Genomic DNA, 57,671 nt, shown 5'->3' with positions numbered 1-57,671 from the left:
GATTTGAACTTGCATATTTTACAAGTGCCGCTTCCACTTCCTTAGCCATTTCCATAGCCGAATTTGCCAGGCCTTTTTCAATATTCAGGTGGTTCAAAATCTCATTCAATTGTTGTAAGGATACCACTGCGAAAAAATTGGAAGGTATTAAGAACGGCAGAATGGTTGCATCGTCTGATGGACGAAAAGAAGAAACAATCAGTCCAACTGGTTTGATAGGGTTTCCATAACCATTTCCAGGTAATGTATCTGTTGGTTTACTGGTGTTCCTGGCAAACCTATATGGACCCTGATCCTCTTTTCTTTGCTGCTCTTTAAAGGTTCTCACCACCAAATTCATGGCATTTCTCCAGTCGGAATCGAAACATGAGGTATCTCCTGTTTTCTTCCAATAATGATAGGCCAATCGAATGGCATAGCAAAGCGAATCGATTTCCCATTTGCGTTCGTGCAATTCGGGTTTCATATCGGTTAAATCGCTTTCCCAGTGCGAGCCTTCTGCTCCTTTGTTAAAGGCATTGGCATAAGGATCGATATTGATGCATTTGCTTTGTCGGTTAATTAGGCCACGAAACAGTTTTTGAAGCTGCTCATCATCATTAACCAAAGGCAAATAAGGCCATACCTGCGCCGTAGAATCCCTTAACCACATGGCATGTATATCGCCGGTAATTACGAAAGAATCGGGTTTGCCATTTTCTTCAGAATAGCTAACTGTTGTATCTAATGTATTTGGGAAGCAATTTTCAAACATCCATGCCAACTCTTCATTGGCAATGGCTTTTTTCACCTCCTTAATTTTTCGGTCAACCGCCTTGCTAACAAAATTTCTTTGATTGGCTTCTGGCCTGTTCGATATATATTTTAAATCCTTACTAATGGCAAATCCCTTTGTTCCAATTAGGCTTAAGCCACCTGTAAAAAGCAATGAATTTCTTAAAAAAGTTCTTCTTTTCATTTTGGTTGAGTTTTATTTGTTGAGTTTAGAAAGCAATTCTCAATAGTTTTTACTTTCTAAATGATAAGGTTGCGTAATAATTAATTTTGTATTCTCTCCATTCTCAATTTCGAATATTTTATAAAGCAAAGGCTCACAATTCATAAATTGCAAGCCTTTCGCTACTACCCTTTTATTTCACTAATCATATCAGAAATATTATTTCTAATTCTTTATTTACTCATTGAGTATGGATATGCTTCGGCTTTGCTGCCTCGCTCTATATTAGGATGAGCCGACATTTCAAAATTCAATTCCCCTCCTTTTTGAATGTCGCCATGTTTAATGTAGTTGAAATTGTATGTTTTACCATTTAAGCTTACATCTTTTACAAATACATTTTCCTTAGAGTTTCCTGTGCTCGAAATGACAAACTCTTTTCCATTTTCGAGCTGTAATGTTACTTTATCGAAAATTGGAGAACCCAAGACATATTCATCGGTTCCCGGACATACTGGATAGAATCCCATAGAACTGAACACATACCAGGCTGAAGTTTGTCCATTGTCTTCGTCGCCGCAGTAGCCATCGGCTTGTGGAGTATAGAGCTGATCCATTACTTCGCGAACACGGCTTTGGGTTTTCCATGGCTGACCTGCATAATTGTACAGGTAAATCATATGCTGAATTGGCTGATTACCATGCGCATAATTACCCATATTCACAATTTGCATTTCACGTATTTCATGTATGGTAAATCCATAGTAAGAATCATCAAATTCAGGTGGCATTTCAAATACACCGTCCAAAGTTGAGATGAACTGATCTTCCCCACCCATTAAATCGATTAAGCCATTGATATCCTGGAATACAGACCATGTGTAATGCAGGCTGTTTCCTTCTGTAAATGCATCGCCCCATTTTAAAGGGTTGAAAGGCGATTGGAAGCTTCCATCTTCATTTTTACCTCGCATCAATCCGCTTTCCTTATCGAAAACATTCTTAAAGTTCTGAGCTCTTTTTGCAAACAAGTCGATTTCTTCTTGCGGACGGCCTAATTCCTGGGCCAGTTTCCATACACAAAAATCAGCGTAAGCGTACTCTAATGTTCTTGCTGTATTTTCATGAATACCAACATTGTAAGGCACATAGCCTAACTTGTTGTAATATTCTGCACCATATCTACCTACCGATGTTACCGCTTTGTTATAGCCATTGGTATTTTTAATGATGGCTTCATAAAGGGTTTCGATATCGTATCCTTTGATCCCTTTTAGGTAAGCATCAGCAATTAATGATGCCGAATTTGAACCAATCATACAGCCACGGTGTCCCGGACTTGCCCATTCTGGCAACCATCCACTTTCTTTGTAGGTATTTACAAGGCCTTCCATGATTTGAGAATTCAATTCAGGATACATGACTGTAAAAAATGGAAATACCGCCCGGAACGTATCCCAAAAGCCATTATCTGTAAACATGTAGCCGGGCAGTATCTCTCCATTGTAAGGACTGTAATGAATTACTTCATTTTTATCGTTTAGTTCATAAAACTTGCGAGGGAATAGTAAAACTCTGTACAAGCAAGAGTAAAATGTTTCCAATTGATCATCGGTTCCACCTTCTACTTTAATTCTTGCAAACTCCTTTTCCCAGGCCAGTTTTGCTTCTTTTTTAATCTGATTGTAATCTTTATTTCCAATTTCTCTTGAAAGGTTCAGTTGAGCTTGCTCTTTACTGATGAAAGATGATGCCACTTTTACATGCACCTGTTCTCCCTTTTTGGTTTTAAATCCGATAACAGCGCCAACATGCTCGCCTGTTGCACTTTTCGATTTTTGGTTTAACTGATCACCGTTCCAGGTGTGAACAATTTCAAAATCCTTATCGAATTCGGCTACAAAATAATTGTGGAAATTCTCTGGCACACCACCACTATTATTTCTGCAGTAACCAATAATTTTGCGTTCTTCAGGAATAATTTTCACCTCCGAACCTTCGTTGTAAGCATCCAAGAGGATGTATGAATTGTCGTTTTCAGGAAATGTAAAACGAAACATGGCAGCACGCTCTGTTGGTGTTACCTCTGTTTTCACATCATAATCGGCCAGGTACACTTCATAAGCATATGGTTTTGCATCTTCAGCTTTGTGCGAGAACCAGGAGGCACGCTCATCTTCGTTAAACTTTAGATCTCCTGTTACAGCCATGAAAGAAAATGCTGCATAATCGTTAATCCACGGACTTGGTTGATGAGTTTGCTTAATGCCTCGTATTTTTTTTGCATCATAAGCATAGGTCCAACCATTTCCCATATTGCCGGTTTGGGGTGTCCAAAAGTTCATTCCCCAAGGCACTGCAATTGCAGGGTAAGTGTTACCGTTGGAAAGTGCGTGTTCCGAATCGGTTCCCATTAATGGATTGACCATATCAACACTGGAAGTCATTCTGGTTTTCACTACCTCTTTCTCTCCTGCACAGGAAACCAGGAATGCCATTAGAATTAATAGAATATTCGCTTTCTTCATTTTTGTAATTTAGTAATCAAAGCTTTTGGCCTGATAAATTTTATAATTGTAATCGGTCAAATTAGTAGGGCATACATTTTAGTATACCATCGATTTTGGTCTGTCCTCAGGTTTTGCACCAAATTGTTTGTTTGGTTCAGCGCCCATTTCAAATAGCAACTCACCACCCATCATGATGTCTTTGTGGGTAATAAAAGATTTGCTATAATCCTGACCATTTAATTTTACTGATTGAATATAAATATTCTCTTTGTTATTATTAATTGTTTTGATTGTAAACTTTTTACCTTCTCCCAAATCGATACTAACCTGGTCGAATAAAGGACGACCAAATACATAAGCTCCGTTAGATGGGTTTACCGGGTAGAAGCCCATTGATGACATGACATACCAGGCAGACATCTGTCCACAGTCTTCGTTACCACAAAGGCCATCAGGCTGGTCTGTATACAGTTCGTTTAAGATGTAATCAACTTTGTCGGCAGTTTTATATTGCTCGCCTGCATAAGCGTACATGTAGGTAACATGGTGACTAGGTTCGTTACCATGAGCATATTGTCCAATCAGGCCAGTAATATCCGCGGAAGCGCCTTCTTCCAGCTCGGAAGAGATAGAAAACAGACTATCCAATTTGGCAACAAATGGCTTATCTCCACCTAACAATTGAATCAATCCTTCGGGATCCTGAGGCACCAACCAAAGGTATTGCCATGCATTTCCTTCGCAATAATCGTTCACACGGTGCTGAGCCGAAACTGGATCGAAAGGAGTACGCCAGCTACCATCTTTCATGCGACCTTTCATAAATCGGTCTTTTGGGTCGAAGTACTTTTCGTATGCTTTTGCTCTTTCTGTAAAATACTTTGCATCTTCCGATTTGCCTAATGCTTGGGCCATTTGAGCAATTCCCCAATCGCTAATTGCATATTCCATCGCACTTGCTACCGATTCATGCATCATATCGCAAGGAATGTAACCATACTTTTGCAACTCTTTCACGCCTGGCTCAAAATCGCCCATTGCTGTTGTCTTTACAGCTTCGTATGCAAGCTCTACATCAAATCCTTTAAAACCTTTCAAGTAGGCATCTACAACTACCGGAACCGCGCTATAACCAACCATTGTATTGGTTTCGTTACCACGCAAATGCCATACAGGAAGTTTTCCTTGTTGCTGATAAATTTCCAACATTGAATTGATCATATCAGGTACTCTTTCTGGCTGCGTAATGGTATAAAGCGGATGTGCTGTTCGATAGGTATCCCAAAGAGAGAACAGTGTATAATTTGTTCTGTTTTTATTGTTGTAAACCTCTTTATCAGTGCCTCGATAATCTCCATTTACATCGTCGAAAATGTTTGGAGCAATTAAAGTGTGATACATGGCTGTGTAGAAAACTCGCTTGGCTTCCTCATCTTTGGTCTCGATTTGAATTTTTTCGAGTTCTTTGTTCCACTTTGCTTTATTTGATGCCAGTATTTCACTGAAATTCCAGGCTGGCATTTCGGTTTTAATATTTAGCAATGCATTCTCCATACTTACAGGCGACATTCCAAATTTAACCTGAACCTTCTCGAAAGATTTAGTTGAGAACTGAAGAAATGCTTTTATGGCTTTTCCTTTACCAGCATCGCCTTTTAATTTTTTGTCTCCATCGTAAACCAATACCTCGTTTATTGGTTTTGATAATACCATGGCAAAATATTCACGTTGATCGGCGGCCCATCCTTTCGAAAAACGATATCCAGCTACAATGGTATCGTTCACTTTATGGAAGAACGTCTCAGTAGCCTGGTCGCCATTTCCTTCTTTTAAATCGATAATCAACCTGGATTCATCTGATTTCGGATAGCTAATCTGATGCATGGCAACACGCTCTGTTGTTGTCATTTCAACATCTACATTATAGGTATCCAAATGTACTTTATAATATCCGGCTTCGGCCTTTTCGGTATCATGGCTATAGTAAGAAGCATAGCCTTCTTCGGGATTTTCCTGTGAACCAGGATTTACTTTTAGTTCGCCAACTGCTGGCATAATTAAGAATTCGCCCAAATCGGTACAACCTGTTCCACTTAAATGCAAATGCGAAAATCCTTTGATAATGCTGTCGGAATAATGGTAAGATGAACACCAATCCCAGCCTTTGTGAAAGTTACTTGGTCCTGCCTGAACTGCACCAAAAGGTACACTGGCTCCAACAAACACATGGCCATGTCCGCCCGACCCTATGTATGGATCGACATATTGAGTTAAGCTATTATCGTTATTGTTTCCACCTGATAATTGGCAGGAAGCAAATACTCCTAACAGCAACGATAATCCTAGTGTTTTGATTGATTTTAATTTTTGCATTTGGTTCTACTGTATGGTTTAGTAATAAGGTTGATATATAATAAGCTTAATGCTTCGGTATTTCTTTTTTGTACACCTTTTGAGAAAAGGCTATAAAACAATCCTTCCTTTTTTAGGTAGAAGCTAACCTGTAACTTTATGATTAATTTACACTTGTTAAATTGGGAATAGGAGCTACCAAAAGGCAGCTCCTATTTGATTTGTATTTAGTTCTTAGTCTTCAACAACATTCCAAGAGATTCCTCTCATGTGTGCCTGGTAAGTTCCAGTTTCGTCTGCAAACTTCACCCCTTTTACTCTATCAAGTGGTAAGTACACATTCAAACCTGCTTCGCTACCAGCAATATCGGCATCAAGATCAGCTTCATCACGAGCAACATCCCATAAGCGGAAGTCTTTGATGTAACCATCCATTTTACCCCAGCCATTACCTAGCCACATTTCACCCCAGCCAGATACATTTGGAGCACCTATATCTTCCTGAACACCTTTTGCTACACCATCAACATAAATTGTTGTTGTTCTTGCAGCATCGTCGTGAACGATAGCAACATGTTGCCAGATACCCGACTTAATAGACTGAGCCTCGGCTCTAGGACCTTGCCAGCCGTTACCTGCATTGGTAAAGTTCCAAAGACGACCAGTATTCAATACATTTTCCTCGGTCAATTCAGTATATCCGTATACCCAGATACCATATTCACCATTGTTAAAGAATTCACCTGTACCGTATCCGAAGAAGCTCTTCACTTTTACGTTAAACTCTACAGTATAATCGCCCTGAGGAGTATAGTTAGGAGTAATTCTTAAACCAATAGCTGAAGCTACATCTCTGTCAACAAGAATACCATCAGAATCAGCTACCAACATAGAGTTGATTACCTCGATTGCAGCCACTAAAGCATCAGCTTTATCATCCAATGCAGATTGACGACCTTCGTTCGCAAGAGCATCATTCGCATCAGCAAGTAACTCATCAATGTAAGCAATAGTACCAGCAGGATAATCACCATCCTGATCACCTTCTACAATTGTCGCTTTGAAATCTGTTAATTCCTGAATCGCTTCCTGAAGTTTTGCTTTATCTAAAACAATTACCGGAGGTTCAGCAACCCACTCTACTTTCCCTTTAATGCTAGCAGTATAGTTCCCGCTTACATCGCTAAATTCAGATCCAAGATCAGATCCCAATGGGAAGTAACAAACAAGTCCTGATTCTGTTCCTTCGAATGAAGCAGTTCTGTTTGCATTAATGGTTGATTCATCCAATACCGAATTCCAAACTCTGAAGTCTTTCACTAAGGTATTACATACACGATCGGTCCAGGTTGGGCTGTTACCGATAACGAAAGGAGCATCAGCAGCCAAAAGGTGTGTGTTATCAACTTCTGCCACTTTTGCACCGTTTATAAACAGTTCGTGGTGAGTTCCATCGCTGGTCATAGTAACATCCATCCATTCTCCAGACTTCATTGTACCAGGTCCAGCCTGATCACCTGAATCTACCCAATTACTATTTCCTGTTACGATCTGGATTTTACCATCGCTAAAGTATCTTGCAGCGAAACCACTATCAGGACCCATTTGCTCAGCAGCAAATAAGTTGTTTGAATAGCCTTTTGTGTTTAGATCAACAATGTAACACTTCAATTCAATTGTCCATGCTCCACCCAATACAGTTTTGATATTATCAGAAATCTGTATGTAGGTATCATTTTCCTGCTGAATCCAAGGCATAGCAACTGCTACAACATTTGCTTTATAGATATCGATATAACGCTGTAATTTCACTGCTGCATCAGAAATATCAGCCTGAGCTTCGGCATTATCTATTTTCCAACGAACCCAATCAATTACAGATTGCAATTCGGCTTTTGAGCCTGGTTTTTGATCACCTGCATTAATTCCTTCTTCTGTTGTCTCAATAAGAGTTTCAGCCTCGGTAATTAATGTTTCCAGAGAAGCAGTATCGAAAGTGCCTCCTTTATTGTCGTCATCATCACAAGCTGCGAAGGTAAATACCATCAAAAAGGCAGCTAGGTAAGACCACAATTTTATATTTAATTTAAATGATTTCATTCTTCTAAAAGATTTAGGTTATTACAAATTGCTATTCATTAAACCACTACCATCTTTATCTTTGGTATTAGCGGTATCCCACCACACTTTAGTATCCATTCTGTCTGTATCTAAAGTGTTTAGAGAAGAAGGCATATTTGCTTCATTTTGCAGGTGCTCATTGTCTGGGTAACGTACACGTTTCACCCATGTTCCAGATGCAACTGATGAACTACCACTTACACCATCGTGTGGCAATGTAATGTCAGGATAATCTGTTCTTCTGAAATCAGCCCATGCTTCAACACCATTCGGGAAGTTAGCAATCCACTTCTGTGTAATCAATTGCTTAAGATCGCCTTCGGTAGCACCAGAAAGTGTTGGCAAACCTGCGATATAATCGCTTGCGTCACCTGAATCAACACCTACATAATCCATAGATGCCTGTACACCTTCCAGGTACAATGCATTTGCATCACCTGAAACCCAACCTCTCATAGCAGCCTCTGCTTCAAGGAATTTAACTTCTGAGTAGAACATTACAGGGCAATACATCTTATCATTAGCACCATCTCCAACAAAGTCGATGTAACCACCTTCAAGGTTAATTGTTGCATAGTTTTCGTCTGCATCCGAAGGAACAAGATTGTATCCATTCTCAATTCCATAATAACGATCGAAACCTGCATCTTCCTTAGTAGTTGGTGCTCCTTCTACCTGGTAAGCAAACCATTTTGGAGCTCTTGGATCTTCGCCCACACTTGATTGATTGTATAAATAATCAGACATAGTTTTAGACATACGAATGTTATTCCAGTTCCACGCCATTTGGTGCAAATAATCGTACCACCCCTGGCTCCACATTGGAACTTTAACTACATCAGCATTGCTTGCCAATAATCCTCCAGGACCACTTACTGCTGCTTGTGCTTCAGCAGCTGCTTTAGTTGGATCAATATTTGCAATTCTCATTGCTAAACGCAAACGCAAAGAGTTACCAAACTTTTGCCATTGCATTGCATCACCATCATAAATCAGATCGTAACCATCGTTATACTCATACTGATCTGCATTTCCTGTAATGGCATTAACTGCTTTGTCTAATCTTGCAAATAAATCTGTATAAATATCTGCTTGTGAGTGGTAAGGAACAGCTTCGGTTCTACCTGCTCCAAAATAAGGAACATCACCATATGTATCTGTAATTCTTGACCACCAGTAACACATCCAAATTTCTTTGATTGCAATAGCGTCAACATATGAAGGATCTTCTCCATATAAATCTTGAATAGAATTCGCTCTACGTAAATCTTTTGTATAGTGCTCGTTCCACTGATTTCCAATCCATCCATCTACATATTCATAACGTGGTGAAGCAAAACCAGAAACGGTATTCGCCCAATACTGAGAATATAAATCAGGATAAAGGTTTACATTACGTTGATAGTTGTCAAACACCGCCTGAACCAATGGATTAAATAAAAACTTAGGTTCTACTGAGGTGGTCGCATCAGAAGGAGTGTTGATATCTCCAAAATCATCGGAGCAACTACTGCCCAGGATAATTAATCCTAATGCGAATAATATTATATTAATTTTTTTCATAACAAATTTCTTTATCTATTAAAATCCAACATTAAGCGAGAATCCATATGTTCTGGTAGCTGGTACCGGAGAGAAATCATACGCTTGTGCAGCATAATCAGTGCTATAAGCACTTGCATCCGGTGCTGTACCTGGAGTATCTTTATAGAAATAGAATAAGTTTCTACCTACTACTGAAACACGAGCAGATTTGATTGGATTATGAGGAATTTTACTCAAAATTGACTTTGGAATGTTATAACCAATAGCTAATTCTTTCAATTTCATGTGAGATGCATCGTAGATGAATTCTTCATCAACTTTTGACAATTGTCTCCAATATTCCTCAGCCGAAATGATTACGTTGTTTGGTCCACCATCCATAGCAACACCATCAACAAAGAAAGCCATACGGTCATTTTCTAATGTTCTTTCGGCTGTACCTGCACTCACTGCGCTTCTTTCCGATGAAGAAAGAATATCTCCACCCTCTTGAATAGAAACTAAGGCAGACATGTACAATCCTTTATAATCAACGCTTAGGTTAATCGATCCGGTCCAGTCTGGTTGCAGATTACCAATTACGTGATCATCACCTTGTTCTGTAGTCATTAAACCATTTTCGTCGATAATGATATCACCATTTTCGTTACGAGCATAGATACTACCAACAATTTGACCAAGGTCTTGATTCAAGTACGAGTAAACGCCCATACCATGTGGAACACGTGGCACACTACCGGCAAGTTTTTCTAAGGTACCTTTGTTCTTAGCAAAGTTAAAATCAAGTCCAACAGTTAAATCATTTGTTTTAACAGGTACAGTTGAAACCATTACCTCAAAACCTTTATTCAAAACTTCACCAATATTCGATAGCACTTCAGAATATCCTGTACTTTGAACAGCTTCCAGGTACCCAATTTGATTCTTTGTTTTTTCGTTATAGTAGGTAAAATCAACACCTAATCTATTTTGGAACATTCTCAAATCGAATCCAATCTCGTATGAATCAGACAACTCTGGATCCAAACCATCCTGAACCCCTTGATAAGGTACATTACCTGTAGACAGGTTATAGTTCCAACTACCAATATTAAATGCCTGGCCAGCTGCCAAGTGCGGATCTGTTGCTTTACCTAATCTTGCCCATGAAGTTCTTACTTTTGCGAAGGATACCCAATCAGGCAGATCAACCATTTCAGAAACCAAAGCACTCAAACTTACAGAAGGATAAAAATAGGAGTTATCCATATCAACTGTCTGTGAAGTCAAAGTAGAAGACCAGTCGTTACGAGCCGTAAAATCAAGGAACAACATGTTCTTATATCCTACTTGTCCAAAACCATATACCGAGCGAACTTCTTTTTCTGTAATGCTTTCAGCAGACTGAATATTTGAACCAGCTCCCAGGAAGAAATCATTCTCAGAAGTCAAGCGACCCGATGTAGAAGACAATTGCTTCATTCTGCTCTTCATGCTATTGGCACCAAAGTTCAAACCAATTGTGAAATCTTCATTAAGATCTTTGTTATAGCTTAACAAGAATTCGTAATTCTCTTCCTTAAAGTTCGATTGTAAAGGATTATAATTTGGACGACTAGAATCTACATTATCAGCAAATAAATAACCTTCAAGTGCTTCGAAACTGTAGCTATCCATACCGTATTTAAATTTTGCCTTTAAATCGGATGTTATTTTTACATTCGCTGCGATATAACCGAAGGTTCTGTTTCTTTCATCCTTGTTGGTTGTTTGCGCCTGAAGAAAATAAGGGTTTCTATAATTTGCATTTGCAGTTGTATACAATTTTTCAACATGCTGTCCACCAAGAATTTCATAACCTGGAGCCAAATCCTGGTTGCGAATATTCATTGGCATGGTATTGAAGTATGAAACATATGAATAGTTTCCAATTTCAGGACGTTCCTTACCTTTTGTGTTGAAGAAAGATACCTTAGCATCAACATTTAACCAATTGTTGATATCATAGTCAGCTCTTAAATCAAAAGTTACTTTTTCAACTTTATGGTCTTCGTAAATTCCATTAAGGATATCTTTTCCTAAAGAAACTCTATAAGTACCTTTATCATTTCCACCAGTGAACGCCAAACTGTGTTTTTGGTTGGTTCCTGTTCTTGTGAAATCTTTTAAGCGATCTTTTTGTAATTCATATGGAATGGTTTCGCCAGTCCATGACTCTAACATCTGACCTGTCATTTCTGGTCCCCATGAAGCTGTTGCATTCTTATCATATACTCCATTGTTACCTTGACCATATTTGTCCTGAAGATCTAACATGTAAGCTGCTTCAGAAATGGTATAACCACCAGAATAAGTAATACCAAGACCTTTACCTCTTGTTCCTTTTTTAGTAGTAACCAAAACAACACCATTACCACCACGCTCACCGTAAAGAGCAGCAGCATTAGGACCTTTCAGGATTGAAACTGATTCAATATCTTCCGGGTTCAAATCGAAAGCACCACCTGCACGAGACGTACCGCCCCAAACACTACCATCGCGGCCGCTTCCATTACTAAATGGCACACCATCAACAACCCATAATGGCTCATCGTTACCAAGTAATGAACTGGAACCACGGATATCGATTCTTGATGTACCACCTACACCACCACCAGATTGACTAATCTGCACACCGGCAACCTTGCCTTGTAATGAACTTACAAGATCAGAATTACCTGTTTGGGTTAACTCATCTGCTTTTACATCCTGAACGGCATAACCAAGAGCTTTCTTTTCTCTTTTAATACCTAAGGCAGTAACAACAACTTCGTCTACTTGTAAAGCATCAGCTGCCATCACTACATCAATTACTGTTTGAGAACCTACAGTAATTTCCTGAGTTGTCATTCCGACAAAACTAAATACCAATACTCCCGATTCATCAGCAGCAATTTCGTATTTACCATCAACATCGGTTACCGTACCAACAGTTGTACCTTTTACAACAACAGATACACCTGGCAGTGACATTCCAGACTCTTCAGTTACCGTACCTGTTACAGATTTCTGTACAGCTACTGCTGAATTGTCTTCAGATAGACTGTTAACGTTTGCATTTGCAGCAAAAGGCGAACTTAATACTGCAACAAGCAAGGCTAAACTACTAATCTTCCTTCCAAAACTTAATGGGTTAGTTAAGATGGAATGAAGATTACTTAAATAGCATTTCTTCATAGTTAGTAAATATTAATTATACAATGAACAAAAAAATCATGTGAATTTTTTCTGAAACCAATATTAGCGCAATCGTATTAATTCACGATTAATATTGAATTAATCGCCTCGCGAAATGCATTAACCTTGCTGTATTTGCTTGTTTTTAGGGAGTTTGGGAGAATTAATCTGTTTTTTATAATCATCGCATTTTAGAAGAGGATTTCGTGCTATTACCCGATGCGAAGCTTTAGTTTGGTAATATCATACAAATCTTTTAAAATTTCGTAAAAGTTAGTGACATTTTTTCAAGTGTAATTATCCAAAAAGCCTTATAAATTGGCACTTTTAATACTATTTTATAGCATCTTTCTTCTTAGTCTTAATAGATTTAAATATCTTTGGTACTCACACACGACGTTTTAATTATTAACCAAGCCTCTCATTAAATTATGCGATTAATAAATTGCTTAATTCTCTTACTATTTTTTGTACCTGATCTGATGGCAGATCATGGCATATACTTTAAGTCCAACGAAGTAACCAAGGAGAATAGGACTGGTATAGATATTACCCACAATGGCAACATATCCTATATCACCGATTTTACGATTCACTTTAAGCTATCATTTCGTGAATCGGAAACCCACTATGGTGAAATCTTATCCTTAAAAGAAAATCAAAGCAAAAATTTAATACAGGTTACCTATCGCAAACCAGATATTTTTGTCATTCATAACAAGCGCACAACGAAATTTCATCTTAACCTGGAGGATGAAAAAATCAAAAACAACAGATGGATTGATTTTGAGATACATATAGATGCGGTTAATGATAAAATTAATCTCTTATTTGAAGATAAAAAATTAGAATCGGACATCAGTTTTCCTCAAAATTCGGACTTTGCACTATCGCTTGGTGTTGTCAATAAATATGGATTTTTTATCGATGAAGTTCCATCCATATCCGTAAAGGATATTAGTGTAAGAATTGATGGAGCACCAAGACATCTTTGGCCTCTAAAAAAGACAAACAACTCATTGGTGAAGGATGTACTCTCGAGCAAGTCGGCCAAGGTATTTAATCCTGACTGGGTTGTGGATTACCATAACGAATGGGTAAAAATCAAATCTTTAAATTTCCCAACACTTCCCTCTTTGCTCTACGACAAAGAAAAAGAGCTAATCAATTTCATTTTCATGGATGGAAGTATTCAATCGTTCAATCCATTAAACAAAACCCTATCGAAACTGAAGGAAGAAGTAAAGGGTTTTCCATGTTTCGAAAAGGCGCAGCAAATTATTTATGACAAGAATGGAAATATCAGCACCTACAGTTTCAACAAAAATTTGATATCTACTCTGGATACAAACACTAATACCTGGAGTCGAAATGTTGAATCTTCGGTTCATGATGCTCCAAGATTTTGGCATCACAACAAATTATTACATCCCGAAACCGGCAAAATTACTACCATTGGTGGATATGGATATTATTCTTATTTCAATGATATCCTGTCGTTTGACACTGAGCAAAACAGCTGGAATAAAATTGAATTTTCTGGCGACACCATTCAGCCCAGGTATCTTGCATCTCTTGGAAAATCGGAAAAAAACCCAAATACAGTTTTCCTATTTGGGGGATTGGGTAACTCTATGGGGAAGCAAATTTTAGGCAAGGAATTCTATTACGATTTGTACAAAATTGATTTCGAGAAGAAAAAAATTAAGCACCTGTGGGATTACGAGTGTGACGAACAATTCCAGTTCCTGCCAATAAATAGCATGAAGCTCAATGCAAGCGACAGTAGCTTCTACACATTAATGTTTCCATCGACTAAACAAAATACCTATCTAAGAGCAATTAAAGGATTTGTTCACGAACCAAGAATTGTTTTTATTGGCGACAGCATACCATACAATTTTCTTGATATTGAGTCCTTTGCCGATCTATATTACTGGAACAGTGAAAATAAGTTGATTGCCATCACTTCTCATCAAACTGAAGATGAGACCCATGAGGTAAATATCTACACCATAAGTTACGAACCAGGAAATAAAGATGACTTTAACATTAACGGTGTTGGCCTACCAATGCCGGTCAAAATTTTCTATACCATACTGGCTGTTGTTCTTGTCCTTTTTGTCGCTTTAATTGTGAGAAAAATCCGTAAGGAAAAAGAGAAGAAAAACAAAAGTGAGTATAAAGTATATACATCACCAGATATTTTTGAAGCTCCAATATCAGATTACGAAATACCAAAAAACAATGCCATTATCATGTTTGGTGGTTTCCAGGTGTTTGATGAGAAAGCAAAAGATATCACTTATCGATTTAGCCCCACACTTAAGGAATTGTTCCTGCTTATTCTTTTGAATACTATTAACGAAGGAAAAGGAATCTCTTCCAAGAGAATTCAGGAATATTTGTGGCCCGATAAATCGGAAAGTAAAGCCAAAAACAACCGTGGTGTTAATATTAAAAAACTACGCGGTATTCTTGAAGATTTACCTGGAACCGAGATTATTTTCGACAACAATTACTGGAAAATTACACTTCCTGAAAATATTTTCTGTGATCTTGACTATGTGCAGAAAGGAATCAAATCCATTCGTGAACAAGGAAAAATTGAAAACCTTGCAGAAATAATTATTATCCTTCAGCGTGGTGCCATGCTAAGAGATATTTTTCCAGAATGGCTGGATTCATTTAAAGATTTTAACACAGGCATGATTGTTGGTACTCTGGAAGAAATCATTAAAGATTCTAAAACCGATAAAGTCATCGCCCTGGCAATTTCAAATGTAATATTTGAATTTGACCAAATGAACGAAACTGCCTTAAAAACTAAATGTTGCCTGCTCGCTACTCAAGGCAAACACAGTCTGGCAATCGAAACATTTGAGCATTACAGGAAACTGTATTTAAAATTCTACAACGAAGAGTATCAATATTCCTTTAAGGATATTGTGAGTAAGGAAATATCGTAGCAAATAAAAATCCCTGATGCAGTTGAACTACATCAGGGATTTTTTTTTAACTAACTTTTAAACTTGCATCTTTTGATAAATCCGGAAAGAGTTGCCGAAGCTCCTCGATCCGGATATCACACTACTACTACAAATTCTTTAATGCGAATGCATAAGCTCCAATTCCAATGGCTTTACTTGCCCCAAGTTTACTAGAGCACACAGCCAAACGAGGGTTTGGATCATATTTTATTGTCTTTTCTGTACCAGGAATTTTAATATCTGTTGAGTGATCTGCCGCAAACTCTGCAAATTCATCCTCATTATCGATATTGTAGACTTTCTGAACCAACCTTGGTAAAGATTCCCCATTTGAGGTAAAACACTTGCCATTCATTTCTTCCAATGCGGCAGGCATATACAAATCGTGCGCTCCTGTTAAGCCACCACCAATTACAGCAATACCATCGGTAATTGTAAGCAAATTGGCCAAACTATCTCCCAGGCATTTACCAAATATTCTGAACGATTCCAGTGCAGCATCTTTATCTGCATGCGTCTCATCCATAGCTACATCGTACACATCTTTTGGCATTAATTCCTTGCTATATTCTCCTTTTGCTCTTGATAGAAATTCGCGCTGAATTGCTCGCGTACTAATACCCTCTTCTGCAAAACGTTCTGGAAATGTACGACTGGTTGTTAACCAAACTTCTGTGGCAATGGAGTTGTCACCAATCAACAATTCATCATTGTGTACCAATCCACCACCGAATCCGGTTCCTAAGGTTACACCAATTAAATTTTTATATCTTTTAGGGCTTCCTGCCTTCACCAAATTGCTATTGATTTCAGGTAAAACACCTCCAAGTGCTTCACCATAGGCAAAAAGATCACCATCGTTATTAATAAACACAGGAATATTGAACTTTTCCTGCAACATAGGACCTAAGGCTACACCACCTCTAAAAGCAGATAAATTAGGCAAATCGCCAATGATTCCATTTTTGTAATCTGCCGGTCCAGGAAATGCAAAACTAATGGCAACCGGAGCTTCATTCAATTGTCCCAACACTTCCTGAAAGCCATCAACAATGGTCTTCAAGCACAAATCAAGTTGATCTGCATTGGAAGGCTTACGAATTGGTTCAACAATCTCTTCCCCACTTTTCATTGCCGAAAACACAAAGTTTGTACCTCCTGCATCAAGAGTCATTACAACTCTTTCATCTCTCCAAATATTCATTTTACTCTACTCTTTATCGATTATTTTTTATCTGTCTTTGCAAAAAGATTACCCAGGTACAAGAAGTATAGCAAGCATACCAACAGTACAATTACACCACCAATTTGACTTCCTACTGCATCTGAAACAACTCCAAGGAATAGTGCAATTGCACCACCCGATACACCCATAATCATTAAACCTGATACTTCGTTTGCTCTTTCTGGTTGTCTTTTAAGTGCATATGAGAAAATAATTGAGAATAAGTTAGCACAAGCAAAACCTACGATAAAAATAAATACCGATAGCAATATAAGATTACTTACCACCAACATACCAATAAACCCAAGGATTCCAAGAATTACACTGTAAATAAAAATTTTACCAGGAGCATATTTTGCCAGGATAATTGCACCTAAGAATGTTCCTACTGTACGGGCAACAAAGTAAAGACTGATTCCTAAAGCCGCCTGGTCCAAAGGAATGCTGCATCTTTCCATTAAATATTTAGGAATGGTTACATTTAAACCAACGTCGATACCTACAACTAAAAGAATACCAATAAAAAAGGCAAGTATATATTTATCTTTTAACAAGCTAAAACAACCAATAACCGATACATTCTTCTCTTCCTGCTCCTCTTTATCGATTGAGGTCATCCACAACCATAAAGTTGAAATTAAAGTGATTCCAGCATAAAGAGGAAAGATCAATTTCCAATTGCCCAGACTACCAGCTGCAAAACCAGCAATAATAGGTCCTAAGAAAGCAGCAATTGCTTTTACAAATTGTCCCAAAGTTAAGCTGCTGGCTAATTTTTCTCCCGAAACTACATTGGTTAGCAGAGGATTTAAAGCCACCTGAATAATGGTATTCCCAATACCCAAAAGTGCAAAAGCCACAAGAATTACGGCAAAATTATACGAAATTAATGGTACAAGCATTGCAAGAAAAGTAACAGCCATACTCAGTAAAACCGTATTTTTTCTACCAATTTTATTCATCAATAAGCCAGTAGGTACCGAAAAAACAAGGAACCACGCAAATACCATAACAGGCAAAATATTCGCCAATGTATCGCTTAACTGAAAATCAGATTTCACATAATTGGTTGCAATACCAACAACATCAACAAATCCCATGATAAAAAACCCGAACATTACGGGTAGGATTTTCGCAATTGAAGATTTTTCTTTCATAAATAATTAATTATAATCGTTCTATTAATTTAGGTTCTAATACAATTCTTTTGCTCACTCTTTCAGTTGATTGCATCACTTCATGCAAGATATCAACAAGATGATTTGCAATGCTATCTATTGGCTGAGCAATTGAATTGACCTTCGGATTTGAGTAATCGAATAAATCCAGGTTATCAAAACTGACAAACCTTACTGAATCGATTTTATCTTTGTGATTGATATTCATTGCCCAAAGTGCCAGTGCAGTAATCTGGTTATTGGTAAACACAACGGCATCAACATCCTTATCCATTAAATAATTCAACTCCTCTTGCGTACTCTCTTTAATCCTGCTGTTATCAACAATTCGCATAAGATCTTCGTCGACATTTAGCTGGTTCTCAACCAGAGATTCACGATATCCGTCTATCCTTAACTTTAAGGAATAAATATTTGGTGTTATAGATAAAAGCCCAATTTTCTTTGCTCCTTTATTTATAGCAGTATTTACTGCCTCCTTCATGGCATTTTTATTCTCAACCAAAATGTAATTGCCAATAAAATCAGGATGTTCCCGATCGAAAAACACCATTGGAAATCGTTGAGCCGATAAAGTTTTAAGCATCCCCAAATTTTCAAAAGTGGAGGCTAAAATCAAACCATCAACCTGTCGGTTTACAAACATATTTAGCAGTGCATCCTCCTTCTCTTGCTTCTCGTCGGTGCTGCCAATAAGAAGGTGATATCCTTTATCAGCCAATACATCTTCTATTAATCGTCCAATTTTTGCATAAAATGGATTCGAAATATCAGGAACCAAATACCCAATGGTATGCGTTGTGCCTTTCTTCAAACTTTTTGCAATTTGGTTGGGCTGATAATTTACTTCACGCACGTAGGCAAGAATTTTTTCCTGGGTTTTCTTACTGATATTTTTTTCATCACCCTTATTATTCAAAACAAATGAAACTGTTGTTTTGGATAGGCCAAGCTCTTGTGCTATATCTTTAATTGATTTCTTTTTCAAAGGTTTTCGCTTTTACTAAATCGGTTTACTAAATCGATTTATCAAAAGTATGACATTTTTTTTAAGAATAAAAATAATTTTAAGAAAGCATCAGGTTTGAGTTCATTCGCAGACATATTTTCCTTGGGTATAAGCTTCTCTAACTCAGGTAAAATTGTACATTTGTATGTAAGCTAAAAGCATACTCACACCTTTTACCCTAGTACGATAAAGATGAAAAACGAAAAAATTTGTGTTATTGGATGTGGTAATTTGGGAAAATCAATTGCCAAAGGTTTGTTGGAACATGAAAGTTTTAACTCCGAAAACCTTATTGCAACCCGAAGAAAACTGCATGTAATTGAAGATTTAAAGAAATTGGGTGCCGAAATTACTTCAGACAACCTTTATGCAGTGCAACAATCCAACATTATACTCCTTGCAGTAAAGCCCTATAATGTCGGCAAAATTATCAGGGAAATTAAACCTGAAATAAAGGAGGGCAAACATACTTTGGTTTCTTTGGCCACAGGCTTAGGCACAACAGAAATATCAGAAATGTTGGATCATAAAATCCCTGTTTTTCGTGCCATGCCAAATATTGCTGCAGATATTCGAGAATCGGTAACATGTATTTGTGGCAGAAACTCCAATGAAAATCAGACCGAAAAAGTAAAATTCATATTTGATGCAGTTGGTGAAAGCCTTATTATCAATGAAGAATTGATGGAAGCTGCAACCATTTTAGGAGCTTGCGGAATTGCTTTTGTTTTCAGATTTATACGTGCCATGATACAAGGTGGTATACAGATTGGCTTTGACGCCAATACTGCGAATCAAATTGTATCGCAAACTGTAAAAGGTGCAGCAGAAATGCTTCAGAAAAACAGCAATCATCCAGAATCGGAAATCGATAAAGTAACCACGCCCAAGGGTTGTACCATTGTTGGATTGAATGAAATGGAACACCAGGGCTTTTCCTCTTCGCTAATAAGAGGAATTGTTACCTCATTTGAAAAAATTGAGAAATAATAAATAACATGAGCTTGATGTAAAATAAGCCATTCTTTACATGAATGGCTTTAGTTTTATTCTACCAGAAGTAGCTTTCTTGTTAATACCTCCCCATCAACATTCATTCGAAGGATATAAACTCCGCCGGAAAGTCCGTTAAGGTTGAACTCTAAAATGTTGGTAAATTCCGAAACCAGTCCATTTTTAACTTCCGCGCCCTGAGTGGAAAATACACTCCAACTCAATTCACTAAACACGATTTTACTTAAATCGATACTAAACTTACCATTTGATGGATTCGGATAGATCTTTAATTGATCGTTATAGGAGGTTTTTATCTCTTTGTTCAAGCTAACCGAACCACAAATATTACTTGCATTTAAACTGATTGTGTAGGTGCCCGAATTTGAATAAGAGTGCACTGGGTTAGCCTCTTCAGAGGTTCCGCCATCACCAAAGTTCCAACTATACGAAGTAGCATCGATGCTGGCATTCACCAAATTAACTGACAGTTTATTAAGTTGGTAATCAAAATCAACTATTGGTAAATCCATCACCAAAACATTTTTTACAATACTGTCCTTCACTCCATCTTTTTCAACAATTAGCTTGATCTCTTTCATTCCGGTAGTACTATAATTTACGGTATGTGGTCCTTTAGTATTAGCGTTTTGCGGACTTGCTCCATCACCAAAATGCCATTCAAAAGAGTCTGGATCGCCACTCGAAAAATCGGTAACACTAATCGAAGAAGAATGACAAATGGTATCGGCCGACAAATTAAAGCTGGCCAGAAAACCTCCATATGGATCAAATCCATCAAGAGTTTCTACTCCCAGGCCCAAAGGATCGAGCCAAAATTTCAATTGCTCATTACTGTTTGGGTAATTTTCCCAGCTCGATGAAAACTTTGCGTAGTAATCGTTCACTGAATTGCTACAACTTGCGTCTCCACCTGTTAAGTCACCTATAATTCTATGGTTCTCATCAAAAAGTGGTGATCCAGATGAACCTCCCTCGGTTGTACCCACTTCCCAATCCAGAATTTGCCAGCTTGTATTATCATCAAAAGTATAACGAGCATCAGAATAAGTTGCTGTAACAGGAGAGTCGTTATCGATGGATATTTTCTTTGCATCTCCGCTAGGGTGATGTATACTGGTTGTATTTGCCGGAATTCGACCTGATCTGTCCCAGCCAGCGTAATAAGGCGTATACGAAGCTGGAGGTACTACAGAAAGTTCAAGCAGACTAAAATCCAAATTAGAAGTTGTTGCACGCAGGGTTGAGCCTGAGATTGACTGAGAACGTTCAGCATCTTCAAACATACATCCCGAATTTTCGTAGTTAAAATAGAAAATGGCTATATCAGCATTCTCCTGCTCATGAATTACGTGATAAGCCGTTAAAAGGTAAGGCGTACCATCTTGCCTGGTATTGTTGATTAATGCTCCCGATGCAATCCAGCCATTGTATAAAATGTGACAAACCGATTTCTTCTCTGTCTGCCAATCATTCCCTTCCGGACAATTGATATCTACATTACACGAACCCGAAGCTTTAACCGATGATTCTCCTTTTAGTAAATTAAAGATGTTCTTGTAATCGTGCAAAATGCTTTCAATTCTCAATTCGGCACTAAAACCCACGTTTTTAGGTTCAATGTATTCAATTACCAATTCATCCCCTTGTAACGGTTCAATAGAAAATCTTCCTGATTTCTTGTTATTCTCGTGAGTATATGCTCCTAAAACCCGATTCGACTGACTATTGTAAACAAACAATTGCCCTCCTTCAGGAAGTTTAAACTTTGAGAATATCAAGCCCAATGAAAAGGCATTTTCCGATTTTACAGATAACCTCCAAACCTTTCTCCCATCTTTCAATATTTCCCAAATACCATGCTCAGAGCTATTGTAATTCACCTTGTAAGCATGGGCATATTGGGCATTCTTAAGCCTAATTCCCTGACTAGTACTTGTTGCAATGGTGTTTTTATATAAAAGTTCAAAATTTGGCAATTGCAAAGAAACCAATTGATTTTTTGATCCACCATATTTGAAGATAGGCTCTCCACCATGAGAAATTTGTGCTTTTAATGCACCCGAGAGAATAATAAGACTTAACAAAAGTCCTGATCTGAAAATTTTAAACGTCATGAGATTTTTTCTATAGATTCCCAAAAATAACAATAAAGCTGATAATGTCAATCCGCAAAGCCATTGTAATACCCTAAATTAGAAAGCATCAGAATTGTCAATCTAAATATTTAACAATCCAGAACGGGAAGTGTTTGTTTGCCATAGAACGATAATCCTGTTTTTAATCCAAAAAATTTAACTAAATTTGATTATCTATTTATGAAAACCTAATTCCACCAAATGAATACGAAGACTTTTAACTGGTCTGAAAAAACAATTTTAATTGCCGAAGATGTTGAATCCAACTATCTATTTCTGGAAGAGGTACTTGGAAGAACTGGCGCGAATATTATTTGGGCAACCAATGGTCAAAATGCAATTGATATTTTTACCCAAAATGATATTGATTTGATTCTGATGGATATTCAGATGCCTTTGTTAAATGGATTTGATGCCACAAGGGCGATTAAGAAAATTGACCCGAAAGTTCCAGTGATTTCACAAACAGCTTATGCCATGGCCGAAGACCGTGGAAAAAGTATCGCCGCAGGTTGCGACGATTACATTTCAAAGCCCATTTCCAGTCAAAAGCTGCTTAGTTTAATTGATAAGTATCTTTAAATAAAAGTCAAGCTTACATCCTTTAAAAACTTTTCTTCTAACAAACTCACAATCTTTTTCACTACAGTTCGTCTGATTTCAAGCTCAACAGGCAGACTCGGATCCTGGTGTGCAAAATTAATTCGCGTACCCGAAATAATGGAGATCTTATCGCTTTGCAACAAATAGTGAACAATTTGGTCTGCAGGTCCATCACCCAAATCGTAATCAATATTATAATCCTCAAGGATTCTGGCCACCTTACCAATGGTTAAAATCCCTTCTGTTACCAGGTTAATCCCTTCCATATACGAAGCAGGAGGCAATTCAGGATCAGTAATTTTCATTCCGGCTGCAAACTTTAAATTCAATTCACGAGCAAGAATTTCTGCTGTAGTTCCTCCACAAATGATTTTCTTTCCTTTAAAATGATATACGCGCATTGCATATTCCGAATCCTTATCTTCTTCAAAAGGAGGACCTGTACAGATCAATAGTTTTCTAGGTTCGCGGTAGTAAATTACACCGGCATTCGTATCATCTTTGGGTTGATCATTATCATTCCGAGCGGCCTTTTTCACCAGCTGTAAACCCAAATTTCTTGCAGATATAAAAGGAGTTGACCTTACAATATTCTTTACGTAATCCAGCGCATTTTCGTGCCCCCAGCCAAAAGGCAATTCACGACTACCCATTCCCGATTGCATAATGCCATCGGACCAAAACAGGATCCTATCCTCTTTTCTGGCGGTGAAAGAACAGGTTCTCAACTCCTTACCTTGATTTTCTTCACTATCCAGGGTAATGGTTCTCCAACCCGGATCGTACACTTCCGAACCTCTCATCACCACACAACAAGGATTATCGAACTCGATAATTCTGGTGGTGCCATCGTATTCAATATCAATAATTGTAAAGGTGGAATAGCTCACCTTTCTAACACTACAAACGGGCAGCGTATTCATAATGATTTCGGCAATGGAGATAACATCCTTGTGCTCTACCGTAAAATTCATTGCCATAGATGCAGTTAAGGTGGCCAAAACATTTGCCTTTACACCACTTCCCATTCCATCGCTCAAAACCGCAATGGTTCTGTTTTCCTCTTTAATTCTTGTCGATAGAAAAACATCACCACATATCATATCTCCGTGATGAAACAGCTGCTGGCAATCTATATCAATGTGAAATTTATCTTCCATTATTCAGATTTTTCGTCATCACTCGGTGTGTGAGATTTAATAATTGAATTCAATAGTTTTTCTGTTTTGGAAGCACTCTCTCCCAACAGAAATGCAATTTGCTGCACGGTTTGGAGGTTTTCCTTAATTACAGCTCTAGCTCTTCCAATTACCTCTTCTTTTCGAACTTCCGGCGCATATAAATCTCGAATAATACCACCTACAATCTTGTTCTTTTTAATGGTAAACACCGATACATTAAATAGCGAATTTCCGTAATGAACATCTTTATTCAAGATATCTTCACCGTTTAAAATTACCGTAGAAAACAGCTTGTGAAAAGGGATTAATTTGGTTAAATCCGCATCTACTAAACCTGGTATAATTTCACTCAACAGCCTGGTTTCCTCTCCAAGAAGATCAACAAAACTCTTATTCGATTCTATTACTTTTAAATTCTCATCAACGATAACAACTCCCGAAGGCAGTTTTTGTAGCATGGCTGATACCGTTTCCGATGCTTCCTGGGCTACAACTCGTTCTTCATTGGCAATACGTTCCGATTCTTTTAAAGCGGTTTTTGTTTTCGATAACTTCTCGTTTGCCGAATTCAACTCTTTAATAACAGAGTTCATATTTTTAATGGTATAAGAAGAGCACATTTCGTAATTAGCCAATCCCTGGCATTTGGCAATGGCAAATTCTCTACACGATTCATAACCGCATGAACCACATCCCAACTGATCCTCAATTTTCTCCTTCCCCATTTCGATAAGCACTGCATGCACTTCATCTTCCGAAGGGGTTGGCAGGCTCTGTCCTCTCGACTTAAATCCACGGTTTAAATCCAGGTTTTTGTATTCGTCAATTTCTTTTTGCCACTGCTCTTCGTCAAAAGTCTTCAGTCTCTTTCTTACATATCTTATTACCTGCGATCTTCTTGAAAATTTACGCCCCCCGGCAGAGGTACCAGGTCCCATAATACAGCCTTCACAATAGAATAAATCCAGGTGCTGATTCAAGTTGTGCTGAGTTTTAAACTCATTGATGGATCGCAAAAAGTTATTTCTTCCTTCTGTACTAATAATGCCACCATTCAACATGCTGATATCAATATCGGCAGCCTGGAACAAACCATGACTAATTGGGAACAAACCTCCCAATCGTGCAAAAGGAGGATCGAATTCTGAAAACTCCACAGAATTTTCAGTAATCTTGTACTCTTTAAATAATTTACGCAATTCAACAAAACTCAGTACGGCATGAATATCACCATCTGAACCGTTAAAAGCTTTCACATCATTTTTACTGGCTACACATGGCGATAAGGAAACAATTTTTACATTCTTCCCATATTTTTTGCGCACAACTTTTGCCATCGCAACGCCTGGTGGTACAATAGGCGCAAGGTTTTCAACCAAATCGGGGTGAAAGTTTTCGACCTGATTTACCAAAGCCGGACATTTGGTTGAGATGTAATATTTACCATGAAAATTATCGAATAGATTCTTGTATTTATAGGCAACAAGGTCGGCGCCAAATGCAGCTTCTACAACGTAGTCGAAGCCCAAAGCACGGATCATTCCTACAAAATTTCGATAATCTAAGATATCATCAAATTCTCCTGAAATACTCGGATCACAAATGGCAACAACAGGATCGTTGCCACTAAGCAACATTTTAACCTGCTCTTCGGAACTTCTGTATTCGATGGCAGATTGTGCACATACCGTTACACAATTTCCACAGCCAATACACCTGTTACCAATGATATGAGCATAATCATTCTCAATTTTAATTGCTTTGGCAGGACAAACGCGAATACAAGTATAACTTAAATTACACTTGTCCTTATTTGTAAGGATTAAAGCCATAATACGGGGTTTTAGGGTTGGAAACTAAAGATTTCTTAAACAAGGCCAAATACCCCGTTTAATATTTCAATTACACCTTCAGGATCAATTTCTTCATACAATTCATCATCAATTTTTAGAATTGGTCCTTTGGCGCAATTGCCCGTACAAAGTTCTCCATGAAAGAAAACCTTATCTTTTAATTTATTTTCTTCTAAATAAGTATTAATTGCTTTAAGAGCTTTACCATTCCCTCTTGAAAAGCATGAACTTCCCAAACAGATGGTGATTTCGATTTTCTCAGCCATTTAGTTTATTGTTTTTATATCTAGTGCAGTCTAAATATAGCTAAGATCTACTTCTTTTAAAAACTTTTCCTCAAGCAGTGCAACGATATTCTTTACAACCGTTCTCCTAATTTCTAATTCGACAGGCAGTTTTGGATCCTGATGTGCCACATTTATTTTCGTTCCATTAATGATAAAGATCTTATCACTTTCTAAAAGTAGCTTTACAATTCGATCGGCCGGCCCGTTTCTTAGAACTGTATTTTGATTGTAATTGTTTAAGATCCTGTGCACTTTCCCCAAGGTCAAAATTCCTTCGGTAACCAAATCAACTCCCTCGATAAACGATACTGGTGGCAATTCGCTATCGCACACATTTAAATCTACTTCGATTGGCTTTTGCAATTCGCGGGATACAATTCCAGCAGTTGTACCACCACACACAATTTTTGTTCCTTCAAACTCCTGCATTTGTCTCACCAACTTGGCATCCTTGGTTTTTTCGTAAGGTGGTCCTGTGCAAATCATCAGGTTTCGAGGTTCGCGGTAATACAAAACAGCACATGAAGTATCATCTTTAGGCTGATTGCTATTGTTTGCACATGCTCTTTCTACAATGTCATTTCCCAATCGGCGCGCCGAGATATAAGGTTGTTTTCTGATCAATCCCCTGGCAAATTGGTCAACATTATCCATTCCCCAACCAAATGGTAATCTTTTCGATCCCATTCCTGAGTTGGTAACGCCATCCGAGCAAAAAATAATACGATCTTCTTTTTGGGCTTTGAAGCGATAAGAATAAAGAATCTTGCCTTTGTTTGCCTCCCCTTCAGGATGCAACTCTTCACATTCTGGTTGAAAAGATTCCAAACCTCTTAGAATTAGGCAATCTGGATTGTCATAACAGATAATCCTGGTTTCTCCGTCACACTCTATTTCAACAATGGTAAAAGTTGAATAACCTGCTTTTCGTTTGCTACAAACCGGTAAAGTCTTCATAATTACCTCTGCAGCCTTCCTGATATCCTTATTCACCTTCATGTAATTCAGGATCATAGACGAAGTTAAGGTAGCCAAAACATTCGCTTTTACTCCACTACCCAGGCCATCGGAAAGCACAAGAATGGTTCGGCCTTCGTCCTTCAGCTTTCTCGACATAAAAACATCTCCACAAATCGATTGCCCCAATTGGTTTCGTTGCTGACACTCAACCTCTATGTAAAAATCATCGTGCATCCTAATCAAGATTATTTGGCTCTATTCCACCGGTTTATAAAATTCAACTATCGAATTCAGCATTTCTTCAGTCTCCGATGCATTTTCACCAAGCAGGTAAGCAATTTTCTGCACCGTTTCCAGGTTTTTCCTGTTTACCGTTTTCGCCCTGTTTACTACCTCTTCCCTTTGAATATAAGGTTGAGACATGTCGCGAACAATGGCACCTACAATCTTATTTTTATGAATGCTGAACACACTCACGTGCAGCATTTTATTTCCGTGTTTGATATCTCTTTCCAAATTATCTACACCAGTAGACAAGGCAGAGGCAAATAACTTATGGAATGGAATAATTTTTTTCAGATCGGCATCAACCAAGCCTGGGATGGTTTGGTAAACCTCCTCTATTTCTTCTCCTAATATTCCTGCAAAACTCTGATTGGCCTCTATAATTTTAAGTTCATCGTTGACAATGACTACTCCCGAAGGAATTTTACGAAGCAAGGCCGACGATTTATCCTGTGCAATTTTTCTCATGTATGATACACACATATTGGGTTCAGATCGATCTTCCAAATATGCCTCTGCGAACTCTCTACACGAGTTGTACCCACATCCACCACAGTTGATTTCATCCTTTTCGGAGTATTTTCCAATCATGGTTAAGGCTTCTTTTATACTATTTTCGGAATGTTCGTACTTTGGAATAGGCGAAATAGAATCAAAATCTCTTTGAATGGAAAAATCTGTATTTAATACAACGGCTTCTTCCGAATCCAGTTTGTTGATTACCTCTAATCGTTTAATAGCAGTTGAATATTCCTTTTCTGCTCCAGGTCCGTTTACACAACCACCTTCGCAAGCCAGAAGTTCCAAAAACAATTTATTGGTTTTCCGGTATTTATTTAGATCGCTCAGAACGTTTTTAATATTGCCAATTCCCGAGAAAGTCATGTATACAGCATCTGTTGCTGTTACGTTTTCTTTCATCCCCATTATCATTCCACCATCAATCGGGTAAAGAATTCCACGTCCGGCTTTACCAGGAATAAAGCTGTTATTTTCTTGAATTTCGGGAAACAGGTATGGATCAAGATTTTCTTCCTCTAGCCAGTTCTTTAGATCCGTAAAAGTTAAAGATGCATCAAGCAGGTTGGGGAACTCGTCGCTTTCGGCCTTTTTGGCAATACAAGGACCAATAAAGACCACCTTCGAATCGGGGAACTTTTGCTTTAGATACTTGGCATGTGTCAGTAATGGCGATAAAAATGGTGTGATATTGTCCTTGAAAGCAGGATAGTGTTTACAAATCATCTCTACAATTGAAGGACAGGCCGACGATATGTACACCCCGTTCTCACCCTGATCAACATAACTTGAAACCTGTTTGGATACCTCCTGCGCTCCAAGCGCTGTTTCTGATACTTCGGCAAAACCCAACTCCTTCAGCGCAGCGATAAATTGCTCATCCTTTAGGTTAGGGAACTCCGTTACAAAGGAAGGGGCAACTGAAACAACAATTCTTTCTCCGCGAAGAATCATCTTCTTTACGCGTTTCACATCGTCTCGAACCTTTTTGGCATTCACAGGGCAAATCTGTGTACATGTACCGCAATAAATACAATCGTTATGAAGTATCTGTGCTGAATTGTTAACCACCTTAATTGCCTTTAAAGTACATTCCCGAATACACTTGTAGCAATCCTGGCAATCGTTCTGTTCCGTATAAACTGGTTTTAATACATCCATAAGGTCTAATTGAAATCAAGCATCCTAATAACTTCTGCAAAGTTTACTATTTATGTTACAGATAAATGCTGTTGCAAAGTGTTTGGGAACACATCCAATCTATTCATAACCGGTTTAAATAAGCCAGTCTTATGGAGGCAGATCAGAGTAATACTTATTAAACCAGGTGAGAAAACCATTCTAAATAAGAGTAAAAAACGATTCATTTGCGTACATAAAACGTTCATTATCGTACAGATAAACACACAAATCTACATCCTCATTTTTCATTAATTCTCTAATAACTTGTTAGTTCTATCCTTCGGCTTAGTATTTGATACAATCACAAAGTGATGATTTTGATTTTCAATCTTTTATCACATCTCTAATCGCTAAATTAGACCAATATCAAATCAAAAAATAATGAAAAAGACAAACCTATTTGTAACAATTTGTGCACTGATGGTATCATCCATTATAAATTTTGCACATGCTCAAGAAACACCTAATCAGGAGTGGAATCAGTTTAGAGGAGTAAACAGAAGCGGATCAGCAGACAATGTTCAACTGACCAGCTTCAATGAAAAAACCCCAAAACTCATTTGGAAAAAAAAGCTTGGCGATGGCTTTTCTGAATTAACCATTGCAGGAGGCAACATCTACACCATGATCAGCGAAAGGCAAGATAGCATAACTGGAAATGAATTTATTGCAGCGTTTGATGCCAAAACAGGTGATGAAATCTGGAGAACAAAAGTGGATAAAATGTTCTTCGATACCTTTGGCGATGGACCAAGGTCAACACCCGCAATTGGAGAAAATAACATTTACAGTCTTAGTAGTTACGGCAAACTTACCGCCAACTCAAAAAAAGATGGCAAAACATTGTGGCAAATCGATTTTATGAAGGAGTATGGAAGTAAAATTCCTCGTTGGGGATTTAGCTCATCTCCTGTTCTGGTTGGCAAGAATGTGATTGTTGAGGTTGGTGGAACCGATTCTCGAGCTTTTATGGCTTTCGATAAAGAAACGGGTAAAGAGGTATGGAAAAAAGGAGAAGGTATGGCAACTTACAACTCTCCTGTGGTAACTAAAATTAACGAAGAAGAGTGCATTATTTTTGCCAACGGACGAAAAGTTTATTCCTTAACAACTGCAGGCGATACTCTTTGGACCTACAACTCACCAGTGAGCAATCCTACAGGAATGCCAATAGTTTTTGATGGGAATAAAATTTTTATTTCCGCAGTTAGAAACCCTGCATTTATTGTTCTGGAAGTTAATGATAACAAGGCAAAAGAAATTAGCCGTGGAACAAGTATGAAAAATGACTACAGCTCTTCACTTCATCACAATGGCTACGTATACGGTTTCCATGTAGCAGCATTGCAATGTATTTCTGTTGAAACGGGTGAGAAAAAATGGACCAAACGAGGTTTTGGCAAAGGAAGTTTAATTCGCCTTGGCGACCAGCTTATGGTTTTATCTGACAAAGGAAAACTGATACAGGTAAAAGCAACGCCTGAAGCCTACACAGAGTTGGGAAGCATACAAGCCATAGAAGGCAAATCGTGGACAGCTCCATCATTTGCAAATGGTAAAATCTATTTAAGAAATCTAACAGAAATGGCTTGCTATGAATTAAAATAATTCAGAAATTGAGTCTAGATCAAAAAAAATAATCAATAAAACATACCCAAAATGAAACTGAAAAAACTACATGCCTTCGTGATGTTTGCACTGTTTTTAACGCCTTCATTTCTCTCAGCTCAAACCGCTGATGAGATTATTGCAAAACACATTAAAGCACATGGAGGAGCAGAAAAATGGGAACAGGTGAATGCGCTAAAAATTACCGGAAGGTTTACCGCGTTTAGCCTCGAAAAAGATTTTACTACCTACAAAACCAAATGTGGTGCCTACTATTCCGATTTATATCTTGGAGAACAGCATGTTTTCGAAGGTTTTAACGGAAAGTGTGGCTGGACAATTGATCCCTGGCAGGAGATAGATTTTGCCAGAAACATAAATACCATCGAAACCAATGTATTTAAGCAAAAGGCCGAATTTTTTACTCCTTTTTTAAACTATAAGGAAAAAGGACATCAAGTTGAATTCGTTGGAAAAGAAAATGTAGATGGAAGTGAAATGTATGTTCTGAAACTCACTCGAAATGATGGAAAATCAGAAAAATGGTTTTTGGATGCCAAAACCTATTTGGAATATAAATGTGAAGCTTCCTGGGTTGATTTTGCACGACCAGCGCCAGCCGAAATGTATTTCGATGATTTTAGAAATGTAGACGGTATTATCCTGCCATTCTTTGTTGAGCGCATATTCTGGCAACGCGATCGAATTACACAAATTGAAAATGTAGAAATTAATCCTAAAGTTGATAAGTCATTATTTGCAATGCCCAAGCGTAAAGAAATATCAAAATTAAGCTTTATGCAAGGCGATTGGAATGTAAAACTGGAATTTGTAGGAAGACAAGGAACCTATCAGGAAAGGGGAACTACAGAGTCATGTATTCAATTTGCATCAACCAATTTATTGCAAGAGAAAATTAGCTACGAAAACTATTTTCCAAATACCCTTAGCATTAATTTCACATACGATGCAACAAGTAAGAAATACAGAATTGCAGCTTTCAACGATTTTACCTCAACTTTTGACATGTTCCAGGGAGATTTAAATGAAAATACCCTAATCATGGAAGACACCCATATAAGCTATTCTGAAAACAAAAATGCAAACAGAACCTGTCGTCAGTTCATATACACAAAAATTGATGAGAATCAGTTTACTGTAGAAAATAAAATTTCGAACGATGAAGGCAAAAACTGGATTCCACAGGCAAGATTAACCTACACCAGAAAAACCAACGAAAATCTATCGAAAAAATAGCTACGGATGAACCTTTGAAAATCCTCAATCATTCCTGCTTGAGGATTTTTTAGAAAGAAAAACCCCGAATTACCAGTTCGGGGTTTAATTTAGTACTCAATCAACCATGAATTAAATACTAATCAGAGCTTCTTTTATAAATTATAGTGATGATTTATGTCTCGTTTAATAAGTATTGTTAGCTAATTTTAACAACACATTAAAACTACCCCTTTTTAATATTATGTGCAAATAATAATTTAAAATAATGTTCACATGAATTAAAAAATTATTAACACCCACTTTAAATTAAAGCTTTACTATTCTAATAAGCTTATCATTACAGTCCTTCCTGTATAAACTCTTTTCGACTGATCTTGTGCCCGTTACAACCTTCCAAAATAATCTCTCCTGTTTAATTTTTTAAAAACAAAAATTTACATCTCATTCAGCCACCCATCTATTCCAACATAAGAGTTACTTTACCAGCCAATCTTTAAATCAAATTATGCTTATATTCGAGGGCCTAAAAAACAGATCTAATATGGAAATATTATATACAATTCCCTTGATACTACTGCACTTACTTACTTTTATGGATGCAATTAAAAATCGAAATGGCAAAAATGGTATTTTTAGACTATTTTTAGCTTTGTTTCCACCAATTATTGGTCCTGTAATCTATTACTTAAGCAAACGAAATCGCACAAGAGAATTTCTAAAAAATGAAAAAAGGTACGCTTCGTAAATGATTTAAAAAATATGCAAGAGCCAAAAGAAATAATTGCCTTTTACAATCTCGAAAACTTTTTCGACACTAAGGATGATCCTCATAAGAATGACAATGATTACCTTCCCCATGGAAGTAACCATTGGACCGAAAACCGATACCTGGGAAAAGTGGAAGGAATTACTGCCGCTATTGAATCTATACAGCCCGAAAAACTGCCCATCGTTATTGGAGTTGCCGAAATTGAGAACTCAACCGTACTGAAAGATTTAATCTATCAGCCGGCATTTAAAGGGGAATACAAATATGTGCATTTCGATAGTCCTGACAGAAGAGGAATTGATGTTGCCCTACTTTACAATCAAAACCTGGTGCAGATTTTGGAATCCGAAAAAATTCCTGTTAGAATCAACGGAAATTCTCATTTCGCAACCCGAGATATTCTTTATGTGAAAGCCAAAATAAAACAGGACAACGTGCATTTTTTTGTGAATCACTGGCCTTCGAGAGGAGAAGGAATTATGGCATCAAATCCAAAAAGAGTGGCGGCTGCAGAGTGCCTTCACAATAAAGCCAAGCAGATATTAAATCAGGATAAAGAAGCCAAAATTCTGATTATGGGCGATTTTAACGATTTACCGGTGAGCAAATCCATCAGTAAGCATTTGCAGGCAAAAGCCCATAAAAACATTACCGAGCAGCAGTTTTATAACCTTGCTGCCATTCCCTATCAAAAGAAAATGGGTAGTTTGTTCGCGAAAAAACACTGGCTCATGTTCGATCAAATTATCATCAGCAAAGGATTGCTTACAGGGAAAGGCATCCGCATTTCAGCTCCACGCCTCACCATTCACGGCGACAGAAGCTTGCTGTATTTCGATCAGCAGGCAGGCATTTACAAACCAAATCGAACCTATACCTACCATACCTATCATGGAGGAGCATCCGATCATTTACCTGTATATGTGGCATTGGATTAAAATAAAAAGGCTGTCAATCACAGATTAACAGCCTTATCTTATATCCTGGTTTCTTGAATTACTTTACAGCAATTGTTTCAATTTCTACCAAAGCTCCAAGTGGAAGGTCCTTAACAGCAAATGCAGCACGAGCAGGACAATCTTCTTTGTAATATTCACCATATACTTCGTTCATTACAGCAAAATTTGAGATATCGCTCAACAAACAAGTCGATTTTACCACATCTTTAAAGCTATAACCAGCTTCTTCCAAAATGTAGCCAATGTTTTTCATTACCTGTTCAGTTTGCTCCTTTACACCACCTTCAACAAATTTACCGGTAGTTACGTCAACAGGAAGCTGACCTGAAATGTATAATGTTCCGTTTGCTTCTACTGCCTGGCTGTATGGTCCGATAGCCTTTGGCGCTTTTTCTGAATTAATGCACTTTTTCATTTGAGTTAATAATTAGTATTTGTTAAAAATTCGTTTATTTTGCGGCTGCAAAGTTAAAAGAAAAATGCATTAATGAGAATAGCTATTATAGATAATTACGATTCTTTCACCTATAACCTTTCGCACATTGTTGAGCAGTATTGCGATGAGTGCATTGTAATGCGAAACGATAAACTTGATTGGGAAGAATTGAAAACTTGCGACAAAATTATTTTTTCTCCAGGACCTGGTCTACCATCAGAGGTCAAGGTAATGGGCGAAATTCTAAATCGATATGCAGGCAAAAAAGCTATTCTAGGCGTTTGTTTGGGCATGCAATACATTGCCGAGTATTATGGTGCCAAAATCTTTAACCTTCCTGATATCGTACATGGTGTGCCGAAAACAACACTAATTGTGGAGTCTTCAGAAGTTTTGTTCAAGAACATTTCTGAGCGTTTTCTGTCGGGCAGATATCATTCCTGGGCAGTTTCAAGAAAAAACTTTCCCAATTCGCTGCTCATTACCTCCACCGATGAAGAGGATGTAATCATGTCCATTCGTCACAAAGAGCTGGACCTTTGTGGCGTACAGTTTCATCCCGAATCGATTATGACTGAAAATGGAAACCTAATGCTTAAAAACTGGATTTCGGGCTAAATATTTTCGCAAAAAAAAGAGCTGCACTTTATGCAACTCTCTTGATATTTTATCTTTAAGCTTCTTAGAATTGAATATCCTGCCAAGCTTGTTTCTTCTCGTATTTTAAATCTTGTAGAATTGAAGAATCCACATTAATCATGAAATTGTAGGACTGATAGGTTCCAAAAGGAATGGTATTGAAAGACATCTTCCAACAATGCAAGTCTCTTGTAATGGTAAATTGAGTTGCCGTTACTTCCCCATCGGTAAAATCATAGCCCGAAGAAAAGCTCACCTTCCATTTTGGTGTAAGGCTAAACTGTCCGCTAACACCCATATTCTGATTAATTGTTTTTCTGTTTCTAGGCTTTGAATAAGTCCAGCCGTAGTCAATTGAGAACGACCAGGGTATATCAAAGTCCACGTAGCGAGGATCGCGCCATTTTTCTGGTTGATCTTCATCGTTTTCCCCACTTCCACTTTTGGTATTTGGATTTAAATCTTTAGAGGATAAACTAAAACCAACATCGATAGAAGCTTGTGTTAAACGTGGTCCAAACTCATCAATTTTATTTGTTCCGTTGGCATTTAGCTTGTAAGGATCAAGAGTTCCATTAAAATTCAAATCTAATTTTTTATTAAAGATTTTGGTTCTACCAGTCATTCTAACCGGAGACCATTTCAACGAATCTGCAAACATGTTATAGGAAGTCGAAAATTTCAAACTCTCCAGAATTTTTACCTTTTTCAAATCTTCCAGGCCAGTTGTATCATTTGCCGTACGAACTTTAGCCTCAATATTATTATCCAAACTTAAGCTCACACTACCCGCTTCTTGTGCTCCAGATGGAGTCCCATACAAACTACCTTCAAAAATCGAATACTCCTTTTCTAAGCCGGTATTCTCGTCAATGTAAGTTTTGTAATATTTTTCTCTTGGCACACCAATTTCAGGAGTATAGCTTACGCTAATAGTTGGGGTCATTACGTGACGAATGGCAGCTACCTTTGATGTTTCTTTAAAAGTATACATACCATAAATCTTAGGACTTAATGATAAAGATGCACTAGTCGAGTAATTGTGCGCATATCTAAATCCTTGAATGGTATCAACTTTAACGTCACCATCTCCTCCATCAGCTTCAGGATCCCACGATTTGCGTATCGATCTTGAGTACAAAACACCCTGATAATTCAAAGTTGGAGAAAGCGTTAAATCCTTCGTTAGCTTAAAATTGGTTGTAATTGGAATGCTATGCTGATATCCATTTTGCCAATCCTTTTGCAGAGAAGAGTTCATCAACTCACTCTCCTTGGTATTGATTCTATTCTCCAATTTCGAAGAATAACTCACACCCACCTTATCGTACCAACGTAGATTTGTACTTTTCCCTTTCTTTCTGAACGGATAAATCTGGGTCATATTTAGCGACATACTTGGCAAGGTAAGTGCAATGGTAGTATCGCGACTATTTTGCGAATGACGCAAACTGGCATTCAAGCTAAACGGACTATCAGCCCACTTTTTACTATATGAAATACTCGACTGCTTCTGGTTATTGGTAATTTCATTAATAGAGGTCGAGTTGTTTCGGTCATTATTCGATGTAGAAACATTTACCGAAGCCGAAAAAGTGCGGTAAGGATTTGCCTTTGCATCCTGGGAGTGATTCCAGCGAATGGCAAAATCGGTTGTTTCGTAATAATCAGGCAAGCCTTTATCGCCATACTTGTTAAAGTGATATTCGGTTTGCAAAGTACCACTGTAACGATACCTGTTTTTGTATTTCGATTGCACGTATGTACCCCAGGATCCATTCGAAAAAATATCTCCGGTCACCGATAAATCAAGATAATCATTTATGGCCCAGTAATATCCACCACCTCTCAGGTTAAAACCTCTTCTCTGCTCTTCACCATAACTTGGTATAATAATACCCGAAGAATAGGTTGAGCTAAATGGGAAAAGAGCAAAAGGCAAACCAATTGGCAAAGGCACATCTTCAAGAACCAGGTGCAAAGGACCCGATACAATTTTATCGTCCTTAATCATTTTGGCCTTTGTCATTTTCACATAAAAATGCGGATGCTCGTGGTCGCAAGTGGTATATTTACCATTTCTCAGGTAAAATATTTTATCGTCTATCTTTTTGGTAATTTCACTGTGAACAAAACCACCCTCCTGCTCTGTAATTACTTCGTTAACCAGACCTTTACCCGTATCAAAATTATATCTTAACTCCTTACAGGTAAATTCTTCCGATCCATCTTTAAACTCAGGTGTAAACACATAATTTCCGGTAGAATCCTGTATTCCGTAGGCGTAAGCTTGTTTTTTCGCAAGGTCCAATTCAATATAATAGGCCTTTAACTCGGTTTCGCCATATTTCACAAATGCATTCTTGGTAAGAAATACCTGCTGACCAGTTAAAGAAAAAATAATTGTATCGTCACAATTGTATTCTACAGCAGTTTCGAAAAGGGGTTTTTCTTCTTTAGTAGAATCTACAACCGTACTATCCTGTACCGTATTGATGGTATCTTTCTGAATCGTAATTTCCTCTTTTAAAATCTTTTCAAGCGCATAGGAGCTAAAATCGGCATGTAATTTGCCTTTAGAGTGTGAGTAGTTAAAATTCTCAATAGCAAATATGTTCAATGGTAATATTGCGCCAATGAAAAGAATAAAAACCTTTTGTAGTAATTTCAATTGCAATTTATATCTGTTATTTTTGTAAAAGATCTGATTAACTCTTGATCTGAAAGTTAAGTTTCAGTTCAAGCTTAGGTCGCCAAAAATACAAATAAAAGTACTATAATCCCTAATCGAAATGAACTTGAAAACATTTTTTAAGTTCTTTTATGAATTTTGTCTAATGAACATTATCACCAATAAAATTATAAACCGATTATTTACAAGAACATCACTTGCCTTCTTGCTGTTGTTTGCATGCCTTGCCAGCACGAATAGAATTTATGCTCAAGATCAGTCTTACCATATTAAAACAGTAGTTATTGATGCAGGACATGGTGGAAAAGATCCAGGGGCACTTGGAAAAACTTCACGTGAGAAAGATATCGTTCTTAATATATCTTTGAAGCTTGGCGGATACATCCAAAAGTATTTTCCTGGCGTAAAGGTAGTCTACACTAGAAAAACTGATGTTTTTATCCCGCTAAATAAACGATCGGAAATTGCCAATAAAAATAAAGCAGACCTCTTTATTTCCATTCATGCCAACGCTAACAACAATTCCAGAATCAGGGGAACCGAAACATATACTTTGGGTTTGCACAAAACCGAGGAAAACCTTGCTGTTGCGATGAAGGAAAATGCAGTAATGCAATACGAAGACGACTGGTCGACAAAATACGAAGGCTTTGATCCTAACAATCCGGCATCCTACATTATTTTTAACTTGATGCAGGGTGTGAATCGCGATAAAAGTATCAGCATGGCTGAACTAACCGAGCACCAATTTAAGCACAGGGTTGGCCGTCACTCCAGGGGAGTTCGTGAGGCCGGCTTTTGGGTGTTGAAACAAGTTAGTATGCCGTCTATTTTGGTTGAAGTAGGATTTATCTCAAATCCGACAGAAGAGAAATTCCTGAAAACAAAACAAGGTCAGGATTACCTGGCAAGTGCAATATTCAGAGCATTTAGAGCTTATAAGGATAAAATTGAGCAGACCAGTGGTGTACTAAGCAAGCAAGAGGAAAATGAAAAAAACATTGCACAAGAAATAAGTGAAGAGGCAAATACAGCCGAAGAAGTTGAGTATTGTATCCAAATTAAATCTTCCACAAAACAGATTCCTCTTACCGCCCGAAGCTTTAAAAACATAATGGATATCAAAGAAAGACAGGTAGATGGAACATATAAATATACAGTTGGTTCAACATCTGATTACGCTGAAATTCTGAAATTACAAAAATCCATCCGTAAAAAAATTAAAGATTGTTTTGTGGTAGCTTTTTACAAGGGAAAACGAATTTCTCTGACAAAAGCGAAGGAACTTCAAAAAACATGATTAGTTTTACAATGAACAAACTAATTATTCCTGCGTACAATATATATTATATAATACAGTTGGTATGAAAATATCTAAAGATGCAATAATAGGGGTTGTCGTTATTGGTGCGATTGTAATCTTAATTTGGGGAGTGAATTTCCTTAAAGGATTCAACATGCTTTCCTCCGAACAAACTTTTTGTGCCAAATACGAACGTGTTGATGGATTGAAAAATTCAAGCCCTGTTACACTACGAGGATATAAAATTGGTCAGATCAAATCGATTCGATTTAGTCCAAAAGCTGATAATCTAATTGTTGAATTTTCCATTTCAGACGAATTCCAATTGCCTGACAATACTGTAGCCCGTATTGTTAGTTCCGATATCATGGGTACAAAGGAAATCAAACTAATTCCAGGTAATTCTGCAAAAATTCTTGCTACGGGTGATACTTTAATTGGAAGTATCGAAGGCGATTTAAAAGAGCAGGTGAGCATGCAAATGCTTCCTTTAAAAAGAAAAGCGGAAAACCTGATGTCAAGTGTCGACTCTGTATTAACCGTAATTCAATACATTTTTAATAAAGATACTCGTGAAAATTTAACGCGAAGCTTTAGTAGTATAGAGCAAACTTTTCAGAAGCTCGAAAACACTTCGGGAACATTAGATACCATCGTTACCGGACAGAAAACACATATGGAGAATATCATCTCTAATGTGGATTCAATTACAAGCAACCTAAAACAGAATAATAGAAATATCACAAACATCCTTACCAACTTTTCATCTTTAAGCGATTCGCTGCAAGCTGCCGAAATTGCAGAAACCATAAACAATGCCAAACTAACATTGAGGCAATCGAACGAAATTCTTGAAAAAATCAATTCTGGCGAAGGCTCCATGGGAATGCTTGTGAATAATGATACCTTATATATGAATTTGGAAGCTGCTTCGAACAGTTTAACCAATTTATTGATCGATCTAAAGAACAATCCTAAAAAGTACATGCATTTTTCTTTATTCGATACTGGAAAAACGGTTTATATGAATTCCGATAAAACCAAAAAGAAATTAGATAAGGAAAAGCAGACACATTACAGAATCCAGATCCTGTCGTCAAAATCACAAGTAGATCTAAATGATCCAACATTTAAAGGATACAAAAAAGTAAAAGAGGTATATTATAACGGACTTTATAAATATACTTTAGAGGATACTCAGAACTATAAAGAAATTATAAGAAAGTTGAAAAGGGTTAAGGAAGATTTTCCGGATGCATTTATTATTAAAATAACACCTGAGGAATAGCAAAAACATTTAACCGATCCAATTATGGTTAATAAAATCAACTTAACTTATTGAGTTTATTGCCATAATACAGATTCCAAAGCCTTACTTAACAGACGTCTACTTATGTTTTATTTGTGTTTAATTCTAAACAACGTTTTAAGACAAAAAAGTATGATATAGAAACCTGCTAAAAGTCAGGCTTTTAAAAATACACATAGTCTTACTTACTGATTTTCAGTCGATTAAAAAATTTCATTTTTTTTTCATTTCTGTATCATAGATTTATCGTAGGCTACACATTCTTTTTAAAAAAGCAATAGAAAAATAATTTTTTTTTCTTTTTTTTTTTCACAATCTTGCATATGCAAAAATTGACACACCCTAATTTTTTAAAACACTGAAATAGAAATGAATAATAATCACTTCCAGGTTTGGAATAATTGCTTGGCTGTAATAAAAGACAATGTTCCTCCAATTAGCTTCAAAACATGGTTCGAACCAATCGTACCTTTGAACTTGGAGAATCAAGTCTTGACCTTGCAGGTACCAAGCCATTTCTTCTACGAATATCTGGAAGAGCAATACATTGATATTCTGCGAAAAACCTTGCGCAAAGAGATTGGGAATAGCGCAAAGTTGGAGTACAATGTTGTGATGGAGAATAATCACATTGCAAATTCAAAGCCTGTTTCGGTTGTTGTTCCTGGTAATAGCCCTGCGAATACTAAAAATCGCCCGGTAAATATGCCAACGGATAAAGAAGAACAAACCATTCGAAATCCGTTTGTAATTCCTGGAATTAAAAAATTGCACATCGATTCTCAGTTAAATCCCGATTATTCATTCAATAATTTTATTGAGGGTGACTGTAACAGGTTAGCAAGATCGGCTGGAACGGCCGTTGCTGAAAATCCGGGTGGAACTGCCTTTAACCCATTGGTATTATATGGAGATTCAGGTTTGGGAAAAACTCACCTGGCTCAGGCAATTGGGTTAAAAACCAAAGAATTGTACCAGGATAAAACCGTACTTTATGTAAGTGCGAATAAATTCCAAACTCAATTTACCGAGGCAATTCGAAACAATAACAAGAATGATTTTCTTCACTTCTACCAAATGATCGATGTCCTAATTATTGATGACATTCAGGAATTAGCAGGTAAAGAAAAAACACAGAATACATTCTTCCATATCTTTAATCATTTGCATCAGTCAGGTAAGCAGTTAATTCTAACTTCTGATAAAGCACCGATTGAATTGAAAGGTATGGAAAACCGATTACTATCGAGATTTAAGTGGGGTTTATCTGCTGATCTTCAGAATCCTGACTACGACACAAGAGTGAGAATTCTGCAACAGAAAGCCTATAAAGATGGTATTGTTCTTGACATGGATGTAATTGAATACATTGCAAGTAACGTTACCAACAATGTTCGAGAATTGGAAGGTGCATTAATCTCTCTTTTGGCTCAATCAACTTTGAATAAGAAAGAGCTGAATCTTGAATTGGCAATGAGCATTATCGATAAATTGGTGAAAAATACAAAACGTGAACTTTCTATTGACTACATTCAAAAAGTGGTTTGCGATCATTTTTCACTTCCAATTGATGTGCTTCAGGCAAAAACAAGAAAAAGAGAAATTGTACAAGCAAGACAAATTGCAATGTATTTCTCCAAAACTTTAACAAAAGCATCATTAGCTTCCATTGGTTCTCAAATTGGTAATAAAGACCATGCAACTGTGCTACACGCCTGTAAGACAGTTAATAACCTTATGGATACCGACAGAGGTTTTAAAACTCAAATCGACGAAATCGATAAAAAATTAAAAATGTAGTTCAATTACTAACTATACTATATTGCTACCCTGAGAAGCAGATTCGCCCTGAATCTGCTTTTCTTTTTGATATTCATTAAGTACTTTGCGGCAAAATTTAAAAGTATGCTACACCTATTATTTGCTATATTATCGTCAGCCGGCATTTTTGTATGTTTTAAATACCTTGAAAGGTACAAGGTTGATATTCTCCTGGCCATTATTATTAATTATATTACCGCATCAGTTTGCGGATATCTTTTAAGCGATTCAAAGATCCAGATTTCAAGCCTGCTTGAACAAAGCTGGTTTTCCATTTCAATTATCATTGGAATTGCCTTTATAGTGGTCTTTTTTATCATTGGTCGGTCAACACAAAAGGCAGGGATATCTATAACCACTTTAGCCAGTAAAATGTCCTTTGTACTTCCGATGATTTTTTCAATCGTATTTTATCAGGAACCCATATCATTGCAAAAAATAATAGGCTTTATACTGGCAATCAGCGCAGTTTTATTGAGCATCTATAAAGATCAAAAAGATACAATGCAACGCAAATATTTGTGGTTGCCAATCCTTTTATTTTTTGGTGCAGGTACAGTAGACTCACTGGTAAAATATGCACAGGAAGAATACCTTAGCTCCGGAGGACAGGAAATGTTCTCTACCCTGCTATTTGCCATCGCAGCCATTTCAGGATTGATAGTTCTGCTTATAAAAAAGCAAAAATTACGATCGCTATTTCAAGCTAAAGTGCTTATTGGCGGCACATTACTAGGCTTGGTGAATTTTGGTTCATTGCACTTTTTAATTGCTTCTTTAAATCACTCAGGATTCGATAGCTCTATCGTATTTAGCATTATTAACATTGGAATTGTATCCATATCCGTTTTAATTGGAATTGGTGTATTCCGCGAAAGACTAAACAAAATCAACCTTTTGGGAATAGTACTCGCAATTATTGCTATTTTTATCCTTACAAACTAGAACAAAGCATTGCTATTTTGATGAGTAACGACACCTATAAAACCATAAGCCAAAAATCGGAAGGCTTATACAAAGAAAAAGGCAGTAAATTTATTACTTACGCCTACCCGGTTGGCACCGAAGAAGAAATAAAAGAACACATTGCTCAACTAAAAAAAGAATACTACGATGCTCGCCATCATTGCTATGCATACATGCTTGGCGCAGATAAAAAGAACTTTCGTGCCAACGACGACGGTGAACCTTCTTCGACTGCAGGAAAACCGATTTTAGGGCAAATATTATCGAACGACCTTACCAACATACTCATTGTAGTAGTTCGTTATTTTGGTGGCACTAAACTAGGTGCCAGCGGTTTAATTCATGCCTACAAAACTGCGGCCGCCGATGCCATCTCCAATGCCGAAATTTTAGACAAAACAGTGAACGACATTTATGATATCCACTTCGACTACCTGGTAATGAACGATATCATGAAAATTATTAAAGATGAGCAACCTGAACAGCTTGGACAAGATTTTAACTTAACCTGCAAAATAACTTTAAGCATACGACAGAGCGAGGTAGAAAGGCTAATCGAAAAATTTAAAAAAATTACAAGCGTTAAAGCAGAATACATACGAACCACATAGCTCTTTACTGATCAAGCTAATACATCAAATCAAATAATCAATATAAAGTTGAGATTAAAAATTTGTTAATAATTAAAGCATTTTTGATTTGATTTCTAGGATAAATTATCCCTATATTTGTAATCTAGAATGGAGTACATAATTATTCAATCTAGAGCCGCAATTTTATCAGAAAGAAGTAAGTTCCTTTACTTCTTTGCTCACGTTTTCCATTATTTATTTCGATGTAAACACGACATTAAGGCCTATTTCCTTGATTGCTATTTGGGTAATTCGCCTCAACAATATTTTTCAAAAAAACCAACATTGCCATTTATTTCGGTAATTGTTGGTTTTTTTTTGTGCAGAATAATAAACAAGCATTTTATATACACTTTTAATTTTTAATCAATGGATAACAAAAGTTTAGTATCGATCGACGACTACACAAAAGAAGAAATCCTGGAAGTATTGGCAAGAGCTGCCGAATTCGAAAAAAATCCAAACTGCAACCTATTGGAAGGTAAAGTTGTGGCTTCGTTATTTTTCGAACCATCTACTCGTACTCGCCTGAGTTTCGAAACTGCAATTAGCAGAATGGGTGGTAAAATTGTAGGGTTTACCGATTCCTCTTCGTCAAGTGTTACCAAAGGTGAAACTTTGAAAGACACAACCAAAATGGTAAGCAACTATTGCGACCTGGTTGTGATGCGCCACCCAATTGAAGGTTCAGCACGCTATGCTTCAGAAGTATCAGATGTACCTGTAATTAACGCAGGTGATGGAGCAAATCAGCACCCAACCCAAACCATGCTCGACCTATACTCAATTTACAAAACCCAGGGTACACTTGAAAATCTGAACATTTTCATGGTGGGAGATTTGAAGTACGGACGTACGGTTCACTCTCTGCTTATGGCAATGTCGCACTTCAACCCTACCTTCCACTTTATTGCTCCTAAAGAGCTGGAAATTCCTTTGGCTTACAAAATTTTCATGGACAAGAACAACATTAATTATCATGAACATACCGAGTTCAACGATATCATTAATGAAGCCGATATTTTGTACATGACTCGCGTTCAGCGTGAAAGATTTGCCGATCCATTGGAGTACGAAAAAGTGAAGAATGTATACATTCTAAAGAATGACATGCTTGAGAATACCAGAGAAAATCTGAGAATTCTTCATCCGCTGCCAAGAGTAAACGAAATTGCTGTAGATGTGGATACCAATCCTAAGGCCTACTATTTCGAACAGGCACTTAATGGTGTTTATGCCCGCCAGGCAATTATTGCCAAAGCTCTTGATCTTTAATCTCATTTTTCACGCAAAAAAGTACATCAAAATATGAACGCAAAAAAAGAATTACAAGTAAGCGCGATCGAAAACGGAACTGTAATCGACCACATTCCAGCTGAATATTTATTCCAGGTAATCAACATCTTAGGACTAGACACTTGTGAAAACTCAGTTACTTTTGGTAACAACTTAGGCAGCGACAAATTAGGTAAAAAAGCAATTATCAAAGTTGCGGATATCTTTTTTGAAGACGATGAAATCAATAAAATTTCCTTGATTGCTCCGCATGCAAAACTAAACATCATTAAAAACTACCAGGTTGTTGAGAAAAAAATTGTGGAGTCGCCTGATAAAGTAGTTGGAATTGCAAAATGCATGAACCCAAAATGTATCACAAATGTAGAGGCAGTAACCACACGATTTAAGGTAATTGAAAAAACACCAATTACTTTAAAATGCCACTATTGTGAAAAAATTACAGATCACAAGCATATTGAAATCATTTAATTGCTTTGAGATTTTCTTGTTAGATAAAAAAGCCCCTAGCGGGCTTTTTTTATTTTTCTACCTTTGCAACAAATCTAAAATTTGAACATGACAGAAAGAATAGAAGAGTTGCGAGAGTTAGTTTCATCTGCTGTTGAAAATGGACAAAGTGGAAAAATAAAAGCATGCAAATCTGCTTTACGCGATATTTATGGTGCAATAAAAGAAGCCCCTTTTCTCCTTTGGGACGACGCTTACGTGTCTCAACTTGGCAAAGCAATTATCATGATGATTCACTGGGATATGATTGATGATGAAGATGAAAATATTGGTCTGGCTCACCTGGCATATCTTTATATCAGTAAGGCAATTGAAAAGGAGGAAAGCTTACAGCCCGAAAGCGATAATTGTGAACTTTTTCGCCTGAGAAAAGATCGTATAATTATTTTAAAAAGTTTCGATGATTTCTTTGTGGAGAGTCTGCAAAACTTCTATTTTGCCGATAACAAGGCTTCTGATTTAGATACCCATAACGAGCAAAGAAAAGCTGTTCTGAGTCGTATGCCGTTCATGCAATTTTCCGACATCTTCCTGATTGAGCAAGATTACCCTAATCTGCGCGATGATGAATTTCTACTGGACCTGGCAAATTTTATAGAACACGATCAAGAGTTTACCAACGAAAATTTGAAAGAAGCCTTTTTACTGCATAAAATATTGTACAAACACACCTATGAACAGTTGAAAAAAGGAGAACTGACCTACTAATTCACAACATGGTTAAAATATAGATGGAGGTGTAAAATTTTGCACCTCTTTTTTTATATCTCACAAATGAATTTCGTAAAAAAAGACTTTTTTATCTGCAAAACATATCATTAGTTACTTTAGTTGAATTATTCTTTCTATCTTAATGCTTGAAAAGCATAGGAGCATACAAAATAGCTGAGTTTTTCCTATGTTTCGTTTGATTTAAAACGAAATTGCTTCAGCACAAAAACAATAAACAACAGCATTTTATGAGTATAGAAAAATACGACCTTGTTGTATTGGGAAGTGGTCCTGCAGGCTTCTCGGCAGCAATGCGTGCCATTGATTTTGGCAAATCGGTTTGCCTAATCGAAGCGCAGCACCTTGGTGGAGCCGGAATTATGAACGGAGCACTTACCTCCAAAGCAATGTGGGAACTTTCAAGAGATTATTCGATTGCTTCGTCGGTGATGAGAGGCTACAGAGCATCGGGCTTAAATGTAGATTACAAGCAGGTACAAAAAACCATAATGCAAGCCGCCAAGCAAAAGCAATTGCAAATGCTTTCGCAGATAGAAACCTATGCAGAACCTCACGAAGAATTTGGAAATATTACATTGAAACATGGATGGGGACGATTTATTGATTCTCACACGGTTGAGATCAAATCTGAAAATCACACAGAACAAATTTATGGTGAGAATTTTATTATCGCTACCGGATCGAGACCTCGTCCCATGCCAGATGTAGAAATTGACCAGGAACGTATCATCGATTCGGAAGGTGTGATGAATCTGAAAGAATTTCCTGAAAGAATGATTATTATTGGATCAGGTATCATTGGTTGTGAGTTCGCAACCATCTTCTCCAATTACAATCAAACCGAAGTTCACCTGCTAGACCGACAACACAAGGTAATTCCTTACGAAGACGACGATTTAAGCGGTTTTGTTTCCAAAAACCTTGAAAATAATGGTGTAATCATTCATCACACTGCCAACCTACGATGCATTAGGAAACGACCCGATTTTCTGGAAGTGGTATTAGACTACCAGGATGGACACTCCAAAGTAATTGAAGTTGATGTGGCATTGGTTGCCATTGGTAGAATTCCAAATCTTGATAATATTGGTCTGGAAAATGTAGGCATTGACAGAACCGAGAGAGGTTTTCTAAACATTAACGAAGTTTGTGCTACAGATGATTTTAAAGCCTGTAATATATTTGCTGCCGGTGATGTTTCTGGTCATGCACAACTCTACTCGGTTGGAGAGCTACAGGGAAGATATATTGTAGAAGCTCTATATGGGAACCTTGAGTATCCGTTGGATTATTCAAACATGTCGACCCTCATGTTTTTCAAACCAGAGGTTGCAGCTGTTGGATTAAACGAAAAAGCTTGCCAGAAGAGAGGCATTCCATACAAAGTGGCCACCTACTCTAACTCATTGGTGAACCGAGCCGTTGCCATGAGAGCTGTAGATGGTTTTATCAAAATTATTGTAAGCGATGATGGCAAGGATCGAATTTTGGGAATGAGAGCTGCAGGACCGCAGGCATCTACCCTGATTACTTCCATTGCCTACCAAATAACACAAAAGGGAACCTTAAAGGATATCAGGCAAAATGTTCACCCTCATCCAAGTATTAGTGAAGGAGTACAGGAATGTTTGCGCGTATTCGAAGAAAAATCGATTTACAAACCCAAAGCCTTCCCCGATTTAATTAAATTAAAAAGCTGGAAGCCTGAAAAGGTGAAAGAAACTCAGTAAATATAAAACACCCCAAATCACTAATATTTGGGGTGTTTGTTTTATGTATTTGGTTTAACGATTTATCTTGTCGTTATTTCGATAACCTGCATTGTCTTTGTACCAGTCAGGATATAACTCTCCTCCACTTTCGGCCCAGGTTGAAAAATGATTATAACCTTCCAGAATATCAACTTTCTCTTTCATAAACTTGAACTCATGAACGATGGCAATTGCCCAAGGCAAACCATTTTCGCTTCTATAATCTCCATCGGGATCTAAATTGTTGGTTGATTCTTCAAGTTTATTGTTCCCCAATGAAGTAACCGCCTGATTTGGCAAGTGTATTTCGTGTTTACGATCGCCATTCACAATCAGGAATGGATTGAAAGGACTGCTTCCGATCTCTTCAGGCGCAATAGGATTTGTAAAACGGATGCTGATGGTAATTTCGTTGTACTCTGGGTCAGCCTCACTTGTTTCATCCCTGTAATTTTGCGACTGATCGAAAACAATCACTACAGGTTTACCCTGGTTGGCCTCCAAGCCAGTTGCCTGGTCTATTTGAATATAATCGGAACGAATGTCGTAGCCACTTACACTTTCGATTTGAGATGGTAAAAGATTATCGAACTGTATGCCGAAGCCATTATTAAAGGAAGCTCCTTTAACATGTCTTACCCAAAATTTCGCCTCCATTTTCACCGCCTTATTGTCGATATTCAGCATCATGGTATAACGATAATTCACCACCAAATCATTAAAATCATAATCGCCTTTCGATGGCCACATGTCTTCGAAGGCCAAACTTCCCCAGCCATACTTTGTTGGAGTAACTGTATTCAAACAGATTTCCGGATCGTTAGGGTACTGATCAATATCATCCGGACATCCATCATTATCTGAATCACCAACATTTTCATATTCTAATGGGGTCTTGGTTAAATCATTTATGCCCAATTCGTTATCAGGATCTCGGGTTTCATAGCCTCCGGTCTGTGTATCCATTACATACAAACTTGAAGGTGTAAAGTTATCGGCCACCCAAATGTCGGGCGTAGTTTTGGTATCGATACATAAAGAGGTTGGTGTAAATGGTAAATTATCTGCACTTTTTCTCACTGCATTTACTTCATTTGAGCCTTCGTTAAAAGTTAAGGCATACAAACCTCCAAAAGTAGACATGTACCAACTTCCATCCTCACCTTTGGCAATATCACCACCACTTGTATTATTCAATCCATTATCAATATTAAATGTTTCCAATACACTTCCATCGGCTGGGTTTAATTTGTAGATATAATCTTTATTCGAGAAATACAGGAATCCTTCATCATTGGCATACTCCAATCGAGGTCCACCAAAACCCAAATCACTGTTAATAATCGTTGGTTCGGATACCGCATAGTCATTTTCCGGATCAACATCATATCGATACAATTTATATGGTTTATTACGACCAATGGTGTAGAACTGATGGTTTTGATAATCCATGGCAACAGTCCAGGTTCCTTCGGCAAGGTCAGGTTTTCTAACAGCTGTCATGTCATCCGGATTTACCGTAAACAGTTGTCCACTTCCATTAACACACCATAGAATATCACTTGCTAAACTTGTATTTTTTGTATTGGAAGTCATTCGTGTTTTGACTTGTAAATCGTTCCCATTAAATGATAAACTTAAAGGACGCTGGCTGGGAATATCATCGGTAAAAGCATTTACAAAGGCCTTATTGAAACGTTTCTGAAGCAATAAGCATTTCACATTTGTAGGAACCGAAATATTCAGACTTGCTTTCCCTCCCACAACTCTGACCATACCAATCTTTACCGAATTCAGGTGATCGGCAATTTCGATGGCATCTGTGACCTCATTCCCTTCATCATCCACATAGGTAATTTCTTCGGAATGGCTTTCATCTTCAAAAGTATAAATATAGTAATAGGCTCCTTCGTCAGAATCTGTTATTTCCAACATCACATCACCTGTTGTCTTAAATTCAAAATCATTGGGAACTTCAAGGTTCAAAAAACCAGTTTCAACTGGTATTGGATCAGGTTGCTCATCAATTGATGCAGAGCGTGAACAAGCAAATAATATACTGATCAATAATATCACTGAAAAGTGGTAAAGTAAATTCCTCATAGTAGTCGTTTTTAATTACTAAAGTTTATAGTCGATTTTAGCATATAAAATCACACTTACGTAATTATTTAACAAATGTTAGTGAAAATTGTTTAATTATGAGTCCAACCAGTTAAGTTTCTCAATGAATTGAACTTATGCCTCAAAATTCGTAACTTATAAGTAGTTGAAAACTGATAAACAAAACAGATGAATTACCTTGAAATGATAAAACTGATAACAAGTGGAGAATGGCGCGACGTTGATTCCAAGGCAGTTTGCTCATTCTTCTGGACCGAACCTGATCAGTCGATCAACATCTCTTTTAAATCGGGAGATAAAGCCGGAAAATCGGACTCTCACAAATTTGTAAAGTTATACTTAAGCAAAGAACAACAGAAAGATTGCCATTGCCTGCAGTTTCAGAGTAATTTATTTACCAGCGAATTTAGTTTAGAATCGGAAAATAGCCATTTATTCGTCTCATCGAAGGTATTTGGTGAGATGGAGCTGGAGAGGTTATAACATACAAAAAAGCCCAACCAAAAGGCTGGGCTTATCTATTTATATTTTCTTTACTTCTTATCCTGATGCTTCTTGCACAATTCAATCATTTTGTCCTGCATCATTTGATTATCGGGATCACCAACAAGAAGAATTTCCAATTGCTCTTTTGCCTTGTGGTAATCTTCCATATTTTCCAGCGATAATACATTTCTATACTTCAACCTGTCATCCTTGGCTATTTCTCCAAATTTCAAGGCATAATCTGCTGCTTTTACATGCAAACTATCTTTATTCAGTTGTTCCCAAACCCGGTTCAACTGTTCACTATCCGCATGGTAATTCAAAGCCTCTTCTCCTTCTGTTATTTTGTTGTAAGTAGCAATTGCATCTTCAATCGATTTTTCTTTCATATCGTCATACAATAGATCAGACAAAAACTTTTTAGGCGCATCAACCTGAATCACTTTAAACTGATCGTAAACTAGAGTTGCATGTGGCGGAACCACATCACCAGCACCTCTTGCTCCATATGCCAATGAATCAGGTAAAATGGCAACAACTTCATCACCTTCGCGCAAAAGCATGGTCATTTCTGTAAATCCCTTAATTAAACGAGAGTAATTGGCTACATAAGTAAATAATGAATCGGGCAGCTCATCGGTATTCCAAACCACTTTATTATCCACCTGCAGACTTAAGTATGTCCCTACTCTACTACCTGTCTCAATTTTTCTTCCTTCTCCTTTTTTAATATAGAAATACTTCAAACCACTTTCAGTTTGGATGGTATCGCCCAAAGCAACATGCTTATTTCCAGATTTAGGTTGATTACAGGCGCTAAGAAATAAAAGCGCAAGAATAAAAATTGAATAAATTGATTTCATGGGTTTGTTGTTTAATTCGGTAAATAATGAGAATCTCAAATGTACTAAATAATGTCAAACATCAATTCATACAAAGCCCTTGTATTTTAGTTGAAATTCTCTCCAATCATAAGTATTTTTAAAGAAACTGTTTATTCTCATGTGTTACGACATTCAAGCAAAGTTGGAAGCTCAACTCAAAAGAGCCCGCAGGTTAAATCATTCCGAAATTATTCGTGAACTGGAAACAGAACTGGAGCCATACATTACAAGCTGGCATCATGTGTCTGGTTTTGCTCATCCGAATTTACTGATTTATACTGGAGATGAACCCAATTTGCCTACCATGGCTTCCTGGGGCTTAATTCCCGATTGGGTTAAAGATGAAAAACAGGCCACAGAACTTCGCAGGAAAACCATTAATGCAAGAGGTGAAAGCATATTCGAAAAACCCTCATTCCGAAAGTCCGCTCAGCATCATCGTTGTGTTATCAGTGTTGATGGATTCTATGAACATCATCATAAAAATGGAAAAACATTTCCCTATTTCATTCAGAAAGAAAATAAGGAACCAATGACTCTTGCCGGACTTTGGAGTAACTGGATTAATAAACAAACGGGTGAAATTTTAAAAACATTCACCATCGTTACGGTAAAAGCAAATCCTTTCATGGCAGAAATTCACAACAATCCAAAACTGAAGGAATCAAGAATGCCATTACTTTTAACTGATGAGAAAGCAGACGAATGGTTGCGATCTACTCATGATGTTACAGATGCAAGTAGAATTAAGCAACTGATGACACCTTCCAAGGACCATCTGATTGCACACACTGTTCGTCCATTACGAGGTAAAAATTCTGTTGGCAATACAGTTAAGGCAAGTCAGGAATTTCATTACGACGAATTTAACACGCTATTTTAAAGGCCTTTACCGACATTAATAAAAGGATTTTACTATTTATTTTTGGAGAATAAAATAAATTATCTATTTTTACTTTGAATTTCAAAGTACTTTTTATGAATCAACAGAAATACATTGAAGATTTAAATGAAATCAAGGAGATGATGAACAAATCATCAAAATTCATTTCATTAAGTGGTTTATCAGGAATTGCTGCAGGCGTGGTTGCATTGGCCGGAGCTTACGTGGCTTGGATTACCATTTATTCTAAAACCGGGTATCAGAACTTTGATCGCGCTTTACTGAGTTGGGACCAGTTGATTCAATTAATAGGAATTGGTGCAATAACGCTACTACTTGCTGTAGGTTTAGGAATTTTCTTTACCAGGTTAAAAACCAAACGTAGCAAACAAAACATTTGGGATTCGCAAACCAAACGATTATTAATGAACCTGCTTATCCCTTTGTTAAGCGGTGGAGCATTTTGCCTGTTGATATTAATTAAAGGTTACGTAGGATTAATTGCGCCCCTTACACTTCTTTTTTATGGCCTGGCATTGGTAAATGCGAGTAAATACACACTAACGGAAGTTCGTAGTTTGGGAATATTGGAGATCATATTAGGATTAATCGCGACTTATTTTATAGGTTATGGCCTTATTTTTTGGTGCATTGGTTTTGGAGTTCTCCACATTGTATATGGCATTATAATGGAAGTAAAATACAAGTCGTGAAAGATATTCTAAAAGATTTAAATAAAGCTTTTGAAAACCGAATTCGACTTGGAATTATGTCGGCTTTGGTGGTAAACGACTACCTGGATTTTAATGCCTTAAAAAACCTATTGGGCGTGACTGATGGTAATTTGGCCAGTCACCTTAAATCATTGGAAAAAAGCGAATACATCAGGGTTCAGAAAGAATTTTTAGACCGAAAACCCAATACAAAGTATAGCGCAACAAATGAAGGAAAGGCGGCCTTCTTAAAACACATAAAAGCCATAGAGCAATTACTGAAATAATTTTTTTTCTCATTCTACTTTGTTTTTCAAAGTACTTTTAAAAATCAACAATATGAACACAGAACAAACACCTTTCGAAAAATTTGGCAATTGGTTAAAACAATCGGTTGGACTGAAACTCACCACAATTACCATACTGATGCTTTTATTACTCATTCCTACGAGCATGATCAAATCCATTATATCCGAGCGGAAAAATTTAAATCGATCCGTTCTCAACGAGGTAAGTTCGAAATGGGCCAACGAACAACAAATTAATGGTCCTGTTCTTAGCATTCCCCTTTTATACGAATATCGCGATAAGGAGAATGAGGTGATTCAACAAACCAAACACCTTTATATTCTGCCAGATGCTTTAAAAATTAATGGAGACATTGAACCCAAAACCTTAAAGCGCGGTATTTACGAGGTAGTGGTTTATCGAAGTCAATTAAATGTTTCGGGTACTTTCGATTTAAATGCTAAAATTGATAAAAGCGGTTTAAAAGAAATTCAATTTGATAAGGCTTTCGTAAGCATTGGAATTTCGGATTTAAGGGGGATTGAAGATCAGATTGTGCTGAACTGGGGAAAAGAAAAATTACAGGTGCAAGCCGGTTCGCGTTTGCCTGAAATGATGAGATCTGGAGTGAGCATCGACCTTCCAAACCTGGAAGAAGAATATACCAAATCAGTTCCATTTTCATTTGCGCTAAACTTGCAGGGAAGTCAGAATCTATCTTTTATCCCGGTAGGCGGAACAACCGAAGTTCAATTGAAATCTCCATGGTCCTCTCCAAGTTTTAATGGAAACTTTATTCCTAAACAAAGAGAAGTAAGCGATGAAGGATTTACTGCGAAATGGAAAGCACTTCTACTAAATCGAAACTATCCTCAAACATGGGTAGACAGAAATATGGGCCAACGCATGCAAGAATCAAGTTTTGGCGTTGATTTAATAATGCCTCTTGATGATTACCAGAAAGCAACTCGATCGGCCAAATATGCCGTTATGACCATTTCTTTGATATTCCTGGTGTTTTTCCTTGTAGAGATTTTAAACGGAAAAAAAATTCATCCTTTTCAATATACCCTTGTGGGCTTAGCGCTTTGTCTTTTCTATGTTCTTTTGATTTCGATTTCGGAACATTCAAACTTTAATATGGCTTACCTGATTTCGGCCGGTGTAAGTTCTCTCCTCATCTCATTATACTCAACAAGCGTATTTAAATCGTTAAAATTTACGGGAATACTCACCTCCACGATTCTGGGCATTTACACCTTCTTGTTTGTTACTCTGCAACTGGCAGACTACGCACTCTTAATGGGCAGTATCGGCTTGACCATTATTCTTGCCATAACCATGTATTTTACGAGAAATATCAATTGGTACAAGCTACAGGTGAGTGCCGAATAAATAACTTATTGAATTGAGAAATGAAAAAGAAGGCTACTTTTTCCATAAGAGGCAGGCTAAAAAGTTTTGTGAATGCCTTAGTGGGGATCAGAACTGTTGTAAAGGAGGAAGACAATGCAAAAATACACCTGGGAATTGGGCTTGTCTTGTATGTTCTTACAGCCATTCTGAAACTCAAAAAACTGGAAATTGCAGCCATTCTTTTCTCAATTGGATTTGTTGTAGTAGCTGAAATATTCAATACTGTAATAGAAAATCTTTGTGACTTTATTCATCCAGGTAAACACACGCATATCAAAAAAATTAAGAATATTTCTGCTGCTGCAGTTCTCATTAGTGCGATAACTGCATTTATTATTGGATTAATTATTTTTTTACCCACTTTGATACACTCTTGCACGAATTAGTAATGCTTTTTGTAACTTTTATAGTACTTACAAAATACCAGGTTCATTATGAGTCACACATATCATTACGATTACATCATAATAGGTGCAGGAATTATTGGTCTGAGTATTGCCAAAGAGTTAGGCGAGAAATTTCCAAAATGCTCGATTGCCATTCTTGAAAAGGAAGATGACGTTGCCAAACACGCCAGCGGTTTGAATAGTGGCGTTCTGCATGCAGGTTTTTATTATACTTCGGATTCGTTAAAAGCCCGATTTTGTGTCGATGGTAATCGTTTAATGAAAGCTTTCTGCAAGGAAAATAATATTCCTGTAAACCATTGTGGTAAGGTAGTGATTGCTTCCAATGAAGAAGAACTACAAGGCTTATACGAACTGGAAAACCGTGGAAGGAGGAATGGTGTTGATGTGGAATTAATTGATTTAGTGAGATTAAAAGAGATCGATTCCAATGCAAAATCGTATCAAAAAGCACTTTACTCTCCCAATACCGCGAGTGTTGACCCCAAATTGGTTTGTACAAAACTAAAGGAAATACTAGTAGAGCACGGTGTAAAATTCGAGTTTTCAAGTGAATTTAAAAAAAAGAAAAACAATATCATTTATACGAATCAAAAGCAATACACTTGTGAATATTTGATTAATGCAGCAGGTTTGTATGCAGATAAAATTGCCAGGCAATTCGGTTTTGCAAAGAATCGAATTATCATTCCTTTCAGGGGAAATTATTTAAAATACAGCAATTCAAATCATACAATTAAAACTCATATTTATCCGGTTCCAAATTTATTAAATCCTTTCTTGGGTGTGCATTATACCCTTACTGTAAAGAATGAGTTAAAACTTGGGCCAACGGCTACTCCTGCATTGTGGAGGGAGAATTACAAAGGTTTATCAAACTTTAATTTCCAGGAATTTATACAAATCATATACTACGAAACCAAACTTTTTCTTTTCAACTCTTTCCATTTTAGACGCTTAGCCATATCGGAAATTAAAAAATACAATCGGAAGCATTTTGTAAAGCTAGCCCAGCATTTATCGAATAATTGCAATCCCGACCTTTTTGATACATGGACAAAACCAGGAATCAGGGCACAATTACTCAATACGAAAACCCTGAAACTGGAAATGGATTTTATTGTTGAAAAAGATGAGCACTCCTTGCATATTTTAAATGCCGTTTCACCAGCTTTTACTTGTAGCTTTGCTTTTGCCAGCTATCTTGTATCCGAAAAAATTAAAAAAATACAGCATAAGAAGTAAATCAACTGCTAAATATTAATAATTTCACATTTTAATTGAATATCACCTATGGATTTCTACCAAAGCATCTCAAAATATTACCACCATATTTTCCCTTTGAATAAAATGCAAATCAGTTTTATCGAGAATTCGCATTCTAAACCCAGTTCAGCACTGTCGGTTCTTGATATTGGATGTGCAATAGGTGATTTATCCCTGGAGTTGGCTAATTCGTATCAAAAAGTTACTGGTATCGATTTAGACAAGGGCATGATTGATCAGGCAATTGAAAAAGGGAAAAACATGAAACACTTAAGCTTCTGCCTGCAAAACATGTTGGAGCTTGAAACAGCTTTTGGAAAAGAAGCATTTGATACCATTGCTTGTTTTGGCAATACTTTGGTACATTTAAATTCAGAGGAAGAAATTTTACTGTTTTTCAAAAATGCAAAATCAGTCCTAAAAGAGGAGGGTAAACTACTTTTTCAGATCATCAATTACGATCGGATTATCGATCAGAATATAAATCACCTTCCAACAATTGAAAATGATACAATTCGATTCGAACGTAATTATACCTACCACCCGGAAAAAGGCAAGGTGGATTTCGAGACCATTTTAACCATTAAGGAGAGCAATAGCAAAATTAAGAACTGTATTGAGCTAATGGCAATTAAAAAATCGACCTTAACACAAATGCTTCAAAATGCAGGATTTAATCATATTTCATTCTACGGTAATTTTAAAAGAGAACCTCTCACTGAAAATAGTATGCCATTAATTGTTGAGGCGTATTAACAGATAATAAATATTCACTACTCATAAGGGTTTGCTTAGAAATCTGCAATGATTTTTGTATCTTAAAGATACTTTAAACCAAAACCAATAATGTACATGAAATATACAGTTGAAATTGAAATTAATAAACCGATTGATGAAGTGGTGAAACTATTCGACAATGAGGACAACCTGTTCAAATGGATGCGTGGTTTGCAGAGTATCGAACATTTGAGTGGAGAGCCCGGAAAAAATGGATCTACTTCGAAAATGATTTTTAAGCAGGGAAAGAGAGAGATCGAAATGCTGGAAACTGTAATTTCTTTGAATCTGCCTGATGAATTTATTGCAAGTTATGAAGCTAAAGGAGTATACAACCTGGCCAAAATAAGCTTTTTGCCTATGGGCGATAATAAAACCAAATATGTAACCGAACAGGAGTTCCAACTGAAAGGATTTATGAAAGTTGTGGGCTTAATAATGCCAGGAGCTTTTAAAAAACAAACTGCCAGTTATCTGAAAATGTTTAAAGATTTTGCCGAAGATCAATAAATAAAAAAAGCCATTTACCCGATTGAACTGCACCCCAAAAGTTGGACACAACATTTGGGGTGTTTTTATGACTAAAAAAAAGAGAAACAAATTTAGTATTGAGGATAGAGAACAAGCAGTTCTAAAAATACAGAACGAAGGAAGATCTTGCCTATCTGTTGCACGAGAATT

Annotated in this window: 45 protein-coding genes (1 of these 45 running past the window's edge); 26 read left to right on the top strand and 19 right to left on the bottom strand. The window is 37.1% G+C overall.

Annotated features, from left to right (window positions below; translation table 11 throughout):
* The 6 genes from ELS83_RS13370 to ELS83_RS13345 all read right to left on the bottom strand — a co-directional run.
* Positions 1 to 958, bottom strand: the 5' portion of a protein-coding gene (locus tag ELS83_RS13370; RefSeq protein ID WP_171596059.1) for a glycoside hydrolase family 125 protein. Its footprint begins 470 nt before the window's first position; only the first 958 of its 1,428 coding nucleotides appear in the window; it begins with the start codon at positions 956 to 958; its stop codon lies beyond the left edge, outside the window.
* A gap of 212 nt (positions 959 to 1,170) precedes the next feature.
* Complete coding sequence (locus ELS83_RS13365) at positions 1,171 to 3,465, bottom strand: GH92 family glycosyl hydrolase (protein WP_171596058.1); 2,295 nt, start codon at positions 3,463 to 3,465, stop codon at positions 1,171 to 1,173.
* 78 nt (positions 3,466 to 3,543) lie between these two features.
* Complete coding sequence (locus tag ELS83_RS13360; RefSeq protein WP_171596057.1) at positions 3,544 to 5,820, bottom strand: GH92 family glycosyl hydrolase; 2,277 nt, start codon at positions 5,818 to 5,820, stop codon at positions 3,544 to 3,546.
* Between the two features lie 213 nt (positions 5,821 to 6,033).
* Positions 6,034 to 7,899: a LamG domain-containing protein gene (locus ELS83_RS13355; RefSeq protein ID WP_171596056.1), complete on the bottom strand. Its 1,866-nt coding sequence runs from the start codon at positions 7,897 to 7,899 to the stop codon at positions 6,034 to 6,036.
* A 21-nt stretch (positions 7,900 to 7,920) separates the two neighbouring features.
* A complete protein-coding gene (locus tag ELS83_RS13350) occupies positions 7,921 to 9,483 on the bottom strand; it encodes a SusD/RagB family nutrient-binding outer membrane lipoprotein (RefSeq protein WP_171596055.1) in 1,563 nt (520 codons plus the stop codon).
* Positions 9,484 to 9,501: 18 nt separating this feature from the next.
* A complete protein-coding gene (locus ELS83_RS13345) occupies positions 9,502 to 12,660 on the bottom strand; it encodes a SusC/RagA family TonB-linked outer membrane protein (RefSeq protein WP_171596054.1) in 3,159 nt (1,052 codons plus the stop codon).
* 431 nt (positions 12,661 to 13,091) lie between these two features.
* Between ELS83_RS13345 and ELS83_RS13340 the strand changes: the two genes are divergently transcribed.
* Positions 13,092 to 15,629 (top strand): Kelch repeat-containing protein, encoded by a 2,538-nt coding sequence (locus ELS83_RS13340; RefSeq protein WP_171596053.1) that lies wholly within the window; start codon positions 13,092 to 13,094, stop codon positions 15,627 to 15,629.
* 127 nt (positions 15,630 to 15,756) lie between these two features.
* Here the strand turns inward: ELS83_RS13340 and ELS83_RS13335 are convergent, their stop codons facing one another.
* Genes ELS83_RS13335 through ELS83_RS13325 form a run of 3 tightly spaced genes read right to left on the bottom strand, consistent with a single transcriptional unit; the run spans position 15,757 to position 19,041 of the window.
* Entirely contained in the window at positions 15,757 to 16,854 is a 1,098-nt protein-coding gene (locus tag ELS83_RS13335) for an ROK family protein (protein WP_171596052.1), read from the bottom strand.
* A gap of 20 nt (positions 16,855 to 16,874) precedes the next feature.
* A complete protein-coding gene (locus tag ELS83_RS13330) occupies positions 16,875 to 18,032 on the bottom strand; it encodes an MFS transporter (protein ID WP_171596051.1) in 1,158 nt (385 codons plus the stop codon).
* A 10-nt stretch (positions 18,033 to 18,042) separates the two neighbouring features.
* A complete protein-coding gene (locus tag ELS83_RS13325) occupies positions 18,043 to 19,041 on the bottom strand; it encodes a LacI family DNA-binding transcriptional regulator (protein WP_171596050.1) in 999 nt (332 codons plus the stop codon).
* A 213-nt stretch (positions 19,042 to 19,254) separates the two neighbouring features.
* Here ELS83_RS13325 and proC point away from each other — a divergent pair, with 213 nt between their 5' ends.
* Positions 19,255 to 20,052 (top strand): pyrroline-5-carboxylate reductase, encoded by a 798-nt coding sequence (gene proC / locus ELS83_RS13320; protein ID WP_171596049.1) that lies wholly within the window; start codon positions 19,255 to 19,257, stop codon positions 20,050 to 20,052.
* A 56-nt stretch (positions 20,053 to 20,108) separates the two neighbouring features.
* Here proC and ELS83_RS13315 read toward each other — a convergent pair whose 3' ends face one another.
* Positions 20,109 to 22,193 (bottom strand): PKD domain-containing protein, encoded by a 2,085-nt coding sequence (locus ELS83_RS13315; protein WP_171596048.1) that lies wholly within the window; start codon positions 22,191 to 22,193, stop codon positions 20,109 to 20,111.
* A gap of 222 nt (positions 22,194 to 22,415) precedes the next feature.
* Here ELS83_RS13315 and ELS83_RS13310 point away from each other — a divergent pair, with 222 nt between their 5' ends.
* Positions 22,416 to 22,796, top strand: coding sequence for a response regulator (locus ELS83_RS13310; protein ID WP_171596047.1), 381 nt, complete (start codon positions 22,416 to 22,418; stop codon positions 22,794 to 22,796).
* Here ELS83_RS13310 and ELS83_RS13305 read toward each other — a convergent pair.
* Genes ELS83_RS13305 through ELS83_RS13285 form a run of 5 tightly spaced genes read right to left on the bottom strand, consistent with a single transcriptional unit; the run spans position 22,793 to position 29,063 of the window.
* Complete coding sequence (locus tag ELS83_RS13305) at positions 22,793 to 23,977, bottom strand: SpoIIE family protein phosphatase (protein ID WP_171596046.1); 1,185 nt, start codon at positions 23,975 to 23,977, stop codon at positions 22,793 to 22,795. The genes ELS83_RS13310 and ELS83_RS13305 overlap by 4 nt on opposite strands.
* Positions 23,977 to 25,830, bottom strand: a complete 1,854-nt coding sequence (locus tag ELS83_RS13300) for a [Fe-Fe] hydrogenase large subunit C-terminal domain-containing protein (RefSeq protein WP_216616546.1) — start codon at positions 25,828 to 25,830, stop codon at positions 23,977 to 23,979. The genes ELS83_RS13305 and ELS83_RS13300 overlap by 1 nt, the downstream gene beginning before the upstream one ends.
* Before the next feature lie 35 nt (positions 25,831 to 25,865).
* Positions 25,866 to 26,117, bottom strand: coding sequence for an NAD(P)H-dependent oxidoreductase subunit E (locus tag ELS83_RS13295; protein ID WP_054720008.1), 252 nt, complete (start codon positions 26,115 to 26,117; stop codon positions 25,866 to 25,868).
* Positions 26,118 to 26,147: 30 nt separating this feature from the next.
* Positions 26,148 to 27,332 carry a SpoIIE family protein phosphatase gene (locus ELS83_RS13290; protein ID WP_171596045.1) on the bottom strand — a complete coding sequence of 395 codons (1,185 nt, stop codon included), beginning with the start codon at positions 27,330 to 27,332 and terminating at the stop codon, positions 26,148 to 26,150.
* A gap of 21 nt (positions 27,333 to 27,353) precedes the next feature.
* Positions 27,354 to 29,063 (bottom strand): [Fe-Fe] hydrogenase large subunit C-terminal domain-containing protein, encoded by a 1,710-nt coding sequence (locus ELS83_RS13285; protein WP_171596044.1) that lies wholly within the window; start codon positions 29,061 to 29,063, stop codon positions 27,354 to 27,356.
* 402 nt (positions 29,064 to 29,465) lie between these two features.
* On the opposite strand from ELS83_RS13285, the gene ELS83_RS13280 reads away from it, so the two are divergent.
* The 4 genes from ELS83_RS13280 to ELS83_RS13265 all read left to right on the top strand — a co-directional run bounded on the left by ELS83_RS13280 (position 29,466) and on the right by ELS83_RS13265 (position 33,638).
* Positions 29,466 to 30,692: an outer membrane protein assembly factor BamB family protein gene (locus ELS83_RS13280; protein ID WP_171596043.1), complete on the top strand. Its 1,227-nt coding sequence runs from the start codon at positions 29,466 to 29,468 to the stop codon at positions 30,690 to 30,692.
* Between the two features lie 51 nt (positions 30,693 to 30,743).
* Entirely contained in the window at positions 30,744 to 31,949 is a 1,206-nt protein-coding gene (locus ELS83_RS13275) for a hypothetical protein (RefSeq protein ID WP_171596042.1), read from the top strand.
* Between the two features lie 523 nt (positions 31,950 to 32,472).
* A complete protein-coding gene (locus ELS83_RS13270; protein ID WP_171596041.1) occupies positions 32,473 to 32,676 on the top strand; it encodes a hypothetical protein in 204 nt (67 codons plus the stop codon).
* Between the two features lie 14 nt (positions 32,677 to 32,690).
* Entirely contained in the window at positions 32,691 to 33,638 is a 948-nt protein-coding gene (locus tag ELS83_RS13265; protein WP_171596040.1) for an endonuclease/exonuclease/phosphatase family protein, read from the top strand.
* A gap of 58 nt (positions 33,639 to 33,696) precedes the next feature.
* Here ELS83_RS13265 and ELS83_RS13260 read toward each other — a convergent pair whose 3' ends face one another.
* The gene (locus ELS83_RS13260; protein ID WP_171596039.1) at positions 33,697 to 34,074 is read right to left on the bottom strand and encodes a RidA family protein; all 378 of its coding nucleotides are present in this window, start codon (positions 34,072 to 34,074) and stop codon (positions 33,697 to 33,699) included.
* 72 nt (positions 34,075 to 34,146) lie between these two features.
* Between ELS83_RS13260 and ELS83_RS13255 the strand changes: the two genes are divergently transcribed.
* Positions 34,147 to 34,713 carry an anthranilate synthase component II gene (locus tag ELS83_RS13255; RefSeq protein WP_171596038.1) on the top strand — a complete coding sequence of 189 codons (567 nt, stop codon included), beginning with the start codon at positions 34,147 to 34,149 and terminating at the stop codon, positions 34,711 to 34,713.
* A 64-nt stretch (positions 34,714 to 34,777) separates the two neighbouring features.
* Here ELS83_RS13255 and ELS83_RS13250 read toward each other — a convergent pair whose 3' ends face one another.
* Positions 34,778 to 37,405, bottom strand: a complete 2,628-nt coding sequence (locus ELS83_RS13250) for a putative LPS assembly protein LptD (RefSeq protein WP_216616544.1) — start codon at positions 37,403 to 37,405, stop codon at positions 34,778 to 34,780.
* Between the two features lie 166 nt (positions 37,406 to 37,571).
* Here ELS83_RS13250 and ELS83_RS13245 point away from each other — a divergent pair, with 166 nt between their 5' ends.
* From ELS83_RS13245 to ELS83_RS13205, 9 genes are all read left to right on the top strand, one after another.
* Positions 37,572 to 38,726 carry an N-acetylmuramoyl-L-alanine amidase family protein gene (locus ELS83_RS13245; RefSeq protein WP_249414452.1) on the top strand — a complete coding sequence of 385 codons (1,155 nt, stop codon included), beginning with the start codon at positions 37,572 to 37,574 and terminating at the stop codon, positions 38,724 to 38,726.
* A gap of 64 nt (positions 38,727 to 38,790) precedes the next feature.
* Positions 38,791 to 40,017 (top strand): MlaD family protein, encoded by a 1,227-nt coding sequence (locus tag ELS83_RS13240; RefSeq protein ID WP_171596036.1) that lies wholly within the window; start codon positions 38,791 to 38,793, stop codon positions 40,015 to 40,017.
* A gap of 390 nt (positions 40,018 to 40,407) precedes the next feature.
* Positions 40,408 to 41,838, top strand: coding sequence for a chromosomal replication initiator protein DnaA (gene dnaA / locus ELS83_RS13235; RefSeq protein ID WP_171596035.1), 1,431 nt, complete (start codon positions 40,408 to 40,410; stop codon positions 41,836 to 41,838).
* A 105-nt stretch (positions 41,839 to 41,943) separates the two neighbouring features.
* A complete protein-coding gene (locus tag ELS83_RS13230; protein ID WP_171596034.1) occupies positions 41,944 to 42,804 on the top strand; it encodes an EamA family transporter in 861 nt (286 codons plus the stop codon).
* A gap of 20 nt (positions 42,805 to 42,824) precedes the next feature.
* On the top strand, positions 42,825 to 43,436 hold the full coding sequence (locus ELS83_RS13225; protein ID WP_171596033.1) for an IMPACT family protein: 612 nt from the start codon (positions 42,825 to 42,827) through the stop codon (positions 43,434 to 43,436).
* 390 nt (positions 43,437 to 43,826) lie between these two features.
* The gene (gene pyrB / locus ELS83_RS13220) at positions 43,827 to 44,732 is read left to right on the top strand and encodes an aspartate carbamoyltransferase (RefSeq protein WP_171596032.1); all 906 of its coding nucleotides are present in this window, start codon (positions 43,827 to 43,829) and stop codon (positions 44,730 to 44,732) included.
* A 33-nt stretch (positions 44,733 to 44,765) separates the two neighbouring features.
* Positions 44,766 to 45,224 carry an aspartate carbamoyltransferase regulatory subunit gene (pyrI, locus tag ELS83_RS13215; RefSeq protein WP_171596031.1) on the top strand — a complete coding sequence of 153 codons (459 nt, stop codon included), beginning with the start codon at positions 44,766 to 44,768 and terminating at the stop codon, positions 45,222 to 45,224.
* A gap of 87 nt (positions 45,225 to 45,311) precedes the next feature.
* Positions 45,312 to 45,971 (top strand): hypothetical protein, encoded by a 660-nt coding sequence (locus ELS83_RS13210; protein WP_171596030.1) that lies wholly within the window; start codon positions 45,312 to 45,314, stop codon positions 45,969 to 45,971.
* A gap of 251 nt (positions 45,972 to 46,222) precedes the next feature.
* Positions 46,223 to 47,725 (top strand): dihydrolipoyl dehydrogenase family protein, encoded by a 1,503-nt coding sequence (locus tag ELS83_RS13205; protein WP_171596029.1) that lies wholly within the window; start codon positions 46,223 to 46,225, stop codon positions 47,723 to 47,725.
* A gap of 54 nt (positions 47,726 to 47,779) precedes the next feature.
* Here the strand turns inward: ELS83_RS13205 and ELS83_RS13200 are convergent, their stop codons facing one another.
* Positions 47,780 to 49,849, bottom strand: a complete 2,070-nt coding sequence (locus ELS83_RS13200; RefSeq protein WP_171596028.1) for an LruC domain-containing protein — start codon at positions 49,847 to 49,849, stop codon at positions 47,780 to 47,782.
* Positions 49,850 to 50,053: 204 nt separating this feature from the next.
* Between ELS83_RS13200 and ELS83_RS13195 the strand changes: the two genes are divergently transcribed.
* Positions 50,054 to 50,353 carry a hypothetical protein gene (locus tag ELS83_RS13195; RefSeq protein ID WP_171596027.1) on the top strand — a complete coding sequence of 100 codons (300 nt, stop codon included), beginning with the start codon at positions 50,054 to 50,056 and terminating at the stop codon, positions 50,351 to 50,353.
* A 50-nt stretch (positions 50,354 to 50,403) separates the two neighbouring features.
* Here ELS83_RS13195 and ELS83_RS13190 read toward each other — a convergent pair whose 3' ends face one another.
* Positions 50,404 to 51,219: an FKBP-type peptidyl-prolyl cis-trans isomerase gene (locus ELS83_RS13190; protein WP_171596026.1), complete on the bottom strand. Its 816-nt coding sequence runs from the start codon at positions 51,217 to 51,219 to the stop codon at positions 50,404 to 50,406.
* A 139-nt stretch (positions 51,220 to 51,358) separates the two neighbouring features.
* Between ELS83_RS13190 and ELS83_RS13185 the strand changes: the two genes are divergently transcribed.
* From ELS83_RS13185 to ELS83_RS13150, 8 genes are all read left to right on the top strand, one after another.
* Positions 51,359 to 52,123, top strand: coding sequence for an SOS response-associated peptidase (locus ELS83_RS13185; protein ID WP_171596025.1), 765 nt, complete (start codon positions 51,359 to 51,361; stop codon positions 52,121 to 52,123).
* A 95-nt stretch (positions 52,124 to 52,218) separates the two neighbouring features.
* Positions 52,219 to 52,836, top strand: a complete 618-nt coding sequence (locus ELS83_RS13180) for a hypothetical protein (protein ID WP_171596024.1) — start codon at positions 52,219 to 52,221, stop codon at positions 52,834 to 52,836.
* Positions 52,833 to 53,123 (top strand): transcriptional regulator, encoded by a 291-nt coding sequence (locus ELS83_RS22450; protein ID WP_171596023.1) that lies wholly within the window; start codon positions 52,833 to 52,835, stop codon positions 53,121 to 53,123. The genes ELS83_RS13180 and ELS83_RS22450 overlap by 4 nt, the downstream gene beginning before the upstream one ends.
* 52 nt (positions 53,124 to 53,175) lie before the next feature.
* Positions 53,176 to 54,519, top strand: a complete 1,344-nt coding sequence (gene creD, locus ELS83_RS13170) for a cell envelope integrity protein CreD (RefSeq protein WP_171596022.1) — start codon at positions 53,176 to 53,178, stop codon at positions 54,517 to 54,519.
* Between the two features lie 20 nt (positions 54,520 to 54,539).
* On the top strand, positions 54,540 to 54,926 hold the full coding sequence (locus ELS83_RS13165) for a diacylglycerol kinase family protein (RefSeq protein WP_171596021.1): 387 nt from the start codon (positions 54,540 to 54,542) through the stop codon (positions 54,924 to 54,926).
* A 48-nt stretch (positions 54,927 to 54,974) separates the two neighbouring features.
* Positions 54,975 to 56,192, top strand: a complete 1,218-nt coding sequence (gene lhgO, locus ELS83_RS13160) for an L-2-hydroxyglutarate oxidase (protein WP_171596020.1) — start codon at positions 54,975 to 54,977, stop codon at positions 56,190 to 56,192.
* A gap of 48 nt (positions 56,193 to 56,240) precedes the next feature.
* Positions 56,241 to 56,969 carry a class I SAM-dependent methyltransferase gene (locus tag ELS83_RS13155; RefSeq protein WP_171596019.1) on the top strand — a complete coding sequence of 243 codons (729 nt, stop codon included), beginning with the start codon at positions 56,241 to 56,243 and terminating at the stop codon, positions 56,967 to 56,969.
* A 96-nt stretch (positions 56,970 to 57,065) separates the two neighbouring features.
* Entirely contained in the window at positions 57,066 to 57,500 is a 435-nt protein-coding gene (locus ELS83_RS13150; RefSeq protein ID WP_171596018.1) for an SRPBCC family protein, read from the top strand.
* Positions 57,501 to 57,671: the final 171 nt, after the last annotated feature.

The organism is Marinifilum caeruleilacunae, from assembly GCF_013141825.1.
Taxonomy (GTDB): domain Bacteria; phylum Bacteroidota; class Bacteroidia; order Bacteroidales; family Marinifilaceae; genus Marinifilum; species Marinifilum caeruleilacunae.
The sequence above is the reverse complement of the archived record's forward strand: the minus strand, read 5'-3'. Positions and strand labels throughout refer to the sequence as shown.

Coding starts and splice junctions, on each gene's coding strand:
- ELS83_RS13300 (WP_216616546.1), bottom strand. CDS start 25,830: ATGGCTTTAATCCTTACAAATAAGGACAAGTGTAATTTAAGTTATACT.
- ELS83_RS13310 (WP_171596047.1), top strand. CDS start 22,416: ATGAATACGAAGACTTTTAACTGGTCTGAAAAAACAATTTTAATTGCC.
- ELS83_RS13230 (WP_171596034.1), top strand. CDS start 41,944: ATGCTACACCTATTATTTGCTATATTATCGTCAGCCGGCATTTTTGTA.
- ELS83_RS13275 (WP_171596042.1), top strand. CDS start 30,744: ATGAAACTGAAAAAACTACATGCCTTCGTGATGTTTGCACTGTTTTTA.
- ELS83_RS13265 (WP_171596040.1), top strand. CDS start 32,691: ATGCAAGAGCCAAAAGAAATAATTGCCTTTTACAATCTCGAAAACTTT.
- ELS83_RS13360 (WP_171596057.1), bottom strand. CDS start 5,820: ATGCAAAAATTAAAATCAATCAAAACACTAGGATTATCGTTGCTGTTA.
- lhgO (WP_171596020.1), top strand. CDS start 54,975: ATGAGTCACACATATCATTACGATTACATCATAATAGGTGCAGGAATT.
- ELS83_RS13150 (WP_171596018.1), top strand. CDS start 57,066: ATGAAATATACAGTTGAAATTGAAATTAATAAACCGATTGATGAAGTG.
- dnaA (WP_171596035.1), top strand. CDS start 40,408: ATGAATAATAATCACTTCCAGGTTTGGAATAATTGCTTGGCTGTAATA.
- ELS83_RS13270 (WP_171596041.1), top strand. CDS start 32,473: ATGGAAATATTATATACAATTCCCTTGATACTACTGCACTTACTTACT.
- ELS83_RS13330 (WP_171596051.1), bottom strand. CDS start 18,032: ATGAAAGAAAAATCTTCAATTGCGAAAATCCTACCCGTAATGTTCGGG.
- ELS83_RS13260 (WP_171596039.1), bottom strand. CDS start 34,074: ATGAAAAAGTGCATTAATTCAGAAAAAGCGCCAAAGGCTATCGGACCA.
- ELS83_RS13180 (WP_171596024.1), top strand. CDS start 52,219: ATGAATCAACAGAAATACATTGAAGATTTAAATGAAATCAAGGAGATG.
- ELS83_RS13155 (WP_171596019.1), top strand. CDS start 56,241: ATGGATTTCTACCAAAGCATCTCAAAATATTACCACCATATTTTCCCT.
- ELS83_RS13245 (WP_249414452.1), top strand. CDS start 37,572: ATGAACATTATCACCAATAAAATTATAAACCGATTATTTACAAGAACA.
- ELS83_RS13285 (WP_171596044.1), bottom strand. CDS start 29,063: ATGGATGTATTAAAACCAGTTTATACGGAACAGAACGATTGCCAGGAT.
- ELS83_RS13305 (WP_171596046.1), bottom strand. CDS start 23,977: ATGGAAGATAAATTTCACATTGATATAGATTGCCAGCAGCTGTTTCAT.
- ELS83_RS13185 (WP_171596025.1), top strand. CDS start 51,359: ATGTGTTACGACATTCAAGCAAAGTTGGAAGCTCAACTCAAAAGAGCC.
- ELS83_RS13290 (WP_171596045.1), bottom strand. CDS start 27,332: ATGCACGATGATTTTTACATAGAGGTTGAGTGTCAGCAACGAAACCAA.
- ELS83_RS13280 (WP_171596043.1), top strand. CDS start 29,466: ATGAAAAAGACAAACCTATTTGTAACAATTTGTGCACTGATGGTATCA.
- pyrB (WP_171596032.1), top strand. CDS start 43,827: ATGGATAACAAAAGTTTAGTATCGATCGACGACTACACAAAAGAAGAA.
- ELS83_RS13365 (WP_171596058.1), bottom strand. CDS start 3,465: ATGAAGAAAGCGAATATTCTATTAATTCTAATGGCATTCCTGGTTTCC.
- ELS83_RS13190 (WP_171596026.1), bottom strand. CDS start 51,219: ATGAAATCAATTTATTCAATTTTTATTCTTGCGCTTTTATTTCTTAGC.
- ELS83_RS13165 (WP_171596021.1), top strand. CDS start 54,540: ATGAAAAAGAAGGCTACTTTTTCCATAAGAGGCAGGCTAAAAAGTTTT.
- pyrI (WP_171596031.1), top strand. CDS start 44,766: ATGAACGCAAAAAAAGAATTACAAGTAAGCGCGATCGAAAACGGAACT.
- ELS83_RS13355 (WP_171596056.1), bottom strand. CDS start 7,899: ATGAAATCATTTAAATTAAATATAAAATTGTGGTCTTACCTAGCTGCC.
- ELS83_RS13295 (WP_054720008.1), bottom strand. CDS start 26,117: ATGGCTGAGAAAATCGAAATCACCATCTGTTTGGGAAGTTCATGCTTT.
- ELS83_RS13205 (WP_171596029.1), top strand. CDS start 46,223: ATGAGTATAGAAAAATACGACCTTGTTGTATTGGGAAGTGGTCCTGCA.
- ELS83_RS13350 (WP_171596055.1), bottom strand. CDS start 9,483: ATGAAAAAAATTAATATAATATTATTCGCATTAGGATTAATTATCCTG.
- proC (WP_171596049.1), top strand. CDS start 19,255: ATGAAAAACGAAAAAATTTGTGTTATTGGATGTGGTAATTTGGGAAAA.
- ELS83_RS13345 (WP_171596054.1), bottom strand. CDS start 12,660: ATGAAGAAATGCTATTTAAGTAATCTTCATTCCATCTTAACTAACCCA.
- ELS83_RS13255 (WP_171596038.1), top strand. CDS start 34,147: ATGAGAATAGCTATTATAGATAATTACGATTCTTTCACCTATAACCTT.
- ELS83_RS13240 (WP_171596036.1), top strand. CDS start 38,791: ATGAAAATATCTAAAGATGCAATAATAGGGGTTGTCGTTATTGGTGCG.
- ELS83_RS13340 (WP_171596053.1), top strand. CDS start 13,092: ATGCGATTAATAAATTGCTTAATTCTCTTACTATTTTTTGTACCTGAT.
- ELS83_RS13210 (WP_171596030.1), top strand. CDS start 45,312: ATGACAGAAAGAATAGAAGAGTTGCGAGAGTTAGTTTCATCTGCTGTT.
- creD (WP_171596022.1), top strand. CDS start 53,176: ATGAACACAGAACAAACACCTTTCGAAAAATTTGGCAATTGGTTAAAA.
- ELS83_RS13200 (WP_171596028.1), bottom strand. CDS start 49,849: ATGAGGAATTTACTTTACCACTTTTCAGTGATATTATTGATCAGTATA.
- ELS83_RS13195 (WP_171596027.1), top strand. CDS start 50,054: ATGATAAAACTGATAACAAGTGGAGAATGGCGCGACGTTGATTCCAAG.
- ELS83_RS13335 (WP_171596052.1), bottom strand. CDS start 16,854: ATGAATATTTGGAGAGATGAAAGAGTTGTAATGACTCTTGATGCAGGA.
- ELS83_RS13315 (WP_171596048.1), bottom strand. CDS start 22,193: ATGACGTTTAAAATTTTCAGATCAGGACTTTTGTTAAGTCTTATTATT.
- ELS83_RS13225 (WP_171596033.1), top strand. CDS start 42,825: ATGAGTAACGACACCTATAAAACCATAAGCCAAAAATCGGAAGGCTTA.